A 57,671-nucleotide genomic window follows, 5' to 3' on the forward strand; every position below is an offset into this window, starting at 1 on the left:
CAATTGCCTATGTTGATGGCTTTACAGAAAATAGCGGTTTTAAAATAGCCAGTATCGGATTTAAATCTGGACCTGATTTAGGTGGTAAAACCGACGTTAGCGCCCCTAGCTCTTTCGCCCTACTTATTTTAGGCGGCGGTTTAATGGCATGGCGTAGACGCAAAGCCTAATAAGCAAATTATTTTACAAACTAAAAAAGGTGGCTTATGCCACCTTTTTTGTTCAAACTCTTGTTATATTTACTCGTAAAACTGAAGTTATTTTTTATGCCACTAAAACTCATTGCTTTATTCTTTATTCTTATATCCAGTCAATCTAACGCGTTAGCTAGCTCGTTGGGAGACTACGAAAAAGCCTTAACCTCTTATAATGCAAAAAAATACGATGAAGCGTTTATTCATTTAAAAAATAGCCTGCAACAAGACCCCGACAATTTGGCCGCTAAAATACTAATGGGGCAGATATTGTTGATTAACGGCTATTTAACCGCTGCGGAAGTTGAATTTAACGAGGCCTTACAACAAGGAGCAGATATCAATATTATTGCCGAGCCTTTAGGTAATGCCCTGCTCTTTCAAAATAAATACCAAGAGATTTTGGATCTCAATTACACCGATAAGCTTATTGTAGAGCAAAAAGTAAAGTGGTTACTTATTCGAGCCACTGCCTGTGTCAGGTTAAAGCAATATGATTGTGCAACAACAACTTACAACGAAGCGTTAGCGTTAGATGCTAACAGCACCATGTCGTTAAACGGTTTAGCCGCGATTGCCTTGTTTCAAAAAAACTATAAGGCTGCCGAAGGGTTTATTAACCAGTCCATGGCTATTTCACGCACTGAAGCCACAACCTGGCGACAAAAAGGCCAATTATCGCGCGCGATGGGTAACATCGACCAAGCGATAGATGAATTACAACAAGCGCTCAAATTAAACAGCAATGATCCACTGACCTTGCGTAGTTTGGCCGATTTATATTTAGAAAGTAATGACTTTGATGGGGCTCGAACCTTCGTAAATGAAATTATCGAAAAAACCCCTGATGATCCACTGGCAATATTGTTAAGTAGCTGGTTAGACAGTAAAGACAAAAGCAAACCGGTAAATAATGAGCGTTTAGACAGGTTGAATAACATACTATCAAGCCTTGGGCCTGATGTTATCGCTGCGCAACCAGAGCTACTTTACATTAGCGGATTAACCGCCTTTTTTAATGGAAATACCGAACAAGCGTCTAAAGATTTTGCAAAATACCTAACTAAGAACCCGAATGACATGCAAGCCGTTATTTTGCTCAGTCGCACTTACATGGCAACGCAGCAAAACAAACAGGCCTTATTATTGTTAGAAAAGTATCAAAGTAAGTTACTTGAAAACTTAGACTCAGCACTTTTACTCGGCGAGTTATTTATTAACTCTAACCGTGCCTTTAAAGCACAAAGTTTATTAGATGAGCTTGAACCGCTTTACCCTAATGACTCTCGCCTGCAATTATTTAAAATTAAACTGATGATGGTGCGGGGTAAACAAGAAGAAGCGTTGGCTATCTTAGACAAGGGTTTAGCACAGAACATCAAAAATCCAACGTATTTGTTCACCTACAGTATGCTGAACCTACAAGGGAATAAAAAAGAAAAAGCCCTCGACGGTGCCAATGCCTTAATCAAGTTGTATCCAGATGATGCTAACTTTCTTAATTTGAAAGCGGGAATTCTTATTCGCTTAAACAAGCTTGATGAGGCCATCGTCTTAATTGAAAAAACCTTGAGTCTTGAGCCTAATTTGTTTCCTGCAAAATTTAACTTAGCGTCTATTTATAGCCGCAAGGGCGAGTTGGCTAAATCAAATAACTTAATTGAAAGCTTACTTGCGGTATCACCTACTCACCTGCAAGTTCTAACGTTAAAAGCCCATAATTTAGTGGCTGATGGTCAGTTAGATAACGCCATTGCGCTGTATAGCGACATAATTGTATTAAACCCTCGCGATCAGTACGCAAAAAGTCAGTTGGCTACTATTTATATGCGTATGGGTAACTATGAAAGTGCGTTGTATCATGTTGACCGCTTGTTAGCAGAAAACTTTGATAACGCTGAATATCAACTGCAAAAAGCACAAATTTTACTGCCTTTAAAACGCTTCACTGAGCTTGATGAAATATTAAAACGGGTCAGTCTGTTTAGTGATTTACCTATTGAGTCATTGATACTCACTAGCCAATTACAAAGAGCCATTAAGGATTACACTGGCGCAATTCGCTCACTCACTAGCGCTGAAACATTAGCGCCCAACAATACCTACATCACTCTAGATAAAGTGAAGCTATTGATCGAGTCTTCTCAGCTTGATGAAGCCGCAGCCATTATTAGCCGTATTGAATCAGCTAATCAAAAAAATGCTAACTTTTGGCTGATTAAAGCACTGTATGCTAATGCGCTTAAAAGCGAATCAAATGCTGTTAAATATTTAAAAACAGCGTTAGAGCTTGATCCTAATTTTCATCAAGCCTTAATTATCTTGTATGACATGAGTATTCGTGGAAGCCAAGAAACAGACTTTGTGAAACAAGCGAGAAAATTGCTTGAGATCAACCCGAAAAACATCTTGGCAAAAAATTTACTGGCGCAGTTTTATTACATACAGCAAGACTTTGCCCAAGCCTCAGCTTTATATAAAGCACTTCTGGAAGCAGAAGTACAAATTAACAAGGCAGAAATATACAATAAGCTCGCCATCATGAGCCTAGAAGATGACCTGCAGCAAAGCGCAAACTACATTGAACAGGCCTTTGCATTAAATGAAAACAACGCCAAAATCCTCGATACTTACGGATGGGTATTAAGCCTGCAAGGCTGGTACGAAGAAGGATTAGGCTTATTGCGCAAAGCCTACGCCCGTGATGCAAACAGTCCTGAAATTAGATACCACATCGGTTATACCCTAATTAAATTAGGGCGACTGGAAGAAGCTAAAAATGAACTGACTATGGCTGTTAATGTTCAACGCCCCTTTTACAATCGCCCTAAAGCACAGGCTTTACTCGATAGTATCAAATAGTGCAGTTAATAAACCCGCTTTAAATGTGTCCCGTTTAGCCATGCTAAATGGGACACATTACTCACTAAATAATCGTGAATTGCTGGTCTTTTACATCAATTTTAACCACACCATCAACACCTAGGGTGCCGCCTAATAGCATTTGCGCTAAGGGGTTTTCAATTTCAGTTTGGATGGCACGTTTTAAGGGTCTGGCTCCAAATACTGGATCAAAACCGGCCTCTGCGAGTTTATCAAGAGCCGCATGACTGAGTTCCAACTTAAATCCTTTAACCGCAAGTCGTTCACGTAGTGACAACAATTGAATTTTAGCAATGGATTTAATTTGTTCACGCCCGAGTGGATGGAACACCACGGCATCATCGATTCGATTTAAAAATTCGGGTCTAAAGTGCTGCCCTACTTCGCCCATCACTAAGGCTTTCATTTGCTCGTAGTTATTGGTGCGATTAGATTCTTGAATAATATCAGAGCCCAGATTCGAGGTCATGATGATCACGGTATTTTTAAAATCAACCGTACGGCCTTGTCCATCGGTTAAACGACCATCATCAAGCACTTGCAACAGTATATTAAATACATCGGGATGGGCTTTTTCTACCTCATCAAGCAAAATCACTGAATAGGGTTTACGGCGTACCGCTTCGGTTAAATAGCCGCCTTCTTCGTAACCTACGTAGCCAGGAGGGGCACCTACCATACGAGCGACAGAGTGTTTTTCCATAAACTCTGACATATCGATGCGTATCATGGCATCTTCGGTATCAAACAAAAAGCCAGCTAAGGTTTTACATAATTCTGTTTTACCCACTCCTGTTGGCCCTAAAAACAAAAAAGAACCAATGGGACGATTAGGATCAGAGAGGCCAGCGCGAGAACGTCTGATGGCATTGGACACCGCGTTTACAGCCTCGGCTTGACCTACTACTCGTTTGTGTAGCGCGCTCTCCATAGACAGCAGTTTTTCTTTTTCGCCTTCTAGCATTTTGGATACGGGAATGCCGGTCCATCGGGATAACACATCGGCAATTTCGTTTTCAGTCACTTTATTTTTTAATAAAGTGGTCTCAACGTTTTCGGTTTCGCTGGCGAGTTCTAATTTGCTTTCAAGTTCAGGAATTCGGCCATATTGTAGTTCAGACATGCGACTAAGGTCAGAGGCTCGACGGGCAATCTCTAAGTCCAGTTTTGCTTGCTCTAATTCGGAACGAATGTTTTGTGTGCCTTGCATGGCTTGTTTTTCAGATAACCAAACGGTTTCTAGATCTGAAAATTTATGCTCTGCTTGCTCACGTTCAATTTCAATGAGCTCTAGTCGTTTATGACTGGCCTCGTCTTTTTCTTTAGACAGCGCTTGTTCTTCTAGTTTGAGCTGGATAATACGTCTTTCTAACTTATCCATTTCTTCCGGTTTAGAGTCCATCTGCAAGCGAATACTCGAAGCGGCTTCATCGATTAAATCGATGGCTTTATCCGGTAACTGACGATCACTGATGTAGCGGTGTGATAAGGACGCTGCGGCAACAATAGCAGGATCAGTAATTTCTACCGAATGGTGAAGCTCATAACGCTCTTTTAAACCACGTAATATTGCGATGGTGTCTTCTACACTGGGCTGTTCGACCAATACTTTTTGGAATCGGCGCTCTAAGGCCGCATCTTTTTCAATATATTGGCGGTATTCATTTAGCGTTGTGGCACCTACACAATGCAGTTCGCCCCTTGCTAACGCGGGCTTGAGCATATTGCCTGCATCCATGGCACCTTCACCTTTGCCAGCACCCACCATGGTGTGCAATTCGTCGATAAACAGGATGACTCGACCCTCTTCTTTAGCCAATTCATTAAGCACTGCTTTGAGTCGTTCTTCAAATTCCCCGCGAAATTTCGCGCCCGCGATTAAAGAGCCCATATCTAAAGACAACACTCGTTTATTCTTAAGTCCTTCAGGTACTTCACCATTGATAATACGCTGGGCTAAGCCTTCGGCAATGGCTGTTTTACCCACACCAGGTTCGCCAATTAAGACCGGGTTATTTTTTGTCCGGCGTTGCAATACCTGGATAGTGCGACGTATTTCATCATCGCGGCCGATGACTGGGTCGAGTTTGCCCTGCTCAGCGCGTTCGGTTAAGTCTGTGGTGAATTTATCCAGCGCTTGACGGACATCTTCGGCGTTTTGATCGGTCACTTTTTGACCGCCACGCATTTTTTCAATGGCTTTTTCGATTTTGTCTTGGTCAGCGCCAAATTGTTTGAGTATGTCGCCTAAACGTCCTTTATCTTGCAAAGCGGCAAGCACAAAAATTTCTGAGGTGATGTACTGGTCTTTGCGCTTTTGCGCAATTTTGTCACTTAAATTAAGCAGTACCACGGTGTCTTTGCTTAATTGTACATCGCCGCCCACGCCATCAACACGGGGCACCTTGTCTAAAGCTTCAGCTAAGGCAGAACGTAAGCCATTTACATTTAGCTGAGCTTGGTCAAACAAAGAACGAACCGAACCGCCCTGCTGATTTAACAACGCGCTCAGTAGATGCACCGGTTCGATATACTGATGATCTCGGCCTAAAGCTAAAGATTGTGCCTCAGAAAGGGCCATTTGTAATTTACTGGTAAAACGGTCTAATTGCATATTAGGACTCCAAATGCGGGTAAACCCTGGTCGAATGACCATTAAAACTAAGTTGTTCTAGTTATGGGTATAAAATGACCACATTTCAAGTAAGGTTATACAAGATAGAAGGGTGAGAAACACAAAATAACAAGGGAGTTTGATCTTAATCAAACAAGGAACGTTATGCGAGCACACCGCTCGCTAGGCATTCATGTTTAGGATATGTAGATGGAAGTCACTATTCTGCCTGTAGTGCTTAAGCCTTGGTGAGTCGCACGGCGATGAGAGAAAAACAAATCAGCATGCTTATACGTACAATACTCTCCACCACTGATATTGTGTAACCCCATCGCGACTAACTTTGCTCGGGCAATGGCATACAAATCTGCTAAGTACTTAGCTTGGTTAGCTGAATAATTTGACGAGGGCATGAATGCTTCTGGAAAATCAGCAAAGCTGTGTTTCACATCTGCGCCCACTTCAAAATATTGTTGACTAATAGCAGGGCCGAGCCAAGCAAACATAGACGAGGTATCACAGGCTAATTTGTCGATGGTTTTTTCAATGATATTATTAGCTAATCCCCGCCAGCCAGCATGCACAGCGGCAACTTTTGTACCTTGGGCATTGCACAACAACAGCGGTAAACAATCAGCTGTCATAACGGCACAAACCTGATTTTTGTGTGACGTAAAACACGCGTCAGCGCCAGGTAACTTAGCATCTGCACTGGCGGAATGTTCATGGGGTAATTCAAGACAGATATCGCTGTGTATTTGGTTGAGCCAATGATAGTGCTGAAAATTAGGTAGTTTGCTGCGATTTTTTTCAACTACTTGTGGGTCATCGCCAACGTGCTGCGCCACATTTAACGAGTCGAAAGGAGGGGATGATTCCCCTCCTCCACGGCAACTGGTGTAGGCCACAATATGAGGTGGTACCTTCCAATCAGGTTTAATAAAATTTGGCAAGGCCAAGCTTATACATCTCCACTGCCGTTAATGGTTTTGTCTTCACGAATGACTGATAGCAAATGCACAAAATCATCTGGTAAAGGCGCCTGCCAGCTCATCCAATCACCCGTCACAGGATGCACTAACTCTAATTGGACAGCATGTAGGGCTTGACGACGAAAAGCTCTCAGTGTTTCGATAAATTCTGGACTAGCTGATTTTGGCGGACGTGGTCTGCCACCATAGCTAATATCACCCACTAATGGATAACGAATATGCGACATGTGTACGCGAATTTGATGGGTACGACCCGATTCTAATTTTAATCTGACATAGGTGTGAGCACGGAACTTCTCTTTCACTCGATAGTGAGTCACCGCTGGTTTACCAGATTCAACCACGGCCATGTTCACTCGTTTTGTCGGGTGTCTGCCAATAGGGGCATCAACCGTTCCACCAGCAACCATAGTGCCATACACAATGGCTTCGTATTCGCGACTGACTTCTCTGGCTTGAAGCTGCTCAACTAAATGAGTTTGCGCTATGATATTTTTAGCTACCACCATTAACCCCGTGGTGTCTTTGTCTAATCGATGCACAATACCTGCTCGTGGCACATTAGCGATTTGAGGTGCGTGGTTTAACAAGGCATTTAAAATTGTGCCGCTAGAATTCCCCGCGCCCGGATGAACAACTAAATTAGCCGGTTTGTTAATCACCAGAATATCATCGTCTTCATAGACGATATCAAGTTTGATATTTTGTCCTTCATGACGAACTTGAACTTCTATTACTGCATTGATCTCAACGAGCTCTTCTCCCACTAATTTTTCACGTGGCGTATTGGCTATTTGCTCGTTTACTTTAACGCAATCACTTAAAATCCATTCTTTTAAGCGAGAACGTGAATAATCAGGGAACATTTCGGCTAAAGCTTGATCTAAGCGTTTGCCGAATAAATCTTGCGGTACACTTGCTTGCAAATGAATTTTTTCACTGTGGGTAGACATACAATTAGGATCCAATAAGGTTACATGACGATTTATATGTGCATAGCCCAAAGTGCTGGGGTAGAATGCGCAACAATGATCGATAAACGTCTATTCTAACGGATTTTTGATACTCAATGAATGGCATATCAAGTATCACCTATATAAATAAGAGTAATTAGAGACAATATGACCAATAGTTCACGAATAAATACATTAATACTGGGAGGCATGCTTGCTTTAATGGCAGGTTGTTCTTCATCTCCTGATGATCAAGATATCGTTATTGGCAATCGCGGCGAACAAGCTCTGTATCAAGATGCCAAAGAAAAAATGAAATTAGGCAATTTTAATGCTGCGACTGCAACACTGAGTGCACTTGATTCTAAATACCCTTTTGGCCCGTTTTCACACCAAGTACAACTTGATTTGATTTATAGCTATTACAAATCGGGCAAGACCCAAGAGGCCATTGCCACTATTGATCGTTTCACCCGCTTAAATCCCAATCATTCAGATGTTGATTACGCAATTTATATGCGCGGATTAACTAACATGGAGGCGGATAAAAACTTGTTTCAAGAGCTTGTTGGAATTGACCGCTCTGACAGAGATCCAAGTAAATCAAGAGAGGCCTTTGAAGATTTCAGACGCTTGATTGAAAAATACCCTGAAAGTAAATATGCGGCTGATGCGCAAAAAAGAATGTTGCACATTAAAAACCGCTTAGCAAAGTATGAAATTGCCATCGCGCGTTTTTATATGCGCCGTGAGGCTTTTGTGGCCGCCGCTAATAGAGGTCGTTACGTACTTGAGTATTATTCTGATACCTCGCACGTACAAGAAGCATTAGAAATCATGGTTGAATGTTACGACCAATTAAAATTAGAAGAGCTGAAAGTGAATGCGATGAAAACCTTGAAGCTAAATTACCCCAATAGCAGTTTTATCAGCTGATTGTCTGAATTAATTGAGACATAAAAAAACGCGCTAATCAGAAGCGCGTTTTTTTTGTTTGATCATTTACTAAAAAAATAAATGGCTGAATGGGTTCAACAGTCTGGCTATACCCGAAGTGAAATACAGCGGCTTATCGACGATGGTAAACACTAAACAACCTTCGTCTGCTTCAGAATGAGGCAAATGATTATGGGTACCATCAAGCAAAGTAAAATCGCCGCAATCGTAATTTGCAACGCCATCTCCATACTGCCCATCGATCACTAGCGTCATCTCTGAACCTTTATGAGTGTGCTCTGGAACCTTGCCTCCCTTCTCCATGTATATAAAGTTGGCCTTGCCCATACACCCTAAATCAACTGGAGCTTGCCATAACTTGCCTACTAAACGAGACCAATTACCTGTGTGCTTAGCATATCGTTTCAAGGTCCTGGGCAATACAAAACGCTTACCTTCAAGCTCGATGTCGAAATGACTCAAGCCAGATCCTTCGAAAGGTGAGTCTGCGATTAGCGTTTTTTGTTGCTGAGGCAACTGGGTGATGCGAGAAAACATTTTGTCAAGCTCGGGTGTTCTGGCCACCGGCGAACTAAATGCATCAATGGTTTCTACATGTTGTAATTTCAAACACTTAGCTTGGCACTCTGCACATAGATCCGTATGAGCTGAGATCATTAGCGCTAGAGTTGGCTCACACACACCAGAGACAAAAGCATTTAACTGTTGCGAGGTTGGATGGTGCTTAATCATTAGTATCAATCATCTCTTTCAATCTTTGTAAGGCTAAACGGGTTCTTGATTTCACCGTTCCCAAGGGAATGTTCATCTCGTCAGCCACTTCTTGTTGCGACTTGCCTTCTATGTAAATCGCTTCAATGACCGCCTTCTGCTTATCTGGGAGCGATTCAAACAATATGCCTATCTCGTCCATCGTTACTTGGTGATCATGAGACACTTCATTAACGTCGGCGGTCTGTTCGCACAATATTGGCCACAAGTCGTCGGCACAAATATCTTCCTTACGGTTTCTTAACTTACGAAGTAAATCAAAGCGAATATTTCGAGCTATTGTAAAGATCCACGTAGACGCAGAACCCTTGGATGCGTCAAACAAATGCGCTTTTTGCCACACATTTGCCATTGTGTCCTGCACCAACTCCATTGCGAGGGCTTCGTTACCCATCTGCTTTAACGAATACGACAGCAGCCTAGGAGCAAAATAATTAAAGACGTTGGCAAACGAGCGTTCACAACGTTTTTCTGCAACAGCACTTAAAAATGCAGCCATTTCATCGGCGCATTCTATCGGTTTAACAGAATGAGAGGACCTAGATTCCAAAGGTATTCCGACTAACATAAGTTACCCAAAAAGTTGATGTTTAACTCTTATACTGGGGTTAACTAAAAAAGGATCACTCCACCAATTGTGTCAGAAAAGAGAGGGCTTTCATACAATCTTTATCTTTTAACAATTGTTGCTTTTGTTCAGCGTTGACAGGGATCAACTCTAACCAGCGGTAAATGACCCAAATAGGATCGTCGAAATGAGGGGTTTCATATAAATTTTTTAACTCATGATATTTTTCAAAAATCTCTACTAGGCGCTCGTTGATTGGGCTTAACAGTTGTTGATCTTCCGGCAACGTCCATTCTGTTAACCATTCAATTTGCCCCACCCGAAGGCCGTCTGCTTCGGTTTCAACTGATAAAATCTGAAAACATTGCTTACCCTCGACGGTGATGCCTAACATGCCATCAGGTAATAAATCAAAGTCAACGACTTTTGCATATGTCCCTATTGGAAAAATGTGTTCGTTAGTCTCCTTAGCACCTTTGGCATTAAACATACATATACCAATACCGGTGTCATTAGCACACGCTTCTTTCACCATCCGAACATATCGCGGTTCGAAAATACGCAACTGAAGACGCCCGCCTGGCAGTACATGCGCTGATAGTGGAAAAAAAGGGATTATGGGTTTCATATATGTACAAAGCTTACTCATTTATTGATGATATCTGTTACGCCACCTCAATGAGAATGGATCGCTATTAATAATTAAACTCTTTTGTAAATATGATCTCAATTAAAGTGTATAAGGTATTTATCAACAACAGCTGCGACAAAGCAGTTTACTTAATTGAACTTTAAAAGCGGCTAGCAATTTTTATGAAAACAATGTTAATAACGGGAGCAACATCGGGCATCGGGCAAACCTTGGCAATACAGGCTGCCGACACTGGCTACCACGTTATTGCCTGTGGACGCAACAAAGCCAAATTAGATGAGCTTGCAGCCCATAAAAATATTGAGTCCCTTGCCTTCGACGTTAGTGACCTGCAAGAAAGTAAGGATGCATTAGCCAGTATCAAGGCTGATATTTATGTATTCAACGCCGGTGTGTGTGAGTATGTGGATGTGAAGAGATTTGAATCGGCGTTATTTCATCGGGTTTTTGCTGCTAATTTCTTTGGTATCGTTCATTGCGTAGAAGCCATATTGCCTAAGCTGAAATCAGGCAATCAAATTGTAATCGTCGACAGCACAGCAAGATTATTACCTTTTACTCGAAGCCAAGCTTATGGCGCCAGTAAAGCAGCCCTGCATTATTTTATAAAAAGTCTCGAAGTCGATTTAGCTAACCGTCAGGTGCTTGTGCAAAGTGTGTCTCCTGGCTTTGTTGAAACACCTCTGACGGAAAAAAATGACTTCGACATGCCGATGAAAATTAGCGCTGAGCAAGCGGCAATAAGCATGTTAAAAGGCATAGAAAAACGTAAACGTAGTATTTATTTTCCATGGTTTTTTAGTTTGATACTACGCTTTTTGCATGTGCTGCCAAATAGTTGGCAAGTGGCTTTGTGTAAAAAGATGAAAGAACAAGAACAATAATTAAGGAAATCAATAGATGGACAAAAAAATTGCAATTATCGGCTCTGGTATTTCAGGTTTAACCTGTGCCCACCTATTGCATCAAGAACACGACATCAGCGTATTTGAATCCAATGACTACATTGGTGGCCACACTGCAACCAAAGACGTTGAGATCAATGGCCAGCACTATGCGATTGATACAGGTTTTATCGTATTCAATGATTGGACCTATCCTAATTTCATCAAGTTAATGGATAAGTTAGGGGTAAAATCTCAACCAACAGAGATGAGTTTTAGTGTAAAAAACAGCGCCCAAAACTTGGAATATAACGGCAACACACTCAATAGTTTATTTGCTCAACGTCGAAACGTATTACGACCCAAGTTTTGGCGTATTGTCCGAGACATCCTAAAATTTAACAAATTATGTAAACGTAATGCGGCGCAAGCGACTGATTATGGTGATATGACCCTGTTTGAATTTATTCAGCAGCACAAACTCAGTGAAGACTTTGCCTACAACTACATCTTGCCCATGTGCGCCGCTATTTGGTCTACCAGTCTAGAAGACATCAAAGCCTTTCCTTTTCAGTTTTTCCTCAAATTTTTCAATAACCATGGTTTATTGAATATAACTGATCGGCCACAGTGGTACAGCATTGTAGGCGGTTCAAGAAGCTACATTGCGCCACTGACTCAAGGTTTTGAAGACAAAATTTTCCTCAATAGCGCCGTTACATCTGTCGCAACTAACGATAGCGGCTACACCGTTACTGTGAATCAAGTCGAGCACTATTTTGACGAGGTTATTTTTGCCTGCCACAGTGACCAAGCTCTGCGCTTACTAGCTGAGCCCAGTGAATTACAACAAGACATACTCGGCAGTATCCGATATGCCAAAAACGATGTGGTTTTGCACACCGATACTAGTGTGCTGCCCACACGAAAGTTAGCGTGGGCTAGCTGGAACTATTCACTCACCGGCGACAAAGACGAGCAAAGTGCGCCCGCCGTATTAAGTTACAACATGAACATTTTGCAAAGATTAGAATCAAGCACGACTTTTTGCGTCACCCTGAATAATACAGCGGCAATCGATCCGAACAAAATACTGGGCCAGTATTCCTATGCTCATCCGCAATTTGATCAAAAAGCTATTTCTGCTCAAGCTCGGCATAAACATATTTCAGGCCAACACGGTTTACATTTTTGTGGGGCGTATTGGTACAATGGATTTCACGAAGATGGGGTTCGTAGTGCCTTAGATGTCTGTGCTGAATTTGGCGTGTCGCTGTAATGCATGATGCAATATACAGCGGTCAAGTCATGCATGCGCGGTTTATTCCCAAACAGCATCGGTTTAGTTATCGGATTAATTTGTTTTGGTTAGATCTCACTAAACTCGAAGAAACCGTGTCGGCACTCAGCTGGTTTTCAACAAAAAAGTTTGCTCCTATCCAATTCAGGCGCAGTGACTTTCTAGGTGACCCAGAACGCTTGCTACAAGACTGTGTGATCGAGAAAATGTCAGAGCTAGCAGGTAAACCGCTCGCAGGAAAGGTATATTTACTGAGCCCAATGCGAACTTTCGGTTTGTATTTCAGTCCAGTTAATTTCTACTACTTACAAGACCAAAGTGGTTATTACAGTCATCTTCTGGCAGAAGTTAGCAATACGCCATGGAACGAGAGACATTGTTATTTAGTTGATTTATCAGAGCAAAAAGACAGTCAAAAAGTTTTTCATGTATCGCCCTTCAACCCTATTGATATGCAATACAAATGGAAAATTGAGCAACCTGCTGAATATCTAAAATTAAGCCTTGCTTGTCATCGAGAAACAAAACACTTTGTGGCCAATATTAATTTATCCCGTAAAGAATTGAACTCTCACAACCTTAAACGCGTAGTAATCAATATTCCCTTTATGACGTTAAAAACAGTAGTAGGAATTTACTGGCAAGCGCTCAAGCTTTTTATTAAGGGCATGCCTATTTATTCTCATCCAGCACAAGGTAAACAGTAGTTATGGTAAATGGAGAACAAACCCTCAACGCACCAAGAACCCAGACTTGGTCAGATAAGGTGTGCCGAAGCATTATGCTCAAAATCTTTGCGAGTTTGCCACAAGGGCAACTGGTGATTAAAGAAAAAGGCGTGCTGATCGACACCTTTGGTGAGCGTAACAGTGATTTGCATGCCGAAATTGATATTAACGACTTATCGACCTATAAAAGATTGCTTTTTGGCGGCAGTGTCGCTTCGGGAGAAACGTATACTGAAGGATTATGGACAACGCCAAATCTTACCAATGTTATTCGTATATTTGCCCGCAACCTTGACATGCTTGATGCGTGGGAAGCAAAAATGGAATGGTTGGCGTTACCGCTGCGAAAAATAAAACATATTGCAAATAAGAACAGCCACAGCGGCGCCAAGAAAAATATTGCGGCCCATTACGATTTAGGGAATAAACTCTACACTCGATTTTTAGACAATAGCATGATGTATTCATCTGCTATTTACCCTCAAGCAGATGCCTCGTTAGAACAAGCGCAGCATAATAAATTAAAGGTAATTTGCGATAAGTTACAGCTAACTGAAAATGACCATCTACTCGAGATTGGCACTGGGTGGGGCGGCCTTGCAGTATTTGCAGCGAAACACTACGGCTGCAACGTGACAACAACAACGATTTCAGAAGAACAGCATGCTTATGCAAACGAATGGATTATAAAAGAAGGTTTGCAGGAAAAAGTTACCTTATTAAAGCAAGATTATCGATTGTTAGAAGGTCAATACGACAAACTGGTTTCTATTGAAATGATTGAAGCGGTAGGCAAAGAGTTTTTGCCCACCTTCTTCAAAAAGTGCTCAAGTTTATTAAAGAAACAAGGGGTCATGTTATTACAGGCAATCACCATTAATGACCAGCGCCTTGAAAGCTACAGCAAAAATGTCGACTTCATCCAAAAGCACATTTTTCCAGGTGGTTATCTACCCTCCCAATTATTGATTAACCAACATTTAAAGCGATACACCGATCTGATGATCCGCGATTTGCACGACATCGGTTTGGATTACGCCAAAACCCTCCAAGACTGGCATCATCGTTTATTGGAAAATAGAGACGTTTTAGCCAATGATGGGTACGACGAGCGCTTTATGAAGATGTGGCGCTACTATTTCAGTTATTGTGAAGGTGGTTTTTTAGAGCGGACCATCAGTACGGTACAATTGGTGGTCAGTAAACCAGCATTTAGTGCCCCATTAGCCAGATAATGAAGCCGATTATGCCCAGGACCAACATAGCGCGCTCCACCTTAACATCTGTGTTTATAGCGGTGTTCCTGCTGTGTAGTAGCATCAGTTTCGCCAACCCCATTGCTGATTTTAAAATGGTGGGCAAAGCAAAACTCGAAGTGCTTTTTTGGGACGTGTACCGCTCAGAGTTGTATACGCCCAGTGGCACTTTTGAGGCTAAAATTTTCCCTCAGGCTTTGAAAATCCATTACCTTCGGAACATCAAGTCTAAAGATTTAATCGAACGCACCGACGAAGAGTGGCAAAAGCTCGGCATCAGCGCAACGCAAACCGCCCCTTGGCTTGAGCAGCTCACTGCTATTTGGCCAGATATCAAAAAGGGAGATGAGTTGTTGTTATTGGTCGACCAACAGCATCGCAGCCGCTTTTATTTTAATAACGACATCATAGGTGACATTGAAGATACGGACTTTGGTTTCAATTTCCTACGTATTTGGCTGGACGAGAAATCCAGCTATCCCGACTTACAAAGGCAACTCATAGGAGAAAATAAATGAACATGAAGTTTGGTCTTGCTAGTGCCAGCTTATTGGTGTTAACGAGTTGCAGCAGCTCACTTGAAGACTATAACAATACAGGCCCTGCTTTTGAACTAAGCAGGTATTTTGATGGCAACGTTACTGCGTGGGGTATTGTTGAAGATTATTCAAAAAAATTGAGCCGCCGTTTTTGCGTCGATATCGTTGGCACATGGGAAGGCAACAAAGGCCAATTACACGAGACCTTCTACTACAACGATGGCGAAGAACAAATCCGAGTGTGGGAACTCAGCCAAGCTGACGATGGCAAGGTTACAGGCACTGCGGGTGACGTGGTAGGTCAAGCCTCAGGTAGTGAGAATGGCACGGCGTTTAATTGGAAATACACCTTACGGGTGCCTGTAGATGGGACTGAGTACGATCTTGCAGTAGACGACTGGATGTACAAGTTAGATGACAATCGAGTAATGAACCGCTCCTACATGAGTAAATTTGGAGTCACTGTGGCTGAAATATCCATATTTTTTGACAAGACGGCGCCGATAAGGGGCTGTAAATCAGTCAATTAAACAGGGACCATACGGTCCCTTTTTTATTGTTATCGGTTTAAGGCAACACGGATATAGGATCTGATATCTTTGGTTTCCCTTGATTGATCGAAATCTCCACCCTTCTATTTCGACTTCGTGCTTGCTGATCTTCTGCCTCAACTAAGGGCGCAGTATCTGCTTTACCCACAACAGACATGCGACTCTCGTCGAAGTTAGGAGCTCTGCGCAACTCTTCAGCAACTGCAACTGCGCGCTGGGAAGATAAATCCCAATTAGAGCGATAAAGTTCATTGGAGATTTGTTGACTATCACTGTGACCAGAAATTTCAACGTCACCGGGCATGTCAGCTAAGATGGTGCCGACTTTGCGTAAAATTGGCCTAAATTGCGGCTGTAAAAACGCTGAGCCAGCCGAAAACGAGCCATTTTCTCGAATACGGATCGTGATTTGTTGACCGAGAGCTTCAACTTCGATCGCCCCGTCCATGATTTCCTTTTCCAACTGCATGCTTACTTTTTTCAAGCGCTCATTGATCTGATCTTGGCTGCTATCTTGGCTTTGGGCACTTTGCGGACTCGCAGCGGCGCTCTCTTCTGACGCCGTTTGCTGAGCTGCGCCGCCTCGTTGCTCGCCACGCTGCTTTTGCCTGCCCCCGGCGGAGTCTTCATTACCTGCTTGAAACTCTAGCATTTGCTGGGTCATTTCAATCGTTTGCTGCTGAATAGTATCAATTGGGGTGGGCTCTGGCCGCCCTGGACGAAATTCCATGGCGATAACGCTGGTTCCTTTGGGAATGTCTTTTACTTCAATTTTGTTTTGTACCCCGAAGGCGAATTTCATGGAGCCGGCAATTTGCTTAAATTTCAGTACGTCCATCTCAGAAAACGACAATAGCAGTACAAAGAAACACATTAACAGCGACATTAAGTCAGCAAAGGTCCCCATCCATGCAGGAAGCCCTTCAGGGGGGCATTTAGGGCATTCTTCTTCGTCTGACATAGCTTACTCTGCGTCCGCGGCTTTACCGCGTTTGCTAGCCGCCAAATAGCTTTTCAAAATACCTTCGATGACACGAGGGTTTTGCCCATCTGCAATACCAATAATACCGTCTAACACTAAGCTTTGATTTAATTTTTCTTCATCAGCGCGGTTACCCAATTTAACGGAAATAGGCAAGCAAATTAAGTTTGCCAGCATTGCACCATATAGCGTGGTCAGCAATGCGACTGCCATCGCAGGACCAATTGATTTTGGGTCATCCATGTTAGACAACATGGCCACTAAACCTACTAAAGTGCCTATCATGCCCATTGCAGGGGCAACATCACCTAAACCTTTAAAGATAGTTTTACCAAATTCATGACGCTCAGAGGTCATGCTGATGTCTTTGGATAAGGTGGCTCTTACCACATCTACATCATGACCATCCACCAGCATATCAACGCCTTTTTGCATAAAAGGATTTGCAATTTCTGCTTCTTCTAAAGCCAAAAATCCCCCTTTACGAGCGGCATCGGCCATTTCAACAATTTTTTCTATTTGTGATTCAGGCGTATCAATTTTAAACATAAAGGCTTTACCCGCAATTTTGCCCGCACCAAAAAACTGGCCGAGGGTATACTGAGATAAAACCACAAACAGACTGCCACAAAATACAATGAGTATCGAAGGCACGTTAATAAACATGGCAATGTCACCACCTTGGACCATTGCCATGACAACAAAGCCTATCGAGCCTAGCATGCCGATTAGAGTTGCTAAATCCACTATCTACTCCCAATCTTTAACTGATATACCTAAATTCATAACGCCAACTACAGGCAGTGTGCCGCATTAAAAGCCTAATTTGCAATGACTTGTTGAAACATTAGTCACATTTTAATCTGATAAAATTACCGACATATTTCAATATTTTATCGACTCAAGTTGAATATTCTATAGCTGCAATTTCAGCAATCTGTCAAAGTTACTTTAAATCGCAGAATTTAATGATTTTTACCAAAGGTAAAAGTGTTTGACGGTTTTTTTACGCTCAGGTATGGTGCGCTCAACTTGGCATTAAGGCCAACTAAATTGAAGACATTATGAGCACCCGCAAAAAAACCGAAATTCTAAGCTTTGAACAATCTATGCAAGAACTTGAATCCATTGTGAGCAAAATGGAACAAGGTGATTTGCCTCTTGAAGATGCGCTACAAAACTTTGAGCGTGGCATTCAACTTGCCAGAATGAGTCAGCAAAAATTAAAAGATGCTGAACAAAAAGTGCAAATCTTAATGAGCCAAAATAATCAAGACACCTTAGTTGATTTTTCAAACCGCCAAACAGAAAACGAATGATCTTAACTGACTACCAGCACTATGTGCGTGAAACAGTTGATCAATATTTAGTCGATAAGATTGACGCCTTACCCGAGCACGCTAAACATTTAAAAGACGCCATGGCTTACACCCTACTGATAGGTGGTAAGCGTATGCGGCCCTTTTTGGTTTTTGCTACGGGTGAAATGTTAGGTATTGCCAAACAAGACTTAATTGGGCCTGCTGCAGCGATAGAAGCGATTCATGCCTACTCTTTAGTGCATGATGATCTGCCGGCGATGGACGACGATGAGCTGCGCCGTGGACACCCAACTTGTCATATTAAATTTGATGAAGCGACGGCGATTTTAGCCGGTGATGCATTGCAAACCCTCGCTTTTGAAATTTTATGTGAGTGTGAGTTAAGTTCTCACCTTGAAAATAAACGTATTGATTTAGTTAAAATATTAAGCCAATCGGCGGGTTATTTAGGAATGTGTGGTGGTCAGGCTATGGATTTAGCGGCAACTAACAAACAAATCAAACAAGCTGAACTTGAAGATCTGCACAGCAAAAAGACCGGCGCATTGATCAACGCTTGTGTAGCTATGGCGATAAGCTTAGCAGACAGTATAGCGCTCAAAGATAGCCAAACCTTGACCCAATACGCAGCAATTATCGGTTTAGCGTTCCAAGTGCAAGATGACATACTCGATGTAGTAAGTGATTCAGAAACCCTTGGTAAACCACAAGGTTCTGACCTAGCGTTAAATAAGAGTACTTATCCCGCACTGCTTGGATTGCAGCATGCTCAGGACTATCTGCATGAATTACATCAACAAGCACTTCAAGCTTTACGCGCTTTGCCCTACAATACCCACATATTAGAATCGTTTACTGATTTCATCATTCAGCGTAAGTATTGATAAAAATCAAAACCTGCACCCAACTGCATGAAAAATAATAACCAGATAGTTGACTAGCCATACATGACTCTAGATCTTGCAAATTACCCTATTTTGGCACTAGCCAACACGCCCGATGAGCTGCGCGCTTTACCACAAGAAAAATTGCAGCAACTTTCTGCAGAGCTTCGCCAATACTTACTAACCAGTGTGAGTCAAAGTAGCGGACATTTTGCATCCGGTTTAGGCACGGTAGAGCTGACAGTTGCTCTGCACTATGTCTACAACACTCCATTCGACCGTGTATTATGGGATGTGGGTCATCAAGCTTATCCACACAAAATTCTGACTGGACGTCGCGATCGCATGCCAACTATCAGGCAAAAGGGTGGATTACATCCCTTTCCTTGGCCACCAGAAAGTGAATACGATACCTTTGCGGTAGGACACTCTTCTACCTCAATCAGTGCCGCTCTTGGTATGGCTGTGGCCGCTGAAAAAGAAAACAAAGGCCGAAAAATCGTTGCCGTTATCGGCGATGGTGCGATGACAGCGGGCATGGCTTTTGAAGCACTAAACCATGGTGGAGATATCGATAAAGACCTAGTTGTGGTTTTAAATGACAACGAGATGTCTATATCTGAAAACGTTGGCGCATTGAATAGTCATTTAGCCCGATTGTTAACCGGTAGCTTGTTTAACTCTATTCGTGATGGCAGTAAAAAGCTGCTCAGTAGCGTACCGCCCATCAAAGAATTTGCAAGTCGAGCTGAAGAGCATATCAAAGGCATGGTAGTCCCTGGCACTATTTTTGAAGAACTCGGTTTTAACTACATCGGGCCCATTGATGGCCACGATGTAAAAGGCGTAGTTGATACCCTACGTAATATGCGTTCAATTAAAGGCCCGCAAATACTGCATGTGGTGACCAAAAAAGGTAAAGGCTTCGAATTAGCTGAACGCGACCCGATTAAATTTCATGCTGTTCCTAAGTTTAATCCTAATGCCTCAGGCCTACCCAAAGCCGCGCCAAGTGATCCAACTTTTTCGGCTATTTTTGGCGATTGGTTGTGTGACATGGCAGCGCAAGACCCTAAGTTAATGGCAGTAACTCCCGCTATGCGTGAAGGTTCTGGTATGGTGAAGTTTTCACAAAAATACCCAGAGCAATATTTTGACGTTGCTATTGCCGAGCAGCACGCAGTAACGTTCGCAGCAGGCTTGGCTAAAGAAGGTCTGCATGCAGTGGTCGCTATTTACTCTACGTTTTTACAGCGCGCATACGACCAGTTGATCCACGATGTGGCCTTACAAAATTTACCGGTTTTGTTTGCGATCGACCGTGCTGGTTTAGTAGGTGCTGACGGCCCTACTCACCAAGGTGCGTTTGATATTCCCTTTTTACGCTGTATTCCTAATATGGTTATCATGGTGCCAGCGGATGAAAATGAATGCCGTCAAATGTTATATACCGGGCATAAACTCGACAAACCCGCATCGGTACGTTATCCACGAGGTTCGGCAAGCGGCCAAGTTCCAGAGTCAAGTATGAGCGAGATGGCGATTGGTAAAAGCCGCACCATTAAAAAAGGGCACAACATTGCTATCTTAAACTTTGGTGTTTTATTGCCGTTTGCTGAAGAAGCGGCAGCCAGTATCAACGCAACCGTGATTGATATGCGATTTGTTAAACCTCTCGATACTGCCATTATTGAAGAATTAGCAGCAGATCATAATTTGTTTGTTACCCTCGAAGATGGTGCGATTATGGGCGGCGCAGGTGGCGCCGTAGCGGAATACTTAATATCTACAAAACATCAATGTAAGGTTTTGCAAGTCGGCTTGCCCGATGAATTTATTATGCAAGGGACTCAGCAAGAAATGTACGCAGAACTTGGCATGGATAGCGCAGGAATATTGGCCAAAATAGCAGCGTTTCAAACTAGTTGAGGCTTGAGCAACAAGACGCGCAATGAATAAGTCTTTTTATTTAGGATTGATGAGTTGTTACTTAAATTACGCTTGTTTATTGTTTGATGAACAAGCGTGACGCCAAGCAACCAGTGCCACTCTCGGTAACCGTTTCAACCATGTCATTACCTGGTGAATCCAATGCAGGTCTTACTTCACCGTTATCAATGTATCGCGCTCAACTTGGCCGCAATCTACTAGTTGATGTGGCGCAGCAAGAAGCCATAGCGGCACTAGATAAACTCTTTCATCAGCTTACCTCAACGTCACCAAGTAATAAGCCCGTAAAAGGATTGTATCTATGGGGTGATGTGGGCCGCGGTAAGACTTTTTTGATGGACTTATTTTATCAATGCTTACCTGAAGGCAGAAAAACGCGGCTACATTTTCACCGATTCATGGCGCGGATACATCAAGAACTTAGGTATTACCAAGGCCAGCAAGCGCCCCTTACTATTATTGCGAATAAACTCGCCAGTGAAACCGCTATTATCTGTTTTGACGAATTGTTTGTCGCCGATATTGCCGACGCCATGATTTTAGCAGGGCTTTTTGAGTGTTTGTTTAAAAACGGCGTGATTTTAGTGGCTACCTCAAACATTCCAATTGAGCGTTTATATGAAAATGGCTTAGCCAGACATAAGTTTGTGCCTTGTATTGCCTTACTGCAAGCCCACACTCAAATGTTGCATTTAAACGGCGAACAAGACCATCGCCTACATAACATTGATGCTGTGCTTAGCCCTAGTGCCTTAAAACAAAAATCACTTAACATTGGTTTGAACACAGAGCTTGATTTTAAGACGATTTTTAATACCCTAATTAGCCGTGAAAAGAAAAAACCTAAAATACAATATCAGACAATCACTATTTGTAACCGAGCTATTCCTCTGGTGCAGGCAGCTCAGTTGAACGCTAATCAGGCAATTGCCTGGTTTGATTTTTATGCGCTATGCGAAGGTCCGCGCTCTCAACTTGACTACATGGAAATTGCCAATCGATTTACTACTGTCATGATAAGTGACGTACCATGCCTAGGAGGTAAGGTACGTGATTGGATAAAAACTCGTGGAACTGAAGATGGTATAGGCAAGGATCAAGCAAGTAGCACGGGTGAGCGCATCATCTCGTACGCAAAAACAGATGACGCAGCACGACGTTTTATCTGTTTGATCGATGAGTTGTATGATCAAAAAGTTAATTTGTACCTCAGCACGGCTGTTGAATTACACGAACTCTATCAAGGTGGCGCCCTTAGTTTTGAATTTCGCCGCACTTACAGCAGATTGATAGAGATAGCAAAAAATACTATCAGCAAATAGAAGAACTCACCGCCCTACAGACCTATTCTGGCTCTGTAGTTAATAGTGATGAGACGAGCTTAGACTTTAAAAGTCGATAGCTCTAACTTAATGTCCGCACTAAGTGTTCCTAATTTATCACTCAATTCATTCACTTTTACCGCACTTTCGGCGACCTCTAAGGTGATCTTGTTGAAATCTTCAATGTTGTCACTTACCGATATGGCCATTGCTTTTTCTTCAGTAGTTTCAATCGCAATTCGACTGTTGATGCGCCCTACTTCCGCCACATTTTCCCTAATATGACCGAGAGCTTCCATAGTGCCGTTGGCATCGGATATTGATTTTTCTACGTTGGATTTTGTGGTTAACATCAGTGTATTGGCTTGTTCAGAGGAAGTTTGCAAGTCGCCAATGATATTTTCAATTTCAATTGTGGACTCTTGAGTACGTTGAGCAAGGGCTCTTACTTCGTCAGCAACCACTGCGAATCCCCTACCTTGTTCACCTGCTCTGGCAGCTTCAATGGCAGCGTTTAAGGCCAACAAGTTTGTTTGCTCTGCAATACTTTTGATCACATCGAGAACGGTATTAATCAGTTCACTTTTATGTTTTAGCTCTACAAGTTTATCAGAGGTCTGTTCTATCGCATTACCTAATAAATTTATTTCACTGGCAGAGCGTTGGACCACCTCATTGCTAGATACGGCCAATTGATTACAGTCATCGGTTTTTCTGTTTGCTTCACTGACTATAGTGGATACTTGTTCTGAGACTGTTTTCATATGATTGATGGAGATGGAAATCGACTGTATTTTTGCTAACTGCTCTTGTGAAACATGATGATTAGTATTTGCATGACTTTTGATGAGCAAGGCACAATTTGCCAATTCTTCTGCTGACCCCACAATCTGATTAACCATTTTTTGCAGATTTTGCACAAATTCATTAAAACTCGAAGAGAGCTGCCCCACTTCGTCGGCAGATTTTACATGTAAACGACGTGTTAAATCTCCTCCTCCTTTTGCGATATCAGCAATGGCGTTAGCAACTAGTTCAATGGGCTCTATCACATATTTTGACAGAACGAAGGCGTTCGCCACTAACATGGCAAATAAAATGGCGCTCGCGGTTAAAACAAACAACCAAGTTATCGAAGTTAGTACACCATCATTACTGTCTAACTTAAAAACCACGTCTATGTACCCCACCTTGTTACCGTCTTCCCAAACGAGTTCAATAGTCTCTGTTGACACATGTTTGGACATACTCCCGGTACTTTTAGCTTCAGAAATTACTTTGCCGCGATGATCAAAGACTTTAATGCTTTGAATGATGGGATAGTCGACAAAAGAAGAAATAATATTGTTTATCAATGTGCTGTCGTAAGAGTAAATTGGCTCTATTAGCACTACCTGCAGGGATGATTTAGCATCATTAATACTCTTTTCTAAGGTATCTTGAAGGTAGTTTTTAGCCAACAAATAGCTTGTAACAAAACTCAATGTCATGACCAAAAAAGAAATGAGAGCCAAAATTGTGATTGATTTTTGTTTTATCGATTTCATTATTTGCACCGTTTATCATTAGGGTCTGATTATACTTGGTAATAATGTGTTAGAGCTTAGAAACGTCCAACCAAAATTCGCTTCTGTTTGTTGGTGTATCTTTGTGCATATAGGGATTGTCAATTCTAATGATGTTTCTTTTCGCTAAATCCGCTTTACTCAAAGCTTCTTTAATCATCGAATTTGCAAAAAACAAGGCATCGAAACTGCCATCGCTAATAGAAATTTCAAAACCTCGATATAGTTTGTCATGTAAGATCTGATTAGACGGGTTAACAAAAAAGTACATAGCATAGGGATAAATGAGCAACACATGTTCTTCAACTATCAAGTCCAGCTCGGGTCGACTTTCAACTTCTACCCAAGGTTCATGCACTGCCCTTGGAAAGTAGTCAAAACGTCCTCCTTCTAACATTGGAAATAAATTGGGGTACTTAATCGTCGTAGTGGTTGGAATATTGGCATTTTTTAACACCGCTGTATCCCCCCAAAACGTCCCTTGACCAGCTTTGAAATCGAATAAGTCCTTGAGCTCTGTAACGTTTTTAAAACGCTCTTTATCGGCTTTGCGGATAATAAAAATTCGATGCCCTAATAACCCTTTTAAGATTGGAATACGCACCGTCAGCAGCTGTTTTTCTAATGCTTGTGACGTCCCAGCCCATATAATATCGACTTGGCCGTCAATTACTGCATCAGTTAGTCTAGCTTCTGACATAGACTCAGTATCAGGTACTAAGCGAGCCGCTGGATCGACTTTGCTGAGTATGAGTTGAAGAATATCTGCGGCAAATGCTTCTTTAGCTCCCTCAATTTTTCGAATTTTATAATCACCAGCAAGGCTACTAAAAGTAAAAAAAGCCATCATTAAAAAGAGCGTTATCTGCCATAGTCTGTTTCGATTCATTACGGTCTCTTTTGCGTAACGCATTCATATACAAGAGTATATGAGTTAAGGGCACGCCGTGATGTTTGTCAAAAATCATCAATAAAAAATCAAACTAAATGTGAAGACTTGCAGGCATAAGCTTGTTTAATGCGATTCTTCTTTATTATCATAATTGTGGTGCATAACCGTTAATATTGGTGCAAAGGAATTCAACTAGTAAGTGAAACGGCGGCATAAGCCTACAAAAATAGGCCTTTTTAAATGTTAAACAGTGGTGTTCTTCTTGCTTAAGCTCCCCTCCTTTTCTAACTCTTTCTTGGTATCTCAATGTTTCCCATTCGCTTTATTTTTTGTAAAAGTATTATTGCTGGCTTTTTTCTATTGTTAGTTTTTCCTGCCTCTGCCGTGAAGGTTATTTACGATACTGATATGGGGATTGATGATTGGTCAGCTATGCTAGTGGTGGCAAATCACCCTGACATTGAATTACTCGGCATCACCTCTAACGGTGCAGGAGAGGGGCACTGTGAAGCCAATATGCGCAATATCCCTGACTTATTAGCCTTATCAATGTCGCCAGATGTGCCTTTTGCTTGCGGTTATCATTATCCTCTTGATGGCTACTTTGCATTTCCTGAACCGTGGCGTAAACAAGCTGATACCCTTTCAGGTGTTGCCGTTCCGCCTTCTGCACGACAACCATCGAAATTAAACGCGGTTGAATTACTTCATCAACTGCTATCTCAGCAAGATGAAAAAGTAGTGCTACTAACCGCAGGAAGCTTAACCAATATCGCCTTATGGCTCCAAAAATATCCGCAAGATAAACCTCTGGTATCGCGTTTAGTGATGATGGGTGGAGGCTTTGATGCCCCTGGTAATATTATCGTTCCTGGTTTTACGACAGATCATCCAAACAAAAAAGCAGAGTGGAATATTTATGTCGATGCCATTGCGGCAGACCGCGTATTTCAATCTGGCTTAGCTATTGAGGTAGTGGGACTGGATTTAACTAACCAAGTTAAAGTCACAGCGCAATACGCTCAACGATTTAAAGCACAAGTAAAAGCAGAGGCCGCTCGGTTTTGGGATCAAGTACTCGATGACAACGATTGGTTTATTGAGTCTGGTGAATACTATTTTTGGGATGTATTAGCCGCACTCGTGGTTGCTGACCCACACTTGTGTCAGGGCGATATGCAACCGGTATGGGTAGAGTACCAACACGTTGAGAAAGGTGACAAATGGACAGATAAAAACATGCCACCAATGACAGAATCAGGCCAACCTCGACGCCATTACGATCCAGCTACTTTTGGTATTACCCATATCGGAGGTGACAATCCGCCAGTTAAAATATGCCGGCATACCGAGCCCCAAGTCGCGTTTGATCGATTAATTGAGATATTAAACATAGAGGTTGAAGCGAGATAATTAACCTCTCGCTTTTCACCATTCAGAACGTGTCGATCTGCAGCCCTTAATGTAAAAACCGCATAAAAAAGCCTGACATATCTGCCAGGCTGTTTCTCATCAATCCTGCAAATTAGCGGGGTTTATTCAACAAAACCTTCATTCGCTTTTACCGTTAAGGGGTGATAACCGTCTTTGGCTTCGGCAAATGCTTTTTGCGCCATCTTCTTACCTTCAGCAGTGTGAGATAAAGCTTTATATAAAGGCTTAACTAGCTTATTACGACCAATTGTGACCAAATATTCATGCAGACGCGTAAACGCTGGCTCATACCAATTATTTACGCTTATCAGTAACCAACTGTGGGCTATTTCGTTGTTATGGCTTTGAGTTAAATCAAAGGCATCATCGAGCTCAGCGAGTTGCTTTTGGCTCAGTTTTTCAGGCATATTATTTAAAAAATACAGCCATTGATGGGTTGCCCACTCTTTGACTTTAATGTCTTTGGCTTCAATCGTGCCAGCTAACCAATCAGCACGTGCTTGATCAACCACCGTAAACGCATCTGATTGCGGTACTGGTGCGTTTTCTGGTACGCCAGGCGAATGTATCCACTCGTTAATACGCCCCATCGATAATACGTCGCTATGTTCTTTAACGAGAGTATCTTGCAAATATGCGACAAATTCATCGGTAGTAATACTTTGAAAATTGAAATGTTTAAAGTACGCCAATAGGAACTTATCAAACTCGGCTCTACCCACTTTTTGCTCAAGCTCTCGTAAAAAAAGTGCGCCTTTTTCGTAGGGGATATTACTGAATACATCATCCGGATCCCGCCCGCGTAAATCGATAGCCAACACTTGATCATTTTTTGCTAAGTTATCGATATCTGCTTGTAACTCTTGACGTCCTAAAACTGCTTCCATCGCGTAGCGTTTTTCACCATACACCATTTCCATGATGCGATAAGTTAGGTAAGTGGTGAATCCTTCGTTTAACCATAGATCGCGCCACGTAGCATTAGTGACGGTATTGCCTGACCAAGAATGCGCAAGTTCGTGCGCAATTAACGAAACTAAACTTTTATCTCCAGCGATAACCGTAGGAGTAATAAATGACAATCGTGGATTTTCCATGCCGCCAAAGGGAAACGACGGCGGCAAAATCAGCAAGTCATATCGATCCCAGCTGTAGGGCCCGAATGTTTTTTCGGTGGCAATTAACATGGACTCCGTATCAGCAAATTCAGCCGCCGCGGCATCGAGTATCGACGCTTCTGAATATACCCCAGTGCGCTCCCCCATCGCTTTAAAGTGCAAGTCGCCTACCGCCAGTGCAATTAAATAAGACGGAATTGGCTGCGGCATAGAAAACTCGTATACGCCATCTCGCGGGGTATTAGGATCGTTGGCCGCACTCATCACAGCCAATAAAGCTTCAGGCGTGCGAATAGTAGCTTGATATGTCACCCTAACTTGCGGCGAGTCTTGTAAAGGGATAAAACTGCGCGCATGGATAGCCTGAGACTGAGTAAACAAAAACGGGTGCTGTTTACCCGCAGTTTGCGCAGGAGTGAGCCATTGCACCCCTGAGGCTTGTGGAGAGGTGTGATATTGAACAACAATTGAATCACCTACCTGTGGTAAGTCAATGGTCAAGGCAGCACCTAAAAATGAATCTTGAGAAGCCAGAACAAACGGAATAGTTTTGCCATTAGCACTGACATTGGTAATTGTTAGGTCACGAGTATCTAAGACTAATTTATCCGCGCTCGGTAACACCTTTTTGTAATCAAGCTGCACTGAGCCGCTTAACATATTTTGTTCAAAATCTACAGTTAAATCCAGCACTAGATTGGTCACTTTCACTTCATCTGGGTTAGAAAAGGAATGGTAATCTTTCCCCACCTGAATCTCAGTGCTCACGGTCTCGCTAGCGGTTACGACTGCCGTTTGCTCTGTTTTACCGTTCGGTGAGCATCCCATAAGCAAAGAGCAGCAAACAACGGCGCTCATTATCAATTTAGTTGTCATTATTATTCCTGATAAAAATACTGAGCCATAAATTCTGTCACATTCGTACAAACATCTAAACAAGCAAATGAATACCAATTGTAAATATCAGTCAAGGCTTGATTTTTTAGTGATAAACCTCATAAAAAACGCGAGGCTAGTACTCGAGTACGAAGCCCCCGAAAAATTAGAGAGATAAACTGTATGTCACATCACGAAGAGAGCGATGATATCGACTTTTTTGCACAGTTCAGTGACGTTGTGCCACTAAAGCAGAATACGATTGAATTTGTGCCCCCCACAAAAGACAGTATCGCCAAACAAGCCAGGCGGCAAAATATTGAACTCAGTATGCAACTGGCCAATAACCACTTGAGCCTAGAATGTTTCCGGCCACTTGATCCTTATGATCATTTAACATTTAAAAAATCTGGCGTGCAAGACGGGGTATTCAAAAACCTCAGAATGGGCAAGTATAAAATTGAGGGGGTGGTTAATTTACAAAATCAAAAATTTGAACAAGCTAGAAATGTCGTGTTTACACGGATCAACGAGGCTTATAAAAACGGCAGTAGAACCTTGCTGATAAAACATGGTATCGGGCTGCACAGCAAACCTGTACCCGCGATGTTAAAAAGTTATGTTAATCAGTGGCTGCAAGAAATGCCACAGGTAATTGCTTTTCATACAGCAATGGCCCATCACGGCGGCAACGGTGCAAGTTATGTTTTATTAAAGAAAAATGATGAACAAAAAGCAGAAAATCGAGAGTTTCATCGAAAACGTTAATCATCTTGTAAAGCGTGACTTAACCAATAAAGCAAGTAATCTTACTTCGCTCTCGTCTTACCCTACAGGCAATAACTTACTTACTTTGTTGTTGCGCTTGTGTAGCAGTAGCCGTCGTCGTTTGGTCAGATTTTGCTGAGGCACTAAAAATAGCAGCGATAATAAGTATGACAACGGTGGCAAACACACCGGTTAACCCAAAGCCTTTGTTCGAACGATTCATTTCCGTCTCTTATTTTTATTAAATTGTGTATAGGTAGTAGGTCAGACACCCACTTAGGCAAAAAATTCCATTTACTTTTTCTTAACAAACAGAGAAGCGACACCTTGTCAATAGAGTAATAGATGTTAATGAGTATTTTACTGATTTACAAGGGGTTTAATTTAATCAAGTAAAAAATAATTAAGGTTATATGACCTTAATTTTAGTTGAGAAATATATCTACCCATTTAAATAAATTCCAATCATTTAAATGGGTAGGGAGTGATGTTGAATACTTAACTACGCTAAGTAAACCCGTGCATTTCTGAACATACGCATCCACGCGCCGTCTTCTTGCCATTCTTGTGGATGCCAAGAGTTAGCCACGGTCCTGAACACTCTCTCTGGGTGAGGCATCATAATGGTCGCACGACCATCACTGCTGGTTAAACCGGCAATCCCAAGCGGTGAACCATTAGGATTGGCTGGATAGTGTTGTGTCACTTTTCCGTAGTTATTTACATACTGTAAAGCAATCGCTTGATTATTTTGTGCCGCGAATAAATCAGCATCTGACTTAAACTCAGCGCGCCCTTCACCATGCGATACCGCAATTGGCATTCGAGAACCTTGCATTCCATCAAAGAAAATAGAATTGTTTTGCTGTATTTCTACCATCGCAACTCTAGCTTCGAAACGCTCTGATTGATTAGTGACAAAATGTGGCCACAGCTCAGCACCTGGGATCAACGATTTCAAATTAGACATCATCTGACAGCCGTTACACACGCCAAGAGAGAAAGAATCAGGGCGAGCAAAGAAATTTGCAAACTGTTCACGTACTTGCTGATTAAACAAAATCGATTTTGCCCAGCCCTCTCCTGCGCCTAATACGTCGCCGTAAGAAAACCCGCCACAAGCCACTAAGCCTTGGAAGTTTGCGAGGGATTGTTTATTGGCTAATAAATCACTCATGTGCACGTCAATGGCATTAAATCCTGCGCGGTCAAAAGCAGCAGCCATTTCTACATGTGAGTTGACTCCCTGTTCACGTAATATCGCGATTTTAGGTGCAACACCTTTGGCAATATACGGGGCTGCAACATCCTGATTCACATCAAAACTTAACTTGGCGTGCAAACCTGGATCCTGAGCATCTGCCTTAGCTTGATGCTCTTGTTGAGCACACTCAGGGTTGTCACGTAATTGCTGCATGTGCAGCGTAGTTTGCGCCCAAATTTGGCGATAATGGATACGGCTATTTTGTAAAATAATTTGCGCGTGATGGCGCACAACTATTTGATCAGTCGTGTTTAAACGTGCCACCGGATGAACGACAGATTCAAGTCCATGTTCAGCTAATACACTCATCACACGGGCTTTATCAGCAGCACTGACTTGAATAACCGCGCCTAACTCTTCATTGAACAAACTGGCGATTGGCTCACCTGTTAGCTGACTAATGTCGATATCAAGACCCGTTTTCCCAGCAAAGGCCATTTCAAGTAAGGTTGTAAATAAACCACCGTCTGAACGATCGTGATATGCCAGCAATTTTTTCTCGTGTACCAGTTGCTGAATGGCTAAAAAGAACCCTTTGAGCAATGGCGCTGAATCAACATCAGGCGCAACATCACCAAGCTGTTGATAAACCTGAGCTAAACAAGAAGCCCCTAAACGATTTTGCCCCTGGCCTAAGTCTATGACCAGTAGCTCAGAATCACTGATGTCGGTATTCAATTGTGGGGTTAGGGTCTTACGCACGTCCTGCACTGCACCAAAGGCAGTAATCACCAAAGATAGAGGAGAGGTGACGGATTTAGCTTCACCGTTTTCTTGCCAGGTAGTTTTCATCGACATGGAATCTTTACCTACTGGGATAGTCAAATCCAGCGCAGGACATAACTCTTCACCTATCGCTTTCACCGCAGCATACAAACCAGCGTCTTCGCCGGGGTGTCCAGCTGCAGCCATCCAGTTGGCTGACAAATTAATACGTTTAAAATCGCCAATATCCGCCGCTGCTATATTGGTCAAGGCTTCACCTACTGCCATACGAGCAGAGGCCGCGGGGTTTAATAGTGCAATAGGCGTGCGTTCTCCCATCGACATCGCTTCGCCTTGATAGGTATCAAAGGCACTCGCAGTAACGCCAACATCCGCCACAGGTACTTGCCAAGGCCCTACCATTTGATCACGGCAAACCATGCCTGTTACCGAGCGATCACCGATAGTAATTAAGAAGGTCTTTTCAGCTACGGTAGGCAAACGTAAAATACGTTCAGCCGCCTCAGCGAGGACAATCGATTGAGTATCTAAGGCTTTAATATCGACTTGAGCGCTGTGGGCTTCACGGTGCATTTTGGGCGTTTTACCCAATAGTACGTCAAGGGGTAGATCGATGGGTTTATTGCCAAAGTGCGGATCAGCAACGGTTAAATGGGCTTGTTCAGTGGCTTCACCCACAACCGCAAATGGGGCTCGTTCACGTAAACAAATTTGTTCAAATACCTCAAGATTTTCAGGAGCAACTGACAACACATAACGCTCTTGTGACTCATTACACCATAACTCCATGGGTGTCATACCCGCTTCATCATTGGGTACTTTTCGTAGGTCAAATACGCCGCCACGTCCGCCATCGTTGATGAGCTCAGGAAAGGCATTCGATAGACCGCCCGCTCCTACATCGTGGATAAACTGAATGGGGTTGTTTTCTCCAAGCTGCCAACATTTATCAATCACTTCCTGACAACGACGTTCCATCTCTGGGTTACCTCGTTGGACAGACGCAAAATCAAGATCTTCAGTCGACTGCCCTGAGGCCATTGAAGAAGCAGCACCACCACCTAAACCGATATTCATGGCAGGCCCGCCTAGAGCGATTAATTTAGCCCCTACAGTGATTTCACCTTTTTGTGTATGTTGTTTGCGAATATTCCCCAAACCACCAGCAAGCATGATCGGTTTGTGATAGCCACGGACCTCTTCACCATTGAAACTCATGACTTTTTGTTCATAAGTTCTGAAATACCCTAAAATACTGGGGCGTCCAAATTCATTGTTAAATGCAGCGCCACCAAGCGGGCCATCCATCATAATGTCAAAGGCACTAACAATACGTTCTGGCTTACCGTAATGCTGCTCCCAAGGCTGAGCAAATCCGGGGATATTAAGATTTGATACGGAAAATCCAACTAAACCAGCTTTAGGTTTAGAACCGCGACCGGTGGCACCTTCATCTCGAATTTCGCCACCAGAGCCCGTAGCAGCACCTGAAAAAGGAGAAATTGCAGTGGGGTGGTTGTGAGTCTCCACCTTCATGAGAATATCAATATCTTCATGATGGTAACGATATTCATTCGAGCTTGCTTCAGGAAAAAATCGCCCTGCAAAACTCCCTTCCATAACCGCAGCATTGTCTTTATAAGCAGAATGAACATTGGCACCACATTGCTCATAGGTATTTTTAATCATCTTAAACAAAGATTTAGGCTGTACTTCACCATCAATGGTCCAATCAGCATTAAATATTTTATGGCGGCAATGTTCAGAGTTGGCTTGGGCAAACATGTATAATTCGATGTCGTTTGGATTACGACCTAATGCAACAAAATTCTCAACCAAATAGTCAATCTCATCCTCGGCTAGCGCTAAACCTAAACTCATATTGGCATCAATCAAAGCCTGTTTACCGCCAGCAAGAATATCCACCGAAGACAAGGTTTGTGGCTCTTCTTGCTTAAACAAAATCGCTGCATCGGAGATGTCACTAAAAACAGATTCGGTCATACGATCATGTACTAATGCCTTTAGTTCTGACGCCTGTTGCGCTGTCAATTCAGGCGTTTGAACATAGTAAGCAATACCGCGTTCAATTCGATTAACGGAATGCAAACCACAATTATGGGCAATATCAGTGGCCTTTGAGGCCCAGGGTGAAATAGTTCCAGGACGCGGTGTCACTAAAAATAACTGCCCTGAGGGCTCATGTGCTTGCTGCTTAGGCCCGTAAGTAAGAAGCTGCTCAAGAATGCTTTGCTGCTGACTTGTTAACGCCAATGCGCCTGATTCTAGGTGCACAAAATGAACAAACTCAGCGTAAAGCTCCTTAATAGGTAGGCTGCAAGAGGCAAATTGGCCTAAGAGTTTATCAATACGAAAATCAGACAGGGCAGGTGTTCCACGAAGCACTAACATAAGGTCATTACCATTTAGCGAGATTGAAAACCGCAAGGTTTACTCAATCAGGTGAGAAGGAATTTTTAAGGCGCGGATTATAGGGTAATTCGATGCAATTGATAAGCGCTTGATGACTATAAAATAGTCTTTTCTGAATTCGACTAAGAGAAAAACTAAAGCTGGCTGAAAAGTGATATTTTGGTCACAATAAACCCATCGAGATGGTTAATCGGAGAAATTGTCATTCTAGTCAGGTTTTATAAGCTTGTCGTTCTGCTTGTGTTAATAAGCGGATGCAATGACCAAAGGCAATCAAGCAGTCTCAATGAAGTATTAGATTCTGGCGTGTTAAAAGTCGGTACCTCATATGGCTTAACCACTTATTATAATGGTGCGACGGGGCCAGTTGGATTTGAGTACGAACTTGCCGAAGGCTTTGCCGAATACTTAGGTGTAAAACTAGAAGTATTTCCCTATTACACTCTCAATGAATTATTCCCTCAGCTACAAAATCAGCACCTCGATCTAATTGCCGCCGGTATTAGCGTTAGCCCTTTGAGAAGCAAAAAATTTAAATTTGGACCTGCATACCAGCGCGTTAGCGAGAAACTTGTTTTCAAACAAGGAAAGGTTTGGCCTCGTGACATCAGCAGCTTAAATGGCAATCTTGTAGTGACTACAGGCAGCAGTCATAGCGAATCGTTAAACAATTATCAAGCCCAAAATGAGCAACTCTCGTGGCAAGAAACCGATGAGAAAGACGTTGAAGAATTATTGGAATTGGTTCTCAGTGAAGAGCTTGATTACACCATTGTCGACTCCAATATATTAGCGTTAATGCGACGCCGATACCCAGAATTAGCAATCGGCTTTTCTGTTAGCCCAGAGCAAGATATCGCATGGGCAGTGAACAAAGAACAAGACGATTCTTTACTGGCAGCCGTTATTGAATATTTCGGCCTAATACAGAGTAATGGTGTACTGGCCGCCTTAGAGGACAAGTATTTTGGGCATTTACGCCAATTTAATTACGTCGATACCGTTGAATTTATAAAAGCCGCAAATCAGGTTTTGCCCGAGTACAAAGCATGGTTTCAAACCTATGCAGGCGATCTCGACTGGCGCCTGCTGGCTGCCATGAGTTATCAAGAAAGTCATTGGGATCCTGACGCCGTGTCAGTCACCGGTGTGCGCGGCATGATGATGCTAACCTTAGATACGGCGAAATATCTGGGTATCGAATCTAGATTAGATCCTGAACAAAGTATAAAAGGTGGTGGTGCCTATTTATCAGATCTATTGAGACGCATTCCTGATCGGATTGAATTCCCCGATAGGCTATGGTTTGCAATTGCGGCTTACAATGTTGGTTTAGGTCACTTAGAAGATGCCAGAGTATTGGCTGAACGCCAAGGAGCAAATCCTGATATGTGGGTGGATGTTAAAATTCGTCTTTTACAGTTGAGACAAAAAAAATATTATAAAACAACAAAGTACGGATACGCACGTGGCAATGAGGCAGTCATTTATGTAGATAACATTCGCCGCTATTACGACACACTTGTGTGGTTGGATGAACAACAACCTGAAACTCCCCCTCGAGCTATTCAGCTTGAAGAAGCATCCCAAGCCCCCTTATCTGAATCGATTGAATAAGCAAGGAGCTAATCAATCTTGACTCTGGATAAGCTGAGAAAATCACTGTTCAGCCGGCGATAATTTTTACTCTTAGTACTTGAAATATCTTGAATTATTTTTAAGTTGTGGATAGTGTCATATTTCAGCAATATTGAACTTGTACTGTAACAAATGAACTTTTTATTCAATATTTGTCTATATAACAACACAACAAAGGAGAGTTTATGAAAAAACGCCACAATATGGTGAACAGAACACGATTTACTAATACCAGCCGTAGACGCCAACTTATCAAACGTTTACATCAAAAGGTAAACATCCGTCGCCAACAATTTCAAATTTGTGAATCTACCAACGATTTGGCTGAAGCCTGCTAATCAGCACTCAGCCTAATCGCTTTCTTTTGCGCTCTGCGTAGCTTAAAAAAACTCGATATTTTCTCTGCACAGTGTGCTTCTAGCACCCCCCCTTGCACTGCAATTTGATGATTTAGTTGAGCATGGCTTACCAAGTTCATCACGCTACCCGCAGCACCGGTTTTATAGTCAGAGGCTCCAAACACTAATCGTGAGATTCGACTGTGCACTAATAGGCCTGCACACATCGGGCATGGCTCAAGTGTCACATAAAGTGTTGCGTCTAACATGCGATAATTTTGTATTACTTTGCCCGCCTGGCGAATGGCAATCATCTCGGCATGAGCAGAAGGGTCATGCTGACTAATAGATTGATTCCATCCCTGCCCTATTATCTCATCATTGACCACCACGACGGCACCTACTGGGATTTCACCTTGAGCTTGGGCCTTGTCAGCCAACGTCAGTGCATGCTGCATCCAAAAAGCGTCTTGTTCACATTGTTGCTTGGTCGTTATCATAATAAATTCTAAAAAGTGGCGTAATTGATTAACTAATTGGTGATATTGACGAATTAAATTCACCAGAAGAACCCTAAAAACTATCTAAAGCGTTGAATTATATAAATAATAATTTGTTGGTCGATTATTTGCTTTGATAAAGACATAAGCATAAACTTTTTAATCATTGAGACAAGCAAAAGAGGGAAAGGAAATGAACATGACTGCAATCGCAATAGTAGCAATCGTATGTTGGGCAATTGTGGAGCTAGTAAATGGCACTCGCGGAAAAAAGCAAGGAAAGAAAGACGAGCAAAAAAACAGCGACTTACAACAACAAATCGTCACCTTGAAAGAGCGCATTGAAACCTTAGAGAAAATAGTGACTGACGAAAAATATGACTTAAACCGTCAATTTGATGATTTGAAAAAAGAGCGCGTTGCTTAATTAAACTGCCCTTTATTGATAACTGCATATGTAAAAAAACGCCACTGAGGCGTTTTTTTAGTGTCGAAGGTAAACTTACCACCTATTGAAGGTTTCTATTGCTTTGCTGCTTTTGCCATGCATTGGCATACATCTGCAGTAGTTTTTGCTGTTCTTGCTCGTTTAGGCTTACCAGTCTCTCTCGCAAATATGTGATCGCCTGCTGTGTTTCATCGTCCTCATTAGCCGCTTCTCTCAAACGATTATCTAACATGAGCGCTGCGGCTTTGCCCGTAGAAAAACATTGATAACCGAGAAGAATTTCACGATCAAGATGCTCAGCAACTTGTTTGGCGTTCTCAAATCCAGCGGGCAATACCTGACCAAAATGCACATGTACTCGACCTTTTTGACCCGTAATCCCATTGACAATACTGCGCATATCTTCATTGTCAGGTTTATCGTAGGTGCCTAATAGATCAATCTGTTGAAGTTCTTTGGCTTTGCTGATATCACAAGGGTCGAATTCGTAAGAAATAGAAACAGGCACAATACGAAGTTGTTGAAGGTAGTCAGAAAATTCAAGTTCTTTAGGTTTGTTGATGGTCAACATCGATATAATAGCCGGATTAGTCACATCATTACCGTCTTTCGCACGACCTTCTCGTTGCGCAATCCAAATATGTTGTTGCTCAACATTTAACGTGTAGTGGATATACTCACTGAGTAATTTTGCTGCCGCTAATTTTTCTCGCCTGTCTGGGGCAGAACGTTTAACGATAAAACATTTGTTCAAGCGTATTAGATCGGCAACCCATTCTTTTTTAAGTAGATTATCACCCACTGCAATGCGCACAGTATCTTGCTTATTAATATGTAATACCCAATTTACAAACGCAGGATCCAAGGCGATATCACGATGGTTACTCACAAATAAACAGGTTTTTGACAAGTCTAGTTGATCCAAACCACTGACGGTGAAGGCTTTGGTCGTGGTATCGATCATCTGCTGCATGTAGGGTTCAACAAGCCGTTGAAAGCCTCGCAAGCTGCGTATTTGGCCAATTTTTGATTTAATATACAGGCGAGTTAAATAAGCCAATAGTGGTCGAGAAAAACGTGGCCAAGACGCGAACTTAAAAGCGACAAGCGTACTAATGAACTCGTCATTATTAAATAATTGAGTGAGGACTCGAGGCAGATCAGCATCATCAAAAGGTCTGATTGCATCAAACTTAGCGTTCATATAACTCAATGTATCCCATATAAAAAATAGCTGCGCATTTTGCCGACTAATCAAGCTAACAGCAAATTCTTTGCCCCTATTTTTAACTAATCAGATCAGTATAAAAACTCAATATCGTGCGGTTTATTGTAAGATTTGCCAGTTAATTTCAAGTTGTTCGTCGTTGCTAGCCACATAAATAGATTGACCACTTAGAGTTATTGTCCACTCACTGGTTCGCGCTATCGTGGCACTGAGTGTCTGTATTTCAGTCCAATAAAAACGTCTCACTTCGGCGCTGAGGCTTTCAAACTGTGGCAAGCTTTGTTTCCACCATACATCGCATTTGCTATTAAAACTGTAGATCAAAGTACGCTTAGACAAACGACATGCTTTTTTAATTCGGTCAAACGCGGGCTCACCCACATCAATCCAGCAATGTAATTGGTCATCCAGACCTTTTAACCAAATATCAGGCTCATCAATAGCACTTAAACCTTTGGTAAAAGCCATCAGTTGCTCTTGATCGTCATGAGCGTGTAAACAAAAGGCAAGTAATCTTACCGCCATACGCTCCATTGTTTCAGAGGGATGCTGTGCAAGTGTCAGATTAAAATTAGCAAAATGATCATGATTAAGATCGGCCAGAGCAATTTTAAATTTGTAAATGGTAGGCTTTAAGGCCATCTATATTCTCTTGATTAAGGCATTGAAACTGGGGTGCTATTCATTCGTGGTGTTACTTGATTGTCGGGCATCGCATGTCGGGCATCGCATGTCGCACATCGCATGTCGTAATACCAGTTTATGCAACCCGGCTCACAAACAATGCGGTGCTATCAACTGAAACAGTAACGCAAACCAGTTTTGGTTAGAATTTACAGTACAGTAGCACAAAATGTCAGGCAAATTTAGATTAAGGGCTTGATGATTAGAATAGGCTCACGAAAGCGAAATTTCCGGCTAAAAGCGGATAATCCTCATAAAAACAAGTGCAGCGAACTTTATATAGACAAGTGACAAAGCCTTATCCTCCATCAAAAAATAAACATTTTTTATTTGAGAAAAAATCATTGTTTTCAACAATTTAGCATTGTATATATTGAAGTTGCTAAAATAATTTTTAGTAACAGGTAGCATAATAAATCGACTAATCACGTTGTATCTTTCAGGTTAATCTCTGGCGATTCAGCAGTGGATAGATTGAATAAAAAACACAAAAAATTCGGAAGCATACATGAAAACTAAACTGTCCTCTTTAACGAAAAACATTCGTTTCATCATAGCGACATCTGCGGCACTTGGTGCAACAGCGGTTGGCTCGGTAAACGCGCAAGAAACACCACAAGCAGAAGCCAACGTTGAAAAAATTGCAGTCGTGGGCTCAAGAGGTGCACCTCGTTCAGTTCAAGACTCACCCGTACCGGTCGACATTATTGGCGGCGATGAACTTAATAAAGCAGGTTCAGCAGATATGCTGGATTTATTGGTTGGCGCCATTCCATCCTTTAGCGCTCGCTTACAACCTATCTCAGACGCGGCAACCTTAATTCGCCCAGTCAATTTGCGTGGTCTACCATCAGACAGCACTTTAGTGCTTGTTAACGGTAAACGACGTCACCGTGCATCGGTCATCGCCTTTCAAGGTGGTGGTGTAAATGACGGTGCTCAAGGTCCTGATATTTCTGTTATTCCTAGCATCGCAATTAAACAAGTAGAAGTGTTACGTGACGGTGCGGCTGCACAATACGGCTCTGACGCGATTGCCGGTGTGATGAATTTTGTTTTAAAAGATGCCGCTGAAGGTGGCTCATTTGAAGTTAAACACGGCGAATATTACGAGGGTGATGGGGGTACAACAACCTATGCGGGTAACCTTGGTTTACCCTTTACCAAAGACGGTTTCGCCAATTTAAGTTTTCAGCTAAAAAATGCTGACGCAACAAGCCGTAGCGTGCAACGCCCTGATGCAGCTGGCCTTATTGCAGGCGGCAATACTTCAGTTCAAGATCCTGCTCAAATTTGGGGTAACCCTGAAATAAAAGACGACATCACTGTGTTCGGTAATGTGGGCTTAGATTTGGGCGATGACAAAGAATTTTACATGTTTGGTAACTATTCGGAGCGCGATGTAACAGGTGGTTTTTATTACCGTAACCCCCATAATCGTGGTCAGGTTTATTCAGCAGATGGCGGTGCCACTTTGCTAGTCGGCGATGTAGGCCAATCACAGGGGCTTGCACGTACGTGTGCAGAAGTACCTGCAAATGTACCCAATGTATTAGTGACCGATGAATACCAAGCGATGGTAGCAGATCCAAACTGTTTCTCCATGAACCAAATTTTCCCTGGCGGTTACACACCGGCTTTTGGCGGTAATATTGTTGATACATCACTTGCCATTGGTACAAAGGGAGAAATAAAAAGCGGTATGTTGGCTGAGGTCATGTATGACATCAGCGGTTCGGTTGGTCGCAGTGAATCTGCATTTAACCTAAAAAACACCCTAAATCCGTCGTTAGGATTAGCAACGCCTACCGAATTCGATACGGGCAAATACATCCAATTAGAAAAGATGTTTAACCTAGACTTAGTTAAATCAGTCGATGCGGGTTTATATGAGCCTTTGAGCGTCGCGGGTGGTTTAGAATGGCGTGAAGAGTCTTTCGAAATCATCGCGGGTGAACAGTCTTCTTGGGAAGCTGGCCCTTATGCTGACCAAGGCTTCAACATTGGCTCTCATGGTTTCAAAGGTTTTGGTCCTGAAAGTGCTGGCGTGAATACTCGACGCAGCGTGGCTGCATATGTCGATGTAGAAGCTCCACTAACGGAAGATTTGCTTTTAGGCGCAGCTATTCGCTATGAAGATTTTACCACCTTTGGTGATACCACTAACTACAAACTGACGTTCCAATACAGCGTTTCTGAAGACTTTTCATTACGCGGTTCGACAAGCACAGGTTTCCGAGCGCCCACCGTTGGACAAGCCAATGTTGTGAACACGCAAACATCAATTGTTGGTGGTGATCTTATCCAAAGTTTCTTAGCACCCCCTACGGATCCCTTGTCCTCGTTTTATGGCGGTAAAGAGTTAACACCAGAAGACTCAACCAGCTATGCGCTTGGTGCGGTTTATCAACAAGGTGATTTATTCCTCAGCGTTGACTATTACAACATAGAAGTAGAAGACCGTATTGCTCAATCAAGCCAAATTGACGTGCAAGCTGATGACTATGACCAACTTCGTGCCCTTGGTGTAGAAAATCCTGAGCTTATTTCAGCAGTGACTTACTTTGCTAACGACTTTGATACCACAACTCAAGGCGTTGATGTGGTAGTGAGCTACAAGGCTGAAATATTTGATAGCAGTGATACTAACTTCAATCTTGCTTACAACTGGAATAAAACCGAAGTAGACAAGTTCAACCCTGCTACTACATCAGTGGGCAAAATTCGTCGTTTAGAAGAAGGCCAGCCTGAGCATAGAGCCACCTTCACCATCTCACAAAACTGGGATAATGTGAGTGCCTTTATCCGTGCTAACTACTTTGGTGAATACTTTGCAGTGCATGCTGATGATGCTGAACCAGGCGGCTGGAACGAAATGGCTGATTCTGCGTTCACTATCGATGCAGAAGTGAGTTATTTTGTAACTGACCAAATAACCCTTTCTGCCGGAGCCACTAACTTGTTCGATCAAAAAGCACAAAAACTTAACGCAGATTCTTATGCTGCAGTGGGTGGCGTGTATTACGAAAGTGGTCCATTTGATTACAATGGTGGATTTTACTACGTTAAAGCAAGTTACAGCTTCTAAGCTACAGTAGACAATATGCCTAGCCTTGAATTGTTTACAAGGCTAGGCCATTTTGTTTTTTTGCAAACAACCTGCTTAACTAGCAATTTATCGCATACAAAGGGATAATGTCGCGGAAATAGAATCCAACGCACTCATAGGCCAACCTGCAGCACTAACATGTCAAACCTTGAAGCAACCTACCTGCGATGTCGCACTCAATTAGAAAGAATGATCGGACGCATCGTGAAACGGGACGACATCGAAGATATCGTGCAAGAAACCTTCATCAAAAGTTACGAAGCAGAATTGCAAAACGAAATTACCTTTGAACGCACTTATATGTTCAGAACAGCGAGAAACCTAGCGCTCAACCACGTATCAAGAGCCAGTGAAAAACACAATCAATCCTTAGACGATGTTGAAACCTTACCCTCAAGTTTAACCAGTCAAAGCTTAGAAAAACAAATCGAAAGTAAACAACGTTTTCTTGATTTTTACCGTGCAACCGACAACTTATCGCCAGAAGTAAAGCGGGTCTTTTTGATGAAAAAAGTGTACGGCATGAGCCAAAAGGACATTGCCCAACATTGTTCACTCAGCGAAAGCACCGTTGAGAAACATGTGGCAAAAGGACTATTGCAATGTTCCTTGTATCTACAAAGCCTAAATGAACCTACAAAACAACAGACAGGCACAGAAACAACAAAAAAGATGCCTCAATATCTGCGAAGAAGTAAATGACCAACATTAAAACATTTAACAGTAAAGAAACCATTCAGCAGCAAGCAAGTGAATGGATCAGCCGAATCGACCGTGGCCTTCGCGCTGATGAACACAAAGCCTTTAAAAACTGGGTAAATAGCAGTGAGTCTCATCGACAAATTTTATTCGACATGGCCCAAACCTGGGACGACATGAGTGCCTTAAATGAACTTAAAGATTTGATGCCACTGAATAAATTAGCGGCGGGGCCACAAAAGCCATATCGCTCACCCCGCTTAGCCTTAGCTGCTAGCGTGGCTTTTGTGATGTTTTCTGTGTTGAGCTTTTTAATGTTTAAGCCATCTCAATTGAACGGCAACGACGCCCTAGCACACCAACTGATGACCCATGTAGGAGAACAAAAACCCGTTACCTTAGATGATGGCTCGGTCGTGTATTTAAATACCAATTCTGAACTTAGTGTTCATTTTACTGAGCAAACACGCCACATTACTTTAATAAGAGGCGAAGCCTTATTTGAAGTTGCTCATGATACCGCGCGACCCTTTATTGTATCTGCAGCAGGTAATACTGTAACCGCAGTAGGCACCGCATTTAATATGCAACTGCTCGACGAACAACGCTTTGAATTATTGGTCACCGAAGGCAAAGTCTTACTCAAAAATGAAATGACCAGCCATGCAGATGCTTCCGATGAAGTACTTGACCCACTTGCAACACAACATGGCGGTTTACTGCTAGTGGCTGGGCAAAAAGCCTTAGTGGCTGAAAACTCAGCCCAAGAGCATGACTTGAGTATCGAACAAATCCAAAATGAGCTTGCTTGGCGACAAGGTATTGTGGTTTTTCATGGTGAACCACTGGTCAAAGCCTTAAATGAAATTAGTCGCTACATGCCAGTAAACTTTAATTTTGATAATGAAAAATTGAAAGAGAAACGCGTTGCCGGTTACTTCAAAGCGGGCGATCTTGATGGTTTACTTGCTGCATTAAACAATAATTTCAACATTCAATATAAAAAAGTAAACGACAACACTATCTTATTGTTCTCCGATATTTAATATTTCTATCCGCAAAAACTAGGCATCAAGAGTCATGTTATCACTCTTGATGCATCTTCTAAATTTAACGAAGCGTGCTAAACTGCCAAAATCGCTGCAATTAAATTTCATTATTATTCGATATGCGCCATGTTTTCTACATACTGTTGTTGTTTTCATCTTATGTATCTGCAGAAGGCGTTTATCAATTTAACATCCCTGCACAGCAAGCAGACAAAGCGCTAACCTTATTTGCAAAACAAGCAAACACCACATTATTGTTTCCCATCGACATCGCCGAACTAGAAACAGCCAATAGCGTAGTGGGTGAATACAGTTTAACCATCGGTATCGTTAAATTACTCGAAGGTACGGGCTTATACCCCGTCAAAGAGCAAGACGGTAGTTTCAGCGTTAAGCCTATTCGTTTTGTAGAAGTGCAAACTAAAGAGTCAGCGCAAAGCGTTCAACAAACTGAATTTGTTGATACACAAAGTATTGAAACGATTGCCATTTTAGGCAGTCGCTCGTCGGCTCGATCCATCATTGACTCAGCCGTTCCTTTGGATATTTTAAATGTTGAAAAATTGACTCGGCAAGGCTCTACTGATATCAATTCAATGCTCGCCGCCCTTGTGCCGTCATTCAATGTCAACGACCAACCGATAAACGACGCATCAACATTAGTCCGCCCCTCTAATTTAAGAGGCATGGCTTCTGATCACACGCTTGTGCTGATTAACGGTAAACGAAGGCATCGCTCAGCAGCAATTACTTTTTTAGGAGGCGCCTTATCTGACGGTGCACAAGGCGTAGATTTATCAACAATTCCGGTCTCATCAATCAAACAAGTCGAAATTTTGCGCGATGGAGCGGCCGCACAATATGGCTCAGATGCAATCGCAGGGGTCATTAACTTTGAATTAAACGACAGTGATGCAGGTGGTCGGTTTGAGGCGCGTATTGGGTCTTACGGCCAAGGCGATGGTGAATTACTGCAATTGTTAGGAGACGTAGGCTTTTCATTAAACGACAAAGGGTTTGCACATATCAGTGCTGAATATAAACAGCAAGAAGCCACCTCTAATAGTGTACAACGCTCTGATGCCGCTGCGCTTATTAATGCAGGTAATACAGCAGTTAACACACCAGCCCAACAATGGGGCATTCCTACCTTGCATTACGATGCCAAATTTGCGGCAAACGTAGGCTATCAGCTTGATGAAAAAGAACTGTATCTTTTTACCAATACCTCTGAGCGGCGCATAGAGGGTGGCTTTTATTTTCGTAATCCACAAACTCGTCAGGGCGTGTTTGAAAGTGAGCCAGACAGCAGTGGCATGCATCAATTGCTCGTTGCTGATTTAGATGGACTGGGACAGGGTATTAGCTGCCCTATTATTTATTTAGCGGATGATAACGTACTTGATGATGCAAATTATGGCTTAATTGCCGATAACACAACAGCCGTCGGCGCGAATTGCTTTGCTTTTAATGAGATATATCCTGGCGGGTTTACGCCTCAGTTTGGCGGTACGGTGCGAGATGGCGCGATGGTAGCCGGCCTAAAAGGGCAAACAACAAATAATTGGAACTATGATCTCAGTGCTGGTTTAGGCTATTCAGAAATTTCCTATCATATTAGCCAAACGGTTAACCCCTCATTGGGTATTTACTCGCCTAGCGAATTTTCCCCCGGCACGGCCACACAATACGAACGCACTCTTAATTTTGATGTATTTAAGCCTTATGAGCTCAATGACGATGCCGTGTTAACGATTGCCGCTGGCTTAGAGTGGCGCCGTGAAAGATATAGACAAAAAGTCGGAGATTTAGCCTCTTATCAAATTGGTCAATTTGCTTACGACCCCGCTACTGGTTTGTCGCAAGGATTCAGTGCTGGCTCCAATGGCTTTCCTGGCTATAGCCCTAAATCTGCAGGAAGCTGGCAACGCAGCAACTGGGCCATTTATAGCGACGCAGAACTGAAGTATCAGCAAACTTTGCTCGGTTTGGCCATGCGCTTCGAAGACTTCACTGATTTTGGCACAACCTTAGATGGCAAATTCTCGTTGCTTACACCAATTAACGATAGGGTTAAGGTTAGAGGCTCTATTAGTAGTGGCTTTAAAGCCCCAACGGTCGGTCAAAGTAATGTTGTGAATGTAACAACTGCATTTTCTCCCAAAGGCTTGGAAGATCAGTCAACGCTGCCGCCAACTCACCCTATTTCTGCTCAGTTAGGTGCGCAACCTTTAAAAGCTGAAAAATCGATAAATACCAGCTTGGGTTTAGTGAGTCAGCCCACTGAAAATTTATTTATTACCTTGGACTATTTTAGGATCCGCTTAAACGACCGAATCAGTACCACATCGCCTTTATATTTAAGTAGTGACGACATAGCCTCGCTTCTGGCTAATGGCATTACAGAAGCGAGCAATTACGGCAGTGCCAAATTTTTTACTAACGATTTTGATAGCACGACTCAAGGTATAGACCTAGTGATGCATTACGACACCACCTTGTTAGGTGCGCGCAGTCGTGTGGGACTCATCTATAATTGGACGGATACCCAAATAGATCGCGTGAACACCTACCCCTTGACTGCAGAAAACGGCGAAATCATTCTTTCTAGTAATTTAACGCCTCAGCGCATTAAAATGCTGGAAGACAACCTACCCAGCCAACGTGCTAGTGTCACCCTTGAGCAAAGCTTCAAGCAATTCAGTAGTAATTTACAATTGAATTATTACGGTGGATATTATGAAGATCATCTCAACGCTGCTGCGGGTTATGATATTGAGGCTGGTTCAGAAATCACCTTAGATGTGGACTTGAGCTACTATTTACATCGACATTTTCGTCTATCGGTGGGAGCCAAAAATTTGTTTGATGATAGAGCAGATAGCAATCCCTATGCGGATGTTGCAGGCGCTAAATACCCAGCAACAGCGCCTCAGGGATTGAGCGGCGGCTTCTATTATTTACGTGCAATTTATGAATATTAACCGTGTAACAGACTTAGTGCTTAGGTACACTTTACTTCTTTGTGCTATCAACTAGGCCACTGACACTTTGTTTAAACCACTTCCAGCTACCACTATTGCACTGATTGTTGTGTGCCTTGGTTCCTTTATCGGTCCACTGGGTATGGCTTCGGTCAATATTGCCATTCCTGATCTGGCAGCAGACTTACATGCAAATGCGAGATTAGTCGGCTGGTTACCCACCATTTTTCTTCTTAGCAATGTGGCGTTCATGTTGCCTTTTGGAAAATTGGCAGACAATTACGGCCGGAAACGTATTTATACCTATGGTTTGCTTCTAAACGCACTGTCGTCGTTAATGTGTGCTTGGGCTGACGTGATCGAGTGGGTCTTGTTTTGGCGCTTTGTACAAGGTGCCGCATCGGCGATGATTTTTGGTACCGGGGTGGCAATTCTAAGTTCAGTGACCCCTGCCGATAAACGAGGGTTTGCGCTTGGATTAGCGGCCACCTGCGTTTATGTAGGTTTAACGGTGGCACCTGCTATTGGCGGATGGCTGACCGAATTATGGGGCTGGCGAGCGGTGTTTTTGTTTCAAGTCCCCTTAGTGTGTTTGTTAATACTCGTGATCAAATTAGGCCTTAAAGGTGAGTGGAAATCAGCACGCCATTCAAAATTTGATTGGCGTGGCACCAGCATTTTCGCCATTTCCACCAGTGCCCTCGTGTTTGGTCTGAGTTTGCTGCCTAGCGTGTTAGGATTTGGTTTATTGGCTGTGGCCATTGCAACCATGGTGCTATTCGTGTTTCATCAAAGCCGCCATTCAGAACCTCTAATCAGGGTGCAAATGTTTCGTGAGAGTCGGGTGTTTTCGATGTCTTTGAGCACATCGTTTTTAATGTACGCCAGTGTTTACCCCCTGTCTTTTTTGCTGAGCTTGTATTTGCAGTATGTAAAAGGGTTTAGTCCCGCCCATGCTGGTCAAATTATTCTTTTACAGGCTTTTTCTATGGCTATCGTTGCGCCTTTTGCGGGTAAATTCTCTGACCGTGTGCAACCGCGAAAAATCGCTTCAGCGGGCTGTGCGATTGTGGCATTAGGCTTTATTATTCTCAGTCAAATCGGGATCAATACCTCAGCCACCTATATTGGCGCCTCATTATTGTTAATTGGCCTAGGCTTTGGTTTATTTTCTACGCCCAACAATAATGCCATCATGGGCGCGGTCAATAGTCGAGAACTAGGTGTGGCATCTGCCAGTATGAATTTATCGCGTACCATCGGAAATCTAGTGGGAATGAGTGTAGTTAATTTGCTCGTTCATTTGTATCTTGGGGATGCGAGACTCACTGAACAACAATATCCTGCATTGTTGAATACCATCTCATTGTCTTTATACATATCAGTGGGTTGCGTTGTACTGGCTAGTTTTTTCTCTGCTTTTAGGGGACGAGAAACTAAAAGTAATCAGCCACAACAATGAGTCAGCACGTCACTATGTTCCAGCAACTCAGTGAGCAACTGTTACATCACCAGCATTTTTGGCGACCCGTTGCGTTTTATCATAACACCCTAGCATGGATGACTGAACACCCTGATTTAGTTAAGCGCTTATACGCCTTATCCCACGACCAAATAGACCAGTTAGCTGGCTGCTCTGAGACACTAACAGCGTTTTTATCCGACAATATTCCCGCAGCACCAGCACTTTTTGCCTTATCTCAACTTGAGCTGGCCCCTGTAAAAACCTTATCCGATGTTTCTCCCCATTTTTATGCTGGCATACCGGGGCGGAAGTGGCAGCAAATTAAAGCGTTTACGCAGAGCATGGACCACACCTCACCCAGTATTACTGAATGGTGTGCAGGTAAATCCCATTTGGGATTTTATTTACAACATGTGCATAAATCGAAGATAGAGGCACTAGAATGGGACTCAAACCTAGTTGAACAAGCCAATCAAAGGGCTCAGCAGCACAATGTACCGCTGCATTCTCACTGCATTGACGTACTGAATCCTGAGGCTGAGCAATATTTACGACAATCGCAACATGTGGTGGCCTTACATGCCTGTGGTGAACTGCACGAGCACTTATTGCAACTGAGTATTGCGCACAACGTAAATGCGTTACACCTTGCCCCCTGCTGTTACCATAAACGCCGCGGGACAGTCTATCAGCCCTTATCCACTCTCGGCCGCTCCTTGGATTTAGGACTTAACAAGACTGAACTGCATACCGCTGTTATGGAAACCGTAACCGCTGGGGCCACAGTGCAAAGGCAACGCAAGCAATTGCAAATCATGCGACTGGGTTTTGACTGTTTGCAACGGGTTTTACTGGCTAAGAATGAATTTTTGTCTGTCCCTTCCCTACCGATGAGTTGGGCCAAGGCTGAATTTAGTGACTTTTGCCGCCACTGTGCCCACTTAGTCAATATTGAGTTACCACTAAACATTGATTGGAATGACTACTTACAACAAGGTGAAACCCGCTTTAAACAAGTTTCAGCCTTAGATTTAGTGCGGTTTTTATTTAGACGGCCCATCGAAGTATGGCTGGCCCTCGATCGCGCTCTGATGCTTGAAGAACAGGGTTATAAGGTGAGTGTTACTCGGTTCTGCTCACCTGCAGTGACCCCTCGTAACATTCTTATTCAAGCCACTTTAAAGGCTAATCTTCAGCCTTATTCAATCTAATCGGTGATACCTAAAACCTCTGCTCGTTCAATCTTACATTCATAGGAGCCCATTTCAAATTCTCTGCAAACTAAGGGCCTGTAAGCATATATAGTACACATTAGGGTATTGCGATCCAGCGCTGCACACCAGCCGTCAGCATGACGCTTCATGACCTCTACATGATGGGCATTTTCAGTAATAAAATACTGAGGGACGCCAGTATCAGTCAACAATCTAACTTCAAGTCGACAACAACAGGCTTGGCAGTTTTGGCAGGTGATGGTGGGGTCTGGAAGGACACTATATTCTATTGTCATAATTAATTCGTAACCTGAGTGAAGCGCTATGTTAACGCAAATACCCTGTAAGGAGTGAATTTCGTGGTTGTATCAAGGTCTTATGCTCAGTAATATGTAATATCATGACAACTAAGCGACGATAGTAGCAGCGCACGTGTTTCACCCTTACCTATTAAAAACAATACTGCTCTTTAGTTTATATGCAAGCTGCGTGTCTGATGTTTATTCAGCAACAAACAAACACCTCGTAATATCAGTTAACTCTCCAGGTTCAATGCCTTATTTGTACTTCGATGCAAAAAATCAAAAATATGCAGGTTTGGTCGTCGACTTTTTTGTTCAATTGCACGAGCAAGGACTATTTGATACCGAATACATTGATTCTAACCAAATGCGCAGTGAACAATTTTTATTAAGTGGTAAAGCAGATATCTACTTGGCTAATAAAGCATGGTTGGCCCAAGCGGATAAATTCATTTTTAGTGAGCCAATAATTCAACACGCGACGTACTTGTATAGCCTCAGTCCGTTCGATGAATCGTTTTCTACGACTAACTTGAACAATAAACTTATTTGCACCCACCAAAACTTTATCTATAGCGGCTTAACTGACTCTTTTGCAGAGAAAAAAATAAAGCGCGTTGATGCCAGTGATCAGCAGACCATGGCCACAATGTTTAAAAATGGTCGCTGTGATTATATGGCTATGAACAACTACAATGCGGCTGAGATATTTTCAAAGCAGACATATTGCGATATTAAAGTGTATCAAAGTCCGCAACCTACCAGCATGGTTAATCTGTACTTTGTGATGCGCCCCGAATTTACTGAGGTTAAATCTGTTATCGACCAGTACTTGCACGTTTTTAAAAACAGTGGAAAAGCCGAAAAGTCTTTAGCAAGCCACGCAACAAGCCCTAATTTTCCACTTGAGACCCCCTGTCTCACACTTGTAAATCCCCACCCCTAAGCACTCAATCAGGGTTAGCCTGTATTTACCCCCTTAAAAGTGTCCTACACTTTGGCCCATTGCAAAAATACCTAAGGATTTCAACTTGTGTATATTGCACAGTGCTTTGTAAATATTTCATTTTTCAAGCAAAGCTAAAAGTGATTTATTGGCTCAAGCCCTTTTAAAATGAGGAATAAAGGGCTGGTACATGATTTGAATGCCTTGTCGTCAGAGATAAAAACCAAGAGTCAATTTATGCAAGCCTTTCAAATTGGCTTGTAAGCACCATTTGGCCCAAGCACTAGAGACGACGATAGGAAAAACAATGAAATTTGAAGCACTAGATAAATTTTGGCACCTCATCAATGAAAAATTGCAGCTGTGGTTAGAAGTCAGTATAAAAAATCTACCCAATTTCGTAGTGGCCTTATTTATTGCCATTAGTTTTGCCTTCATATCTCGTGTCGCGAGTAATGCATTACGAAAACTGCTCCACTCAACTCTAGAATCCCGCCAAATTGCCGACTTGCTAGCCTCCATATTCAGAATTATCGTATTAGTAATAGGCCTATTTATCGCGCTAGATTTTTTAGGTTTGTCTGGCACCGTAACATCACTATTGGCGGGAGCAGGAATTGTAGGCTTGGCCATTGGATTTGCCTTTCAAGACATGACGGAGAATCTGATTGCAGGCATTGCCATGGGGATCCGAAAACCTTTTAAAATAGGTGATGTGGTTAAAGCTGATGATGTCTTTGGTAATGTAAGAACCATTAATTTACGCAATACCTTAGTTGAAACATTTTTTGGCCAACTCAAAATTGTTCCCAACAAAATTTTGTTTAGGGAAACCTTAACCAATTATTCAGTATTAGGGATCCGCCGAATTGAGGTTCCAGTAGGTATATCCTATGGAGACGAACCTCAAAAGGCCGCAGAGTTGATTGTGGAAAAAGTGAATGAGCTGGATTTCGTCATTAAAAAGGAAGAAACCGCAGTGTACGCTGAAGGGTTCGGCGACAGCAGTATCAATTTATTAGTGTGGTTTTGGATAGACTATCCGGGCGAAACGGGTTACATGCAAGCAAGACATACAGCCATAGTAACAATCAAAAAAGCGTTAGAAGACGCTGACATTCTTATCCCCTTCCCCATCAGAACCCTTGATTTTGGGGCTAAGGGCGGTGAAAAGCTTGATACTATGTTGTCGAGCAAAGTGGCTCAAGCCAAAATAAAACCAGATGAATCTGCCAAGTAAGTGGGCATCATCTGGCTTTGATTATTCGCGTTTAGTTTCCCAAGTGAGGTAAGTGCTTGATGGTTTTGTAAGTGAATGCCATTTTCACACATTGGCGGAATATTAATGCGGGAATAGGAGAGTTGAGATTGAGCACAATAGCTCGATTGCCTTGCAAAATTAGCAGATCGGCATAACGTTCTCGAAAGGTCTCAACCAGGGAAGTGTGGCAATTAAAAAACAGGAAACATTGTTGTGGAGTAGTGGCTTTCCAGCCCATGCAAACTGGCGTACCGCCTTTGACGCTATAACTTGGCTCACCCCACTTGATGCTCTCGTGCACTTCACCTAGTTGGTGAGATGCCGCGACATCGAAAATAATAGCTCTAAGTTGCATTAGGGTTGTTTGAACCGAGTTTGGGTGACAACTTAATGTACTTAGCACCTGTTTATTCATCATCCATCTTATTTTTCTATTGCGCTAACTAACATCACTTCAACCTTATTTCTGCCATCCCCTTTGGCCTTGTAAAGCGCGATATCAGCCTTCTTGAGCTGAGTATCAACCGAGAGCGAGGGCGTTGCCTCACTGACACATACCCCAATGCTCGCAGTGATAGTAAAGTTTTCATGTGTTTCTGAGGTAAAACAAAGTGCTGAAATACTCACTCTTAATCGCTCACAAATACCAACTGCCTGAGAGTCGTCTTCTAGTAATATACAAAAGCCAAACTCTTCTCCACCGTAACGACCGAAGACATCTTCTTGTCTAAAGAACAAAGAAAAACACTCAGCTACCTTTATCAGCACTTTGTCGCCCATATCATGGCCAAAGGTATCGTTAATGTTTTTAAAATAATCGACATCCACGATACCGACCAAAAAAAACATGCTCCCTCGTTTGGCTCTACTAAGTAGTTTTTCTGCTTGGTCTAAAAAGCATCTTCGATTCGGAATTTGCGTTAATACGTCGTAGTAGGCATATTGAAAGAGTTTTTTATTGGCATCATGTAGCTCAATTGTTCTTTCTCTTATTAACCTCTCAAGATCAACTTTTAGCTCTTTAAGCTTCTTGTTATTGCTTTCTAATTGCTCGGCACTATAAATTTCTTGGGTGATATCTCTTTGAATTGCCGCAAAATGCGTCACTTCATTATAGCGATTCGTTAAAGGGAAAATATTAATGTCCAACCAGTAAGGGTGACCCGTTTTTGTGTAGTTACGTACTTTAGCTGACACACTTGAACGATTTTTTAGCGCTGTACTGATGCGCTTAAGCTCTGCCGGATCAGTTTCTTTGCCTTGCAGTATTCGAGGCGTCTCACCTATTGCTTCCTCGCGGCTATAGCCTGTCAGTTTCACAAAAGCCTCGTTTACGTAGACAATGCGAGGCCCCAATGGCGCAGCCAGATCGTCCGCTTCAGTAACAATCACTATTTCGGCAGAATTATCTGCAATAGCTTTAAACGAGAACAAGCCTTTCTGCTCGGTAATATCGCTAAAGGTAATAACAATAAAACTGTCTTTTTCTTTACTCGCTATTTCAGGATAGGCATTGACCATAAACCAAGACGGTTTTACTTGAGCACTGTCTATCACCCCCATAATCATATTATTCACAGGTCCTTTAAATCGCTTTACCTGTGTGACAGGAAATTGGTCACTGGACAAAGGATGTTTGTCTTCATCAATAAAGCGCCATACAGGATCAAGAGCATCTTTCCCTAAGATTTGCTCATGAGTAAGTCGCAGCAAACGCAAAGCGGTTGGATTAGCATAAACCACCGAGGTGTCCCACCGATGTATCACAACGGCAATATTAGCATTTTCGAGCAGATTTTTTAGAATTGGACTTTCAAAATTCCCCATCAGACATCCTTTTGCTAGTTAAAAGTCAATGGAAACCGCTAAAACGAAGAGTAGACCAAAAATCGACATAGCCGAGGTATTTTTAAAAATAAATTTTGATGTAAATCAATGCCATTTGTATGTAGTTAACAGAAATAGAAAACAGGAGAGAACTATTTTACACCAGCGTCAATCTGGCTGAATCACGCAAAGGTTAATAGTAGGCTGGCGCTAGAGAGTGGTAATGAGTGGATGAGAAGTGAGCCAAGGATCACTGGCCTTTAACAAAAAAGGTGCTGTGGCCACTATACCCACTCAATGAAGCGGTATAACCAAACCAGCACCCTTTGTATTCAATCAAATTAGCTTTGTAAATCGTCTTTACGCAGCCGTTTTATCATTCAAGCGCCCAAAAGCCCTTGTATCGTCAAATTAGATTGCAACAACTTTGTTTGCACATGGGCCTTTTTGACCCTGGCCAACTTCAAATTCAACCGCTTGACCATCGTTCAAAGAGGCGAACTGGCCACCAGCTTGAATTTCAGAGTGGTGAACGAAAAGGTCCTTACCGCCATCTTCAGGAGTAATAAAGCCGAAACCTTTATCTGCGTTGAACCACTTAACTGTACCTTTACTCATTTAATTTACTCTTTTAATTTGGTGAAATGTTGTTTAATAGTATCCGAACTCACCAATCCGCATACCCAGAAACTGATGGGGCGTAGCTTACACGCATTAGGGCTTAAGCAATACAACTAACTTCACTATCTGGTAATTAGTTGCCAAAACAACAACAAATCCTCCTTTCCTATAAAAATCCCAGTATATTTGCCAGATAGGTGAAGCAAAAGGCTCGTTTAATTCTGTTTGCTTTTTCTTGTTAAGGTCCGCCAAACGAAATCCAAGTCTTGCGACTTAAACTGATAAGGTAACAAGACACTGTCGATTTCAGAGAACTGCGATACGTTAAGCTCTGCTACCGCATGGTTAAATACATAATTATCAGAAAACCCCATTCTAATATCAGACACTACTAATTGGCCCTCTATTATCTCACTTTGCATAAAACCATGAGTAAACCACGCCAAACGCTTCACTGCATTTAAGTCTTTGGCCTGGTTCAATAAGTCATTATTCAGTTTAAAACGGTTAAATTCGATGGCTTGGTCAGATTCTAACAAGGAATAAAAGCCCTCTAAATAATGGGTATCTTGCAATACAACCACACGCCATAGTAGCGAATTAAAAGGCGTGGGGGTGCTGAATATCTGTGTTTGATTTTGTTTGGTTGAAACCAATACCTGCTGATCGACAAAAAATTTAGCGGCCCATGTCCACATTAAATAGACAGAACTGAGGGCAACCCCTGCTGCTAAAACCTTAGGCGAAATAGAAGCCCTAGGTTTAATTAAAATAAATAAGGTTCCTACTAATAAGGGCAAGGTATAAAGCGGGTCAATAATAAATATGGTGCTCCAAGACACGGGGGGAGAACTTAAGGGCCAAAACAGCTGGGTACCATAAGCGGTATGGGCATCTAATACAGGGTGAGTGATTAAGGCCAAAAAAATCGCAGCAAACCAGGCGTAAGGCGCCTCTTGCACAGGGCGATACCAGCGTTTAAGCAGAGTCCAAAGCACTAACGAGACAGGTATTAAAACAAATAAGGAATGACTGAATCCACGATGATAAGTAAAGTTCGTCACCGCATCACCGTAATCAATAAAAACATCGAGGTCTGGTAACGTACCTAGCGCAGCACCCATTATCGCTGCCTTACGTTTAGCACCTTGCGGTACGCACACTGCAGCAACGGATGCTCCCAAAACGATTTGTGTCAAAGAATCCAAAGCCCACTCCATCTTCACTATGATTAATTACTAGCTAACAACGACGGTTAGTTTGTATAAGTTCATTATTCCAACGCTAAGGCTGTTTGCGTGTGCATAAAGTCATTAATTTTAGGATGTTCAGCACTCCAACCTAACAAAAAGCGATGAAAATCAGCCCATACAAAAGGAATAAGCGCACGCCATTCTTGCTCTAGATGCTCAAACTCAGTTTGACTGTATTGGCTCATCACCTGCTTAAGCACTGAAAAATAGTAATCGATAAATTGATCATGTAAGGCCCATAACTGTTTGTCTTGCAAGCAGCTTCCTAAAAAGTACATCACGTCTTTAACCCCTACCCCTGTACCGACGTATTGAAAATCCACTGCCGCGACAGCATTGCTTTGACTGAAACAAAAATTGGCCAACTTAGCGTCACCATGCACTAAGGTACGAAAGCGTGCAGCTTCTATGGTATCGGCAATATATTTTGCATTGTCTTTTAGCATTCCTTTTGGCATTGCTTGGTATTCATCTTGACGCGTGGCAAAGTGCCAATAGCTACCTATTGGCCATAAGCCGGGCGTTTCGGTATTAATAAAACGCCCATGAAAATGAGCTAACCAACTCAGCACCGCTTTTATTTGGATCTCGTTTATTTTGTGGTGTACTCGGTTAAAACCTGTGGTGTCGAGGTCTTCCATAATAAGTGTCTGTTGCTCACCTTGCTCAGAGCACTGTATTAAACCGACAAATTGCGGCACGTAACACGCTTCGTCACAAAAAGAGGCAAAAGATTGATAAAAATTAGCTTCTACAGCATAGGAAGTCACTTTGCGCTGATGACTCACATCACTATGCCACCCCCGAGGATGAAGCACTTCTGAGGGCGGTTTAACATGCTTCACTATTATGCTCCTATTAAGTTTGGGGCTAAAGTAACGAGCAATTTCACCGTAGTTGCTCCATAAGCGCTGCAGAATCTTGCGCTTACACAGATGATTATCGTCAAAATACTCACGAAGCAGTTGGTCTAAGGATGAATACATATTTGCCTAATAGGGTAACTGACTGATTAATAAATAAAACTATAAGTAAAATGACCTTAATTAGGTTAATTTACGTTAACAAAATACCATAAATTACAAAAAACAGGGGTTCTATGAAAAAAACGATACTTGCTGCAAGCGTCGCTAGCCTATTGTTACTCAGTGCATGCAGTCAACCCACGAAACAAAGCCAAACCGTTTCACTGCCAGCTGCAACCGAGACTACTAGCGCCCAACTCGGACGTTTTGGTATCGAGTTAGATGCACGTGATGAGACAATTAAACCTGGTGATGATTTTTTCCAATATGCAGGAGGGACGTGGTACAAAAACTTTGACATGCCCAGCGATAAAACGCGGTATGGCGCATTTGATAAATTAGCAGAACAAAGCGAAACCCAAATTAAAGCCATCATCGAAGAAATCAGTATGGCGTCAGAATTAAGTGATGAACAGCAGATGATTGCTGATTTCTACGCGTCTTTTATGAATGCAGAACAAATCAATCAAGCAGGTATTACCCCCATTCAGCCGGTACTGGATAAACTCAATAACATCAGCACAATGCCACAACTCACTGAGGCTTTTGGCCGAGCATGGTTAGATGGTTCAGTGAGCCCGATTTCTGGCGGTATGGGCTTTAACCGGCTTGATCCAAACCAGTATCAAATGTCTATTGCGGTTAGTGGCTTAGGCATGCCAGACCGCTCTTATTATTTAGAAGATAACGAACGCTTTATTAGCATTAGGGCCGCCTATGTGCAGCACATCGAGCAAATGCTGAATTTTGCCAATGTAGAAAATGCCGCAGATAGAGCAAAACACATCTTGGCGCTTGAAACCAAAATTGCCGAAGCACAATGGCCACGAGAAAAACGTAGAAACCGCGATTTAAGCTTAAACCAAATAGAGCGAGCAAATCTGTCTAGCGAATACCCCAACTTTGCTTGGGATAACTATTTTGCGCAAACTGAATATCAAGTTCCTCACCTAAATGTATCTCAGCCTGAGCCCATCAAAAATGTTATCAACATCATTAACAATGAACCGTTAAGCGTTTGGAAAGACTATCTTACCTATCACACTATTTCTAATCATGCCGACTTGCTGTCAGACGATATTTTTAATGCCAATTTCGATTTCTACGGAAAAACCTTAAACGGTCAACAAGAGCCGCGTCCTAGATGGAAACGAGCAATATCCGAGATGTCTGGTACCCAATCTTTAGGATTCGCCATTGGCAAAACCTATGTGGAAAAACACTTTCCCGCTAGTTCAAAAGCGCAAATGGCTGAACTGGTAGAAAACCTGCGCAAAGCCTTGGGCGAACGTATCGAAAACCTAGACTGGATGAGCGAAGCGACCAAAGTCAATGCTCAAGCAAAATTAGCTGCCTTTAATCCTAAAATCGCTTACCCCGATGTCTGGCAAAGTTTTACGGGTCTCGACATCAAAGCTGACGACTTAGTGGGAAATGTAGTGCGTATGCGCCAATTCTTTAGAAGTGACAGTGCCGCTAAAGAACTAGCAAAAACCGATCGGGAGCGCTGGGGTATGGCACCGCAACGTGTAAACGCGTATTACAATAGTTCTTTCAATGAAATCGTATTCCCTGCCGCAATTTTACAGCCGCCTTTCTTTGATCCCAATGCCGATCCTGCCGTTAACTACGGTGCGATAGGCGCCGTTATTGGTCATGAAATGGGCCACGGCTTTGATGACCAAGGTTCTAAGTCTGATGC

49 protein-coding genes (1 of these 49 running past the window's edge) are annotated in these 57,671 nt (G+C 42.5%); 27 read left to right on the forward strand and 22 right to left on the reverse strand.

The window, feature by feature from the left end; genetic code table 11:
• The first annotated feature begins 53 nt into the window (after window positions 1–53).
• The gene (locus NWQ57_RS18195; protein ID WP_306023654.1) at window positions 54–170 is read left to right on the forward strand and encodes a PEP-CTERM sorting domain-containing protein; all 117 of its coding nucleotides are present in this window, start codon (window positions 54–56) and stop codon (window positions 168–170) included.
• Between the two features lie 36 nt (window positions 171–206).
• The gene (prsT, locus tag NWQ57_RS18200; RefSeq protein ID WP_306023595.1) at window positions 207–3,056 is read left to right on the forward strand and encodes an XrtA/PEP-CTERM system TPR-repeat protein PrsT; all 2,850 of its coding nucleotides are present in this window, start codon (window positions 207–209) and stop codon (window positions 3,054–3,056) included.
• 64 nt (window positions 3,057–3,120) lie between these two features.
• Here prsT and clpB read toward each other — a convergent pair whose 3' ends face one another.
• From clpB to rluD, 3 genes are all read right to left on the reverse strand, one after another.
• Window positions 3,121–5,691: an ATP-dependent chaperone ClpB gene (gene clpB / locus NWQ57_RS18205; protein WP_306023596.1), complete on the reverse strand. Its 2,571-nt coding sequence runs from the start codon at window positions 5,689–5,691 to the stop codon at window positions 3,121–3,123.
• Between the two features lie 197 nt (window positions 5,692–5,888).
• A complete protein-coding gene (gene pgeF, locus NWQ57_RS18210; protein WP_306023597.1) occupies window positions 5,889–6,650 on the reverse strand; it encodes a peptidoglycan editing factor PgeF in 762 nt (253 codons plus the stop codon).
• Between the two features lie 2 nt (window positions 6,651–6,652).
• On the reverse strand, window positions 6,653–7,636 hold the full coding sequence (gene rluD / locus NWQ57_RS18215) for a 23S rRNA pseudouridine(1911/1915/1917) synthase RluD (RefSeq protein ID WP_306023598.1): 984 nt from the start codon (window positions 7,634–7,636) through the stop codon (window positions 6,653–6,655).
• A 168-nt stretch (window positions 7,637–7,804) separates the two neighbouring features.
• Between rluD and NWQ57_RS18220 the strand changes: the two genes are divergently transcribed.
• Complete coding sequence (locus NWQ57_RS18220) at window positions 7,805–8,572, forward strand: outer membrane protein assembly factor BamD (protein WP_306023599.1); 768 nt, start codon at window positions 7,805–7,807, stop codon at window positions 8,570–8,572.
• 69 nt (window positions 8,573–8,641) lie between these two features.
• On the opposite strand, the gene NWQ57_RS18225 is transcribed toward NWQ57_RS18220, so the two are convergent.
• Genes NWQ57_RS18225 through NWQ57_RS18235 form a run of 3 tightly spaced genes read right to left on the reverse strand, consistent with a single transcriptional unit; the run spans window position 8,642 to window position 10,560 of the window.
• Window positions 8,642–9,325 carry a ChrR family anti-sigma-E factor gene (locus NWQ57_RS18225; protein ID WP_306023600.1) on the reverse strand — a complete coding sequence of 228 codons (684 nt, stop codon included), beginning with the start codon at window positions 9,323–9,325 and terminating at the stop codon, window positions 8,642–8,644.
• Window positions 9,318–9,932: a sigma-70 family RNA polymerase sigma factor gene (locus tag NWQ57_RS18230; protein ID WP_306023601.1), complete on the reverse strand. Its 615-nt coding sequence runs from the start codon at window positions 9,930–9,932 to the stop codon at window positions 9,318–9,320. The genes NWQ57_RS18225 and NWQ57_RS18230 overlap by 8 nt, the downstream gene beginning before the upstream one ends.
• Window positions 9,933–9,987: 55 nt before the next feature.
• Window positions 9,988–10,560 carry an LON peptidase substrate-binding domain-containing protein gene (locus tag NWQ57_RS18235; RefSeq protein WP_306023602.1) on the reverse strand — a complete coding sequence of 191 codons (573 nt, stop codon included), beginning with the start codon at window positions 10,558–10,560 and terminating at the stop codon, window positions 9,988–9,990.
• 185 nt (window positions 10,561–10,745) lie between these two features.
• On the opposite strand from NWQ57_RS18235, the gene NWQ57_RS18240 reads away from it, so the two are divergent.
• Genes NWQ57_RS18240 through NWQ57_RS18265 form a run of 6 tightly spaced genes read left to right on the forward strand, consistent with a single transcriptional unit; the run spans window position 10,746 to window position 15,821 of the window.
• On the forward strand, window positions 10,746–11,468 hold the full coding sequence (locus NWQ57_RS18240; protein ID WP_306023603.1) for an SDR family NAD(P)-dependent oxidoreductase: 723 nt from the start codon (window positions 10,746–10,748) through the stop codon (window positions 11,466–11,468).
• 16 nt (window positions 11,469–11,484) lie between these two features.
• Complete coding sequence (locus tag NWQ57_RS18245; RefSeq protein ID WP_306023604.1) at window positions 11,485–12,747, forward strand: NAD(P)/FAD-dependent oxidoreductase; 1,263 nt, start codon at window positions 11,485–11,487, stop codon at window positions 12,745–12,747.
• The gene (locus NWQ57_RS18250) at window positions 12,747–13,475 is read left to right on the forward strand and encodes a DUF1365 domain-containing protein (RefSeq protein WP_306023605.1); all 729 of its coding nucleotides are present in this window, start codon (window positions 12,747–12,749) and stop codon (window positions 13,473–13,475) included. The genes NWQ57_RS18245 and NWQ57_RS18250 overlap by 1 nt, the downstream gene beginning before the upstream one ends.
• A 2-nt stretch (window positions 13,476–13,477) precedes the next feature.
• Window positions 13,478–14,731: a cyclopropane-fatty-acyl-phospholipid synthase family protein gene (locus NWQ57_RS18255; protein WP_306023606.1), complete on the forward strand. Its 1,254-nt coding sequence runs from the start codon at window positions 13,478–13,480 to the stop codon at window positions 14,729–14,731.
• A complete protein-coding gene (locus tag NWQ57_RS18260) occupies window positions 14,731–15,270 on the forward strand; it encodes a chalcone isomerase family protein (protein ID WP_306023607.1) in 540 nt (179 codons plus the stop codon). Before NWQ57_RS18255 ends, NWQ57_RS18260 begins: the two co-directional genes overlap by 1 nt.
• Window positions 15,267–15,821 (forward strand): DUF3833 domain-containing protein, encoded by a 555-nt coding sequence (locus NWQ57_RS18265; RefSeq protein WP_306023608.1) that lies wholly within the window; start codon window positions 15,267–15,269, stop codon window positions 15,819–15,821. Before NWQ57_RS18260 ends, NWQ57_RS18265 begins: the two co-directional genes overlap by 4 nt.
• A gap of 37 nt (window positions 15,822–15,858) precedes the next feature.
• Here NWQ57_RS18265 and NWQ57_RS18270 read toward each other — a convergent pair whose 3' ends face one another.
• On the reverse strand, window positions 15,859–16,803 hold the full coding sequence (locus tag NWQ57_RS18270; RefSeq protein WP_306023609.1) for a flagellar motor protein MotB: 945 nt from the start codon (window positions 16,801–16,803) through the stop codon (window positions 15,859–15,861).
• Window positions 16,804–16,806: 3 nt separating this feature from the next.
• Window positions 16,807–17,571: a flagellar motor protein PomA gene (pomA, locus tag NWQ57_RS18275; protein WP_306023610.1), complete on the reverse strand. Its 765-nt coding sequence runs from the start codon at window positions 17,569–17,571 to the stop codon at window positions 16,807–16,809.
• 317 nt (window positions 17,572–17,888) lie between these two features.
• Between pomA and xseB the strand changes: the two genes are divergently transcribed.
• From xseB to zapE, 4 genes are all read left to right on the forward strand, one after another.
• The gene (xseB, locus tag NWQ57_RS18280) at window positions 17,889–18,143 is read left to right on the forward strand and encodes an exodeoxyribonuclease VII small subunit (protein ID WP_306023611.1); all 255 of its coding nucleotides are present in this window, start codon (window positions 17,889–17,891) and stop codon (window positions 18,141–18,143) included.
• Window positions 18,140–19,030: a (2E,6E)-farnesyl diphosphate synthase gene (gene ispA / locus NWQ57_RS18285; protein WP_306023612.1), complete on the forward strand. Its 891-nt coding sequence runs from the start codon at window positions 18,140–18,142 to the stop codon at window positions 19,028–19,030. Before xseB ends, ispA begins: the two co-directional genes overlap by 4 nt.
• A gap of 63 nt (window positions 19,031–19,093) precedes the next feature.
• Window positions 19,094–20,959 carry a 1-deoxy-D-xylulose-5-phosphate synthase gene (gene dxs / locus NWQ57_RS18290; RefSeq protein WP_306023613.1) on the forward strand — a complete coding sequence of 622 codons (1,866 nt, stop codon included), beginning with the start codon at window positions 19,094–19,096 and terminating at the stop codon, window positions 20,957–20,959.
• A 140-nt stretch (window positions 20,960–21,099) separates the two neighbouring features.
• Entirely contained in the window at window positions 21,100–22,302 is a 1,203-nt protein-coding gene (gene zapE / locus NWQ57_RS18295; RefSeq protein WP_306023655.1) for a cell division protein ZapE, read from the forward strand.
• 59 nt (window positions 22,303–22,361) lie between these two features.
• On the opposite strand, the gene NWQ57_RS18300 is transcribed toward zapE, so the two are convergent.
• Window positions 22,362–23,849: a methyl-accepting chemotaxis protein gene (locus NWQ57_RS18300; protein WP_306023614.1), complete on the reverse strand. Its 1,488-nt coding sequence runs from the start codon at window positions 23,847–23,849 to the stop codon at window positions 22,362–22,364.
• Between the two features lie 49 nt (window positions 23,850–23,898).
• A complete protein-coding gene (locus tag NWQ57_RS18305) occupies window positions 23,899–24,756 on the reverse strand; it encodes a diguanylate cyclase (protein WP_306023615.1) in 858 nt (285 codons plus the stop codon).
• A gap of 309 nt (window positions 24,757–25,065) precedes the next feature.
• On the opposite strand from NWQ57_RS18305, the gene NWQ57_RS18310 reads away from it, so the two are divergent.
• Window positions 25,066–26,172 carry a nucleoside hydrolase gene (locus NWQ57_RS18310; RefSeq protein ID WP_306023616.1) on the forward strand — a complete coding sequence of 369 codons (1,107 nt, stop codon included), beginning with the start codon at window positions 25,066–25,068 and terminating at the stop codon, window positions 26,170–26,172.
• Window positions 26,173–26,294: 122 nt separating this feature from the next.
• On the opposite strand, the gene NWQ57_RS18315 is transcribed toward NWQ57_RS18310, so the two are convergent.
• On the reverse strand, window positions 26,295–28,187 hold the full coding sequence (locus NWQ57_RS18315; protein WP_306023617.1) for a M1 family metallopeptidase: 1,893 nt from the start codon (window positions 28,185–28,187) through the stop codon (window positions 26,295–26,297).
• Window positions 28,188–28,370: 183 nt separating this feature from the next.
• Here NWQ57_RS18315 and smrA point away from each other — a divergent pair, with 183 nt between their 5' ends.
• Window positions 28,371–28,955 (forward strand): DNA endonuclease SmrA, encoded by a 585-nt coding sequence (smrA, locus tag NWQ57_RS18320; protein WP_306023618.1) that lies wholly within the window; start codon window positions 28,371–28,373, stop codon window positions 28,953–28,955.
• Window positions 28,956–29,031: 76 nt separating this feature from the next.
• On the opposite strand, the gene NWQ57_RS18325 is transcribed toward smrA, so the two are convergent.
• Together NWQ57_RS18325 and purL are read right to left on the reverse strand one after the other, a co-directional pair.
• Entirely contained in the window at window positions 29,032–29,178 is a 147-nt protein-coding gene (locus NWQ57_RS18325) for a hypothetical protein (RefSeq protein ID WP_306023619.1), read from the reverse strand.
• Window positions 29,179–29,457: 279 nt separating this feature from the next.
• On the reverse strand, window positions 29,458–33,357 hold the full coding sequence (gene purL / locus NWQ57_RS18330; protein WP_306023620.1) for a phosphoribosylformylglycinamidine synthase: 3,900 nt from the start codon (window positions 33,355–33,357) through the stop codon (window positions 29,458–29,460).
• Window positions 33,358–33,537: 180 nt separating this feature from the next.
• On the opposite strand from purL, the gene mltF reads away from it, so the two are divergent.
• Together mltF and NWQ57_RS18340 are read left to right on the forward strand one after the other, a co-directional pair.
• On the forward strand, window positions 33,538–34,995 hold the full coding sequence (gene mltF / locus NWQ57_RS18335) for a membrane-bound lytic murein transglycosylase MltF (RefSeq protein WP_372340942.1): 1,458 nt from the start codon (window positions 33,538–33,540) through the stop codon (window positions 34,993–34,995).
• Window positions 34,996–35,201: 206 nt separating this feature from the next.
• Window positions 35,202–35,354: a hypothetical protein gene (locus NWQ57_RS18340; RefSeq protein ID WP_306023621.1), complete on the forward strand. Its 153-nt coding sequence runs from the start codon at window positions 35,202–35,204 to the stop codon at window positions 35,352–35,354.
• On the opposite strand, the gene tadA is transcribed toward NWQ57_RS18340, so the two are convergent.
• Complete coding sequence (tadA, locus tag NWQ57_RS18345) at window positions 35,351–35,854, reverse strand: tRNA adenosine(34) deaminase TadA (protein ID WP_306023657.1); 504 nt, start codon at window positions 35,852–35,854, stop codon at window positions 35,351–35,353. The genes NWQ57_RS18340 and tadA overlap by 4 nt on opposite strands.
• 193 nt (window positions 35,855–36,047) lie before the next feature.
• Between tadA and NWQ57_RS18350 the strand changes: the two genes are divergently transcribed.
• Complete coding sequence (locus NWQ57_RS18350) at window positions 36,048–36,281, forward strand: hypothetical protein (RefSeq protein WP_306023622.1); 234 nt, start codon at window positions 36,048–36,050, stop codon at window positions 36,279–36,281.
• Window positions 36,282–36,363: 82 nt separating this feature from the next.
• Here the strand turns inward: NWQ57_RS18350 and NWQ57_RS18355 are convergent, their stop codons facing one another.
• Both NWQ57_RS18355 and NWQ57_RS18360 read right to left on the reverse strand, forming a co-directional pair.
• On the reverse strand, window positions 36,364–37,506 hold the full coding sequence (locus tag NWQ57_RS18355) for a 1-acyl-sn-glycerol-3-phosphate acyltransferase (protein ID WP_306023623.1): 1,143 nt from the start codon (window positions 37,504–37,506) through the stop codon (window positions 36,364–36,366).
• 123 nt (window positions 37,507–37,629) lie between these two features.
• The gene (locus NWQ57_RS18360) at window positions 37,630–38,172 is read right to left on the reverse strand and encodes a YaeQ family protein (RefSeq protein WP_306023624.1); all 543 of its coding nucleotides are present in this window, start codon (window positions 38,170–38,172) and stop codon (window positions 37,630–37,632) included.
• Window positions 38,173–38,722: 550 nt separating this feature from the next.
• Between NWQ57_RS18360 and NWQ57_RS18365 the strand changes: the two genes are divergently transcribed.
• The 6 genes from NWQ57_RS18365 to NWQ57_RS18390 all read left to right on the forward strand — a co-directional run bounded on the left by NWQ57_RS18365 (window position 38,723) and on the right by NWQ57_RS18390 (window position 48,731).
• A complete protein-coding gene (locus tag NWQ57_RS18365) occupies window positions 38,723–41,302 on the forward strand; it encodes a TonB-dependent siderophore receptor (RefSeq protein WP_306023625.1) in 2,580 nt (859 codons plus the stop codon).
• A 159-nt stretch (window positions 41,303–41,461) separates the two neighbouring features.
• Entirely contained in the window at window positions 41,462–42,025 is a 564-nt protein-coding gene (locus tag NWQ57_RS18370) for an RNA polymerase sigma factor (RefSeq protein WP_306023626.1), read from the forward strand.
• A complete protein-coding gene (locus NWQ57_RS18375; RefSeq protein WP_306023627.1) occupies window positions 42,022–43,068 on the forward strand; it encodes a FecR family protein in 1,047 nt (348 codons plus the stop codon). The genes NWQ57_RS18370 and NWQ57_RS18375 overlap by 4 nt, the downstream gene beginning before the upstream one ends.
• A 122-nt stretch (window positions 43,069–43,190) precedes the next feature.
• Window positions 43,191–46,055: a TonB-dependent siderophore receptor gene (locus NWQ57_RS18380; protein WP_306023628.1), complete on the forward strand. Its 2,865-nt coding sequence runs from the start codon at window positions 43,191–43,193 to the stop codon at window positions 46,053–46,055.
• Between the two features lie 67 nt (window positions 46,056–46,122).
• Window positions 46,123–47,517 (forward strand): MFS transporter, encoded by a 1,395-nt coding sequence (locus NWQ57_RS18385; RefSeq protein ID WP_306023629.1) that lies wholly within the window; start codon window positions 46,123–46,125, stop codon window positions 47,515–47,517.
• Entirely contained in the window at window positions 47,514–48,731 is a 1,218-nt protein-coding gene (locus NWQ57_RS18390; protein ID WP_306023630.1) for a methyltransferase, read from the forward strand. Before NWQ57_RS18385 ends, NWQ57_RS18390 begins: the two co-directional genes overlap by 4 nt.
• Here NWQ57_RS18390 and NWQ57_RS18395 read toward each other — a convergent pair.
• On the reverse strand, window positions 48,728–49,030 hold the full coding sequence (locus NWQ57_RS18395; RefSeq protein ID WP_306023631.1) for a YkgJ family cysteine cluster protein: 303 nt from the start codon (window positions 49,028–49,030) through the stop codon (window positions 48,728–48,730). The two genes, NWQ57_RS18390 and NWQ57_RS18395, sit on opposite strands and share 4 nt — an antisense overlap.
• Window positions 49,031–49,223: 193 nt before the next feature.
• Here NWQ57_RS18395 and NWQ57_RS18400 point away from each other — a divergent pair, with 193 nt between their 5' ends.
• On the forward strand, window positions 49,224–49,982 hold the full coding sequence (locus tag NWQ57_RS18400; RefSeq protein ID WP_306023632.1) for an ABC transporter substrate-binding protein: 759 nt from the start codon (window positions 49,224–49,226) through the stop codon (window positions 49,980–49,982).
• Window positions 49,983–50,289: 307 nt separating this feature from the next.
• Entirely contained in the window at window positions 50,290–51,222 is a 933-nt protein-coding gene (locus tag NWQ57_RS18405; RefSeq protein WP_306023633.1) for a mechanosensitive ion channel family protein, read from the forward strand.
• 31 nt (window positions 51,223–51,253) lie between these two features.
• On the opposite strand, the gene NWQ57_RS18410 is transcribed toward NWQ57_RS18405, so the two are convergent.
• The 5 genes from NWQ57_RS18410 to NWQ57_RS18430 form a co-directional block, all read right to left on the reverse strand.
• On the reverse strand, window positions 51,254–51,598 hold the full coding sequence (locus tag NWQ57_RS18410; RefSeq protein ID WP_306023634.1) for a DUF1801 domain-containing protein: 345 nt from the start codon (window positions 51,596–51,598) through the stop codon (window positions 51,254–51,256).
• Window positions 51,599–51,666: 68 nt separating this feature from the next.
• Entirely contained in the window at window positions 51,667–53,070 is a 1,404-nt protein-coding gene (locus NWQ57_RS18415; protein ID WP_306023635.1) for a diguanylate cyclase, read from the reverse strand.
• Between the two features lie 411 nt (window positions 53,071–53,481).
• Entirely contained in the window at window positions 53,482–53,688 is a 207-nt protein-coding gene (locus tag NWQ57_RS18420; protein ID WP_007104897.1) for a cold-shock protein, read from the reverse strand.
• 218 nt (window positions 53,689–53,906) lie between these two features.
• Window positions 53,907–54,899 (reverse strand): metal-dependent hydrolase, encoded by a 993-nt coding sequence (locus tag NWQ57_RS18425; protein WP_306023636.1) that lies wholly within the window; start codon window positions 54,897–54,899, stop codon window positions 53,907–53,909.
• Between the two features lie 65 nt (window positions 54,900–54,964).
• On the reverse strand, window positions 54,965–55,789 hold the full coding sequence (locus tag NWQ57_RS18430; RefSeq protein WP_306023637.1) for a phosphotransferase: 825 nt from the start codon (window positions 55,787–55,789) through the stop codon (window positions 54,965–54,967).
• 254 nt (window positions 55,790–56,043) lie between these two features.
• Here NWQ57_RS18430 and NWQ57_RS18435 point away from each other — a divergent pair, with 254 nt between their 5' ends.
• Window positions 56,044–57,671 carry the 5' portion of a M13 family metallopeptidase gene (locus NWQ57_RS18435; protein ID WP_306023638.1) on the forward strand. It continues 445 nt past the right edge of the window, so 1,628 of the gene's 2,073 nt are visible here — the first part of the coding sequence; its start codon is at window positions 56,044–56,046; its stop codon lies off the right edge, out of view.

Origin of the sequence: Paraglaciecola sp., from assembly GCF_030730205.1 — a bacterium.
GTDB lineage: Bacteria > Pseudomonadota > Gammaproteobacteria > Enterobacterales > Alteromonadaceae > Paraglaciecola.

What these genes read in the sequence shown, in the direction of transcription:
- prsT (WP_306023595.1), top strand. Translation starts at nt 207, where the DNA reads ATGCCACCTTTTTTGTTCAAACTCTTGTTATATTTACTCGTAAAACTG.
- clpB (WP_306023596.1), bottom strand. Translation starts at nt 5,691, where the DNA reads ATGCAATTAGACCGTTTTACCAGTAAATTACAAATGGCCCTTTCTGAG.
- rluD (WP_306023598.1), bottom strand. Translation starts at nt 7,636, where the DNA reads ATGTCTACCCACAGTGAAAAAATTCATTTGCAAGCAAGTGTACCGCAA.
- NWQ57_RS18220 (WP_306023599.1), top strand. Translation starts at nt 7,805, where the DNA reads ATGACCAATAGTTCACGAATAAATACATTAATACTGGGAGGCATGCTT.
- NWQ57_RS18225 (WP_306023600.1), bottom strand. Translation starts at nt 9,325, where the DNA reads ATGATTAAGCACCATCCAACCTCGCAACAGTTAAATGCTTTTGTCTCT.
- NWQ57_RS18230 (WP_306023601.1), bottom strand. Translation starts at nt 9,932, where the DNA reads ATGTTAGTCGGAATACCTTTGGAATCTAGGTCCTCTCATTCTGTTAAA.
- NWQ57_RS18235 (WP_306023602.1), bottom strand. Translation starts at nt 10,560, where the DNA reads ATGAAACCCATAATCCCTTTTTTTCCACTATCAGCGCATGTACTGCCA.
- NWQ57_RS18240 (WP_306023603.1), top strand. Translation starts at nt 10,746, where the DNA reads ATGAAAACAATGTTAATAACGGGAGCAACATCGGGCATCGGGCAAACC.
- NWQ57_RS18245 (WP_306023604.1), top strand. Translation starts at nt 11,485, where the DNA reads ATGGACAAAAAAATTGCAATTATCGGCTCTGGTATTTCAGGTTTAACC.
- NWQ57_RS18250 (WP_306023605.1), top strand. Translation starts at nt 12,747, where the DNA reads ATGCATGATGCAATATACAGCGGTCAAGTCATGCATGCGCGGTTTATT.
- NWQ57_RS18255 (WP_306023606.1), top strand. Translation starts at nt 13,478, where the DNA reads ATGGTAAATGGAGAACAAACCCTCAACGCACCAAGAACCCAGACTTGG.
- NWQ57_RS18260 (WP_306023607.1), top strand. Translation starts at nt 14,731, where the DNA reads ATGAAGCCGATTATGCCCAGGACCAACATAGCGCGCTCCACCTTAACA.
- NWQ57_RS18265 (WP_306023608.1), top strand. Translation starts at nt 15,267, where the DNA reads ATGAACATGAAGTTTGGTCTTGCTAGTGCCAGCTTATTGGTGTTAACG.
- NWQ57_RS18270 (WP_306023609.1), bottom strand. Translation starts at nt 16,803, where the DNA reads ATGTCAGACGAAGAAGAATGCCCTAAATGCCCCCCTGAAGGGCTTCCT.
- xseB (WP_306023611.1), top strand. Translation starts at nt 17,889, where the DNA reads ATGAGCACCCGCAAAAAAACCGAAATTCTAAGCTTTGAACAATCTATG.
- ispA (WP_306023612.1), top strand. Translation starts at nt 18,140, where the DNA reads ATGATCTTAACTGACTACCAGCACTATGTGCGTGAAACAGTTGATCAA.
- dxs (WP_306023613.1), top strand. Translation starts at nt 19,094, where the DNA reads ATGACTCTAGATCTTGCAAATTACCCTATTTTGGCACTAGCCAACACG.
- zapE (WP_306023655.1), top strand. Translation starts at nt 21,100, where the DNA reads ATGTCATTACCTGGTGAATCCAATGCAGGTCTTACTTCACCGTTATCA.
- NWQ57_RS18300 (WP_306023614.1), bottom strand. Translation starts at nt 23,849, where the DNA reads ATGAAATCGATAAAACAAAAATCAATCACAATTTTGGCTCTCATTTCT.
- NWQ57_RS18305 (WP_306023615.1), bottom strand. Translation starts at nt 24,756, where the DNA reads ATGAATCGAAACAGACTATGGCAGATAACGCTCTTTTTAATGATGGCT.
- NWQ57_RS18310 (WP_306023616.1), top strand. Translation starts at nt 25,066, where the DNA reads ATGTTTCCCATTCGCTTTATTTTTTGTAAAAGTATTATTGCTGGCTTT.
- NWQ57_RS18315 (WP_306023617.1), bottom strand. Translation starts at nt 28,187, where the DNA reads ATGACAACTAAATTGATAATGAGCGCCGTTGTTTGCTGCTCTTTGCTT.
- smrA (WP_306023618.1), top strand. Translation starts at nt 28,371, where the DNA reads ATGTCACATCACGAAGAGAGCGATGATATCGACTTTTTTGCACAGTTC.
- NWQ57_RS18325 (WP_306023619.1), bottom strand. Translation starts at nt 29,178, where the DNA reads ATGAATCGTTCGAACAAAGGCTTTGGGTTAACCGGTGTGTTTGCCACC.
- purL (WP_306023620.1), bottom strand. Translation starts at nt 33,357, where the DNA reads ATGTTAGTGCTTCGTGGAACACCTGCCCTGTCTGATTTTCGTATTGAT.
- NWQ57_RS18340 (WP_306023621.1), top strand. Translation starts at nt 35,202, where the DNA reads ATGAAAAAACGCCACAATATGGTGAACAGAACACGATTTACTAATACC.
- tadA (WP_306023657.1), bottom strand. Translation starts at nt 35,854, where the DNA reads ATGATAACGACCAAGCAACAATGTGAACAAGACGCTTTTTGGATGCAG.
- NWQ57_RS18350 (WP_306023622.1), top strand. Translation starts at nt 36,048, where the DNA reads ATGAACATGACTGCAATCGCAATAGTAGCAATCGTATGTTGGGCAATT.
- NWQ57_RS18355 (WP_306023623.1), bottom strand. Translation starts at nt 37,506, where the DNA reads ATGAACGCTAAGTTTGATGCAATCAGACCTTTTGATGATGCTGATCTG.
- NWQ57_RS18360 (WP_306023624.1), bottom strand. Translation starts at nt 38,172, where the DNA reads ATGGCCTTAAAGCCTACCATTTACAAATTTAAAATTGCTCTGGCCGAT.
- NWQ57_RS18365 (WP_306023625.1), top strand. Translation starts at nt 38,723, where the DNA reads ATGAAAACTAAACTGTCCTCTTTAACGAAAAACATTCGTTTCATCATA.
- NWQ57_RS18370 (WP_306023626.1), top strand. Translation starts at nt 41,462, where the DNA reads ATGTCAAACCTTGAAGCAACCTACCTGCGATGTCGCACTCAATTAGAA.
- NWQ57_RS18375 (WP_306023627.1), top strand. Translation starts at nt 42,022, where the DNA reads ATGACCAACATTAAAACATTTAACAGTAAAGAAACCATTCAGCAGCAA.
- NWQ57_RS18380 (WP_306023628.1), top strand. Translation starts at nt 43,191, where the DNA reads ATGCGCCATGTTTTCTACATACTGTTGTTGTTTTCATCTTATGTATCT.
- NWQ57_RS18390 (WP_306023630.1), top strand. Translation starts at nt 47,514, where the DNA reads ATGAGTCAGCACGTCACTATGTTCCAGCAACTCAGTGAGCAACTGTTA.
- NWQ57_RS18395 (WP_306023631.1), bottom strand. Translation starts at nt 49,030, where the DNA reads ATGACAATAGAATATAGTGTCCTTCCAGACCCCACCATCACCTGCCAA.
- NWQ57_RS18405 (WP_306023633.1), top strand. Translation starts at nt 50,290, where the DNA reads ATGAAATTTGAAGCACTAGATAAATTTTGGCACCTCATCAATGAAAAA.
- NWQ57_RS18410 (WP_306023634.1), bottom strand. Translation starts at nt 51,598, where the DNA reads ATGCAACTTAGAGCTATTATTTTCGATGTCGCGGCATCTCACCAACTA.
- NWQ57_RS18415 (WP_306023635.1), bottom strand. Translation starts at nt 53,070, where the DNA reads ATGGGGAATTTTGAAAGTCCAATTCTAAAAAATCTGCTCGAAAATGCT.
- NWQ57_RS18420 (WP_007104897.1), bottom strand. Translation starts at nt 53,688, where the DNA reads ATGAGTAAAGGTACAGTTAAGTGGTTCAACGCAGATAAAGGTTTCGGC.